Origin of the sequence: Bradyrhizobium sp. LMG 9283, assembly GCF_045571415.1 — a bacterium.
GTDB lineage: Bacteria > Pseudomonadota > Alphaproteobacteria > Rhizobiales > Xanthobacteraceae > Bradyrhizobium.
The window spans coordinates 855445-912536 of record NZ_CP120691.1 but is presented as its reverse complement, the minus strand read 5'-3'; the positions used below and the strand labels follow the sequence as shown (position 1 = coordinate 912536).

General features: G+C 64.2%; 51 protein-coding genes and 1 pseudogene (2 of these 52 only partly in view). 28 read left to right on the top strand and 24 right to left on the bottom strand.

Features of this window, described 5'->3' with window-relative positions:
* Together P6U29_RS04220 and P6U29_RS04215 are read left to right on the top strand one after the other, a co-directional pair.
* Positions 1–1318 carry the 3' portion of a glycogen/starch/alpha-glucan phosphorylase gene (locus P6U29_RS04220; protein ID WP_407116452.1) on the top strand. Its footprint begins 1199 nt before the window's first position, so the window shows 1318 of its 2517 coding nt (coding positions 1200–2517); its start codon lies beyond the left edge, outside the window; its stop codon occupies positions 1316–1318.
* A gap of 96 nt (positions 1319–1414) precedes the next feature.
* On the top strand, positions 1415–2230 hold the full coding sequence (locus P6U29_RS04215; RefSeq protein WP_407116451.1) for an acyl-CoA thioesterase: 816 nt from the start codon (positions 1415–1417) through the stop codon (positions 2228–2230).
* A gap of 162 nt (positions 2231–2392) precedes the next feature.
* On the opposite strand, the gene P6U29_RS04210 is transcribed toward P6U29_RS04215, so the two are convergent.
* The 3 genes from P6U29_RS04210 to P6U29_RS04200 all read right to left on the bottom strand — a co-directional run bounded on the left by P6U29_RS04210 (position 2393) and on the right by P6U29_RS04200 (position 7700).
* Positions 2393–4009 carry a phosphoenolpyruvate carboxykinase gene (locus P6U29_RS04210; RefSeq protein WP_407116450.1) on the bottom strand — a complete coding sequence of 539 codons (1617 nt, stop codon included), beginning with the start codon at positions 4007–4009 and terminating at the stop codon, positions 2393–2395.
* Positions 4010–4299: 290 nt separating this feature from the next.
* On the bottom strand, positions 4300–6891 hold the full coding sequence (locus P6U29_RS04205; RefSeq protein WP_407116449.1) for a CHAT domain-containing tetratricopeptide repeat protein: 2592 nt from the start codon (positions 6889–6891) through the stop codon (positions 4300–4302).
* A gap of 62 nt (positions 6892–6953) precedes the next feature.
* Positions 6954–7700 carry a HugZ family protein gene (locus tag P6U29_RS04200; protein ID WP_407116448.1) on the bottom strand — a complete coding sequence of 249 codons (747 nt, stop codon included), beginning with the start codon at positions 7698–7700 and terminating at the stop codon, positions 6954–6956.
* 241 nt (positions 7701–7941) lie between these two features.
* On the opposite strand from P6U29_RS04200, the gene P6U29_RS04195 reads away from it, so the two are divergent.
* From P6U29_RS04195 to P6U29_RS04175, 5 genes are all read left to right on the top strand, one after another.
* The gene (locus P6U29_RS04195) at positions 7942–8643 is read left to right on the top strand and encodes a response regulator transcription factor (protein ID WP_025032555.1); all 702 of its coding nucleotides are present in this window, start codon (positions 7942–7944) and stop codon (positions 8641–8643) included.
* A gap of 120 nt (positions 8644–8763) precedes the next feature.
* Positions 8764–10560 (top strand): stimulus-sensing domain-containing protein, encoded by a 1797-nt coding sequence (locus tag P6U29_RS04190; RefSeq protein WP_407116447.1) that lies wholly within the window; start codon positions 8764–8766, stop codon positions 10558–10560.
* Positions 10557–11081, top strand: a complete 525-nt coding sequence (locus P6U29_RS04185) for an HPr kinase/phosphorylase (RefSeq protein WP_407116446.1) — start codon at positions 10557–10559, stop codon at positions 11079–11081. The genes P6U29_RS04190 and P6U29_RS04185 overlap by 4 nt, the downstream gene beginning before the upstream one ends.
* A 133-nt stretch (positions 11082–11214) precedes the next feature.
* Positions 11215–11616 carry a PTS sugar transporter subunit IIA gene (locus tag P6U29_RS04180; RefSeq protein WP_007597752.1) on the top strand — a complete coding sequence of 134 codons (402 nt, stop codon included), beginning with the start codon at positions 11215–11217 and terminating at the stop codon, positions 11614–11616.
* Positions 11613–11930 (top strand): HPr family phosphocarrier protein, encoded by a 318-nt coding sequence (locus P6U29_RS04175; RefSeq protein ID WP_407116445.1) that lies wholly within the window; start codon positions 11613–11615, stop codon positions 11928–11930. Before P6U29_RS04180 ends, P6U29_RS04175 begins: the two co-directional genes overlap by 4 nt.
* A gap of 60 nt (positions 11931–11990) precedes the next feature.
* Here P6U29_RS04175 and P6U29_RS04170 read toward each other — a convergent pair whose 3' ends face one another.
* The 4 genes and pseudogenes from P6U29_RS04170 to P6U29_RS04155 form a co-directional block, all read right to left on the bottom strand.
* Positions 11991–13616, bottom strand: coding sequence for a glycosyltransferase family 39 protein (locus tag P6U29_RS04170; protein ID WP_407116444.1), 1626 nt, complete (start codon positions 13614–13616; stop codon positions 11991–11993).
* Between the two features lie 84 nt (positions 13617–13700).
* Positions 13701–14468 carry a M15 family metallopeptidase gene (locus P6U29_RS04165; protein ID WP_407116443.1) on the bottom strand — a complete coding sequence of 256 codons (768 nt, stop codon included), beginning with the start codon at positions 14466–14468 and terminating at the stop codon, positions 13701–13703.
* A complete protein-coding gene (locus tag P6U29_RS04160; RefSeq protein ID WP_407119597.1) occupies positions 14465–14740 on the bottom strand; it encodes a YARHG domain-containing protein in 276 nt (91 codons plus the stop codon). The genes P6U29_RS04165 and P6U29_RS04160 overlap by 4 nt, the downstream gene beginning before the upstream one ends.
* A gap of 172 nt (positions 14741–14912) precedes the next feature.
* Positions 14913–15851: pseudogene (locus P6U29_RS04155) on the bottom strand (caspase domain-containing protein); the annotation flags it as partial.
* Between the two features lie 132 nt (positions 15852–15983).
* Here P6U29_RS04155 and lepA point away from each other — a divergent pair.
* The 5 genes from lepA to P6U29_RS04130 all read left to right on the top strand — a co-directional run bounded on the left by lepA (position 15984) and on the right by P6U29_RS04130 (position 20423).
* Positions 15984–17795, top strand: coding sequence for a translation elongation factor 4 (gene lepA, locus P6U29_RS04150; protein ID WP_407116442.1), 1812 nt, complete (start codon positions 15984–15986; stop codon positions 17793–17795).
* 399 nt (positions 17796–18194) lie between these two features.
* Positions 18195–18695, top strand: a complete 501-nt coding sequence (locus P6U29_RS04145) for a GrpB family protein (RefSeq protein WP_407116441.1) — start codon at positions 18195–18197, stop codon at positions 18693–18695.
* 202 nt (positions 18696–18897) lie between these two features.
* Entirely contained in the window at positions 18898–19134 is a 237-nt protein-coding gene (locus P6U29_RS04140) for a hypothetical protein (protein WP_407116440.1), read from the top strand.
* Positions 19131–19886, top strand: coding sequence for an ABC transporter substrate-binding protein (locus P6U29_RS04135; RefSeq protein WP_407116439.1), 756 nt, complete (start codon positions 19131–19133; stop codon positions 19884–19886). Before P6U29_RS04140 ends, P6U29_RS04135 begins: the two co-directional genes overlap by 4 nt.
* Positions 19887–19961: 75 nt before the next feature.
* Positions 19962–20423, top strand: a complete 462-nt coding sequence (locus P6U29_RS04130; protein WP_407116438.1) for a GNAT family N-acetyltransferase — start codon at positions 19962–19964, stop codon at positions 20421–20423.
* Between the two features lie 335 nt (positions 20424–20758).
* Here P6U29_RS04130 and P6U29_RS04125 read toward each other — a convergent pair whose 3' ends face one another.
* Together P6U29_RS04125 and opgC are read right to left on the bottom strand one after the other, a co-directional pair.
* Positions 20759–21175 carry an SRPBCC family protein gene (locus P6U29_RS04125; RefSeq protein ID WP_407116437.1) on the bottom strand — a complete coding sequence of 139 codons (417 nt, stop codon included), beginning with the start codon at positions 21173–21175 and terminating at the stop codon, positions 20759–20761.
* Positions 21176–22102: 927 nt separating this feature from the next.
* The gene (gene opgC, locus P6U29_RS04120; protein ID WP_407116436.1) at positions 22103–22372 is read right to left on the bottom strand and encodes an OpgC domain-containing protein; all 270 of its coding nucleotides are present in this window, start codon (positions 22370–22372) and stop codon (positions 22103–22105) included.
* A 309-nt stretch (positions 22373–22681) separates the two neighbouring features.
* Here opgC and P6U29_RS04115 point away from each other — a divergent pair, with 309 nt between their 5' ends.
* A complete protein-coding gene (locus tag P6U29_RS04115; protein ID WP_407116435.1) occupies positions 22682–23833 on the top strand; it encodes an acyl-CoA dehydrogenase family protein in 1152 nt (383 codons plus the stop codon).
* Between the two features lie 237 nt (positions 23834–24070).
* On the opposite strand, the gene P6U29_RS04110 is transcribed toward P6U29_RS04115, so the two are convergent.
* On the bottom strand, positions 24071–26239 hold the full coding sequence (locus tag P6U29_RS04110) for a putative bifunctional diguanylate cyclase/phosphodiesterase (protein WP_407116434.1): 2169 nt from the start codon (positions 26237–26239) through the stop codon (positions 24071–24073).
* Between the two features lie 449 nt (positions 26240–26688).
* On the opposite strand from P6U29_RS04110, the gene mepA reads away from it, so the two are divergent.
* From mepA to modC, 4 genes are all read left to right on the top strand, one after another.
* A complete protein-coding gene (mepA, locus tag P6U29_RS04105; RefSeq protein WP_407116433.1) occupies positions 26689–27633 on the top strand; it encodes a penicillin-insensitive murein endopeptidase in 945 nt (314 codons plus the stop codon).
* A 283-nt stretch (positions 27634–27916) separates the two neighbouring features.
* Complete coding sequence (gene modA, locus P6U29_RS04100) at positions 27917–28702, top strand: molybdate ABC transporter substrate-binding protein (protein WP_407116432.1); 786 nt, start codon at positions 27917–27919, stop codon at positions 28700–28702.
* 13 nt (positions 28703–28715) lie between these two features.
* A complete protein-coding gene (gene modB, locus P6U29_RS04095; RefSeq protein ID WP_407116431.1) occupies positions 28716–29411 on the top strand; it encodes a molybdate ABC transporter permease subunit in 696 nt (231 codons plus the stop codon).
* 2 nt (positions 29412–29413) lie between these two features.
* The gene (modC, locus tag P6U29_RS04090; RefSeq protein ID WP_407116430.1) at positions 29414–30076 is read left to right on the top strand and encodes a molybdenum ABC transporter ATP-binding protein; all 663 of its coding nucleotides are present in this window, start codon (positions 29414–29416) and stop codon (positions 30074–30076) included.
* Positions 30077–30189: 113 nt separating this feature from the next.
* Here the strand turns inward: modC and P6U29_RS04085 are convergent, their stop codons facing one another.
* Positions 30190–30450: a PepSY domain-containing protein gene (locus tag P6U29_RS04085; RefSeq protein ID WP_407116429.1), complete on the bottom strand. Its 261-nt coding sequence runs from the start codon at positions 30448–30450 to the stop codon at positions 30190–30192.
* Positions 30451–30707: 257 nt separating this feature from the next.
* Complete coding sequence (locus P6U29_RS04080) at positions 30708–32501, bottom strand: potassium/proton antiporter (protein ID WP_407116428.1); 1794 nt, start codon at positions 32499–32501, stop codon at positions 30708–30710.
* A 207-nt stretch (positions 32502–32708) separates the two neighbouring features.
* Between P6U29_RS04080 and P6U29_RS04075 the strand changes: the two genes are divergently transcribed.
* Together P6U29_RS04075 and map are read left to right on the top strand one after the other, a co-directional pair.
* Positions 32709–34025, top strand: a complete 1317-nt coding sequence (locus P6U29_RS04075; protein ID WP_407116427.1) for a mechanosensitive ion channel family protein — start codon at positions 32709–32711, stop codon at positions 34023–34025.
* A 122-nt stretch (positions 34026–34147) separates the two neighbouring features.
* Positions 34148–34969, top strand: coding sequence for a type I methionyl aminopeptidase (gene map, locus P6U29_RS04070; RefSeq protein ID WP_407116426.1), 822 nt, complete (start codon positions 34148–34150; stop codon positions 34967–34969).
* A 10-nt stretch (positions 34970–34979) separates the two neighbouring features.
* Here the strand turns inward: map and P6U29_RS04065 are convergent, their stop codons facing one another.
* Positions 34980–35576: a bifunctional transcriptional activator/DNA repair enzyme AdaA gene (locus P6U29_RS04065; protein ID WP_407116425.1), complete on the bottom strand. Its 597-nt coding sequence runs from the start codon at positions 35574–35576 to the stop codon at positions 34980–34982.
* A gap of 131 nt (positions 35577–35707) precedes the next feature.
* On the opposite strand from P6U29_RS04065, the gene P6U29_RS04060 reads away from it, so the two are divergent.
* Both P6U29_RS04060 and radC read left to right on the top strand, forming a co-directional pair.
* The gene (locus P6U29_RS04060; RefSeq protein ID WP_407116424.1) at positions 35708–36628 is read left to right on the top strand and encodes a DMT family transporter; all 921 of its coding nucleotides are present in this window, start codon (positions 35708–35710) and stop codon (positions 36626–36628) included.
* A 55-nt stretch (positions 36629–36683) separates the two neighbouring features.
* On the top strand, positions 36684–37397 hold the full coding sequence (radC, locus tag P6U29_RS04055; protein WP_407116423.1) for a DNA repair protein RadC: 714 nt from the start codon (positions 36684–36686) through the stop codon (positions 37395–37397).
* A gap of 273 nt (positions 37398–37670) precedes the next feature.
* Here radC and P6U29_RS04050 read toward each other — a convergent pair whose 3' ends face one another.
* Positions 37671–38048 carry a hypothetical protein gene (locus P6U29_RS04050; protein WP_407116422.1) on the bottom strand — a complete coding sequence of 126 codons (378 nt, stop codon included), beginning with the start codon at positions 38046–38048 and terminating at the stop codon, positions 37671–37673.
* Positions 38049–38333: 285 nt separating this feature from the next.
* Between P6U29_RS04050 and P6U29_RS04045 the strand changes: the two genes are divergently transcribed.
* Complete coding sequence (locus P6U29_RS04045; RefSeq protein WP_407116421.1) at positions 38334–39719, top strand: peptidoglycan-binding protein; 1386 nt, start codon at positions 38334–38336, stop codon at positions 39717–39719.
* 233 nt (positions 39720–39952) lie between these two features.
* On the opposite strand, the gene P6U29_RS04040 is transcribed toward P6U29_RS04045, so the two are convergent.
* The 5 genes from P6U29_RS04040 to P6U29_RS04020 form a co-directional block, all read right to left on the bottom strand.
* Positions 39953–40645, bottom strand: a complete 693-nt coding sequence (locus P6U29_RS04040; protein WP_407116420.1) for an AprI/Inh family metalloprotease inhibitor — start codon at positions 40643–40645, stop codon at positions 39953–39955.
* On the bottom strand, positions 40645–41634 hold the full coding sequence (locus tag P6U29_RS04035) for a 2-hydroxyacid dehydrogenase (protein ID WP_407116419.1): 990 nt from the start codon (positions 41632–41634) through the stop codon (positions 40645–40647). Before P6U29_RS04035 ends, P6U29_RS04040 begins: the two co-directional genes overlap by 1 nt.
* Complete coding sequence (locus P6U29_RS04030; protein WP_407116418.1) at positions 41634–42452, bottom strand: ABC transporter permease; 819 nt, start codon at positions 42450–42452, stop codon at positions 41634–41636. The genes P6U29_RS04035 and P6U29_RS04030 overlap by 1 nt, the downstream gene beginning before the upstream one ends.
* Positions 42449–43264 (bottom strand): ABC transporter ATP-binding protein, encoded by an 816-nt coding sequence (locus P6U29_RS04025; protein ID WP_407116417.1) that lies wholly within the window; start codon positions 43262–43264, stop codon positions 42449–42451. Before P6U29_RS04025 ends, P6U29_RS04030 begins: the two co-directional genes overlap by 4 nt.
* Before the next feature lie 209 nt (positions 43265–43473).
* Positions 43474–44496, bottom strand: coding sequence for an ABC transporter substrate-binding protein (locus tag P6U29_RS04020; protein ID WP_407116416.1), 1023 nt, complete (start codon positions 44494–44496; stop codon positions 43474–43476).
* A 139-nt stretch (positions 44497–44635) separates the two neighbouring features.
* Between P6U29_RS04020 and P6U29_RS04015 the strand changes: the two genes are divergently transcribed.
* The 4 genes from P6U29_RS04015 (at position 44636) to P6U29_RS04000 (ending at position 50057) form a co-directional block, all read left to right on the top strand.
* A complete protein-coding gene (locus P6U29_RS04015; protein WP_407116415.1) occupies positions 44636–45442 on the top strand; it encodes a creatininase family protein in 807 nt (268 codons plus the stop codon).
* Between the two features lie 140 nt (positions 45443–45582).
* Positions 45583–45846, top strand: coding sequence for a hypothetical protein (locus P6U29_RS04010; RefSeq protein WP_407116414.1), 264 nt, complete (start codon positions 45583–45585; stop codon positions 45844–45846).
* A gap of 397 nt (positions 45847–46243) precedes the next feature.
* Positions 46244–48214, top strand: a complete 1971-nt coding sequence (locus P6U29_RS04005) for a carbohydrate porin (protein ID WP_407116413.1) — start codon at positions 46244–46246, stop codon at positions 48212–48214.
* 547 nt (positions 48215–48761) lie between these two features.
* Positions 48762–50057 (top strand): hemolysin family protein, encoded by a 1296-nt coding sequence (locus tag P6U29_RS04000; RefSeq protein WP_407116412.1) that lies wholly within the window; start codon positions 48762–48764, stop codon positions 50055–50057.
* Between the two features lie 46 nt (positions 50058–50103).
* On the opposite strand, the gene P6U29_RS03995 is transcribed toward P6U29_RS04000, so the two are convergent.
* From P6U29_RS03995 to P6U29_RS03985, 3 genes are all read right to left on the bottom strand, one after another.
* Complete coding sequence (locus tag P6U29_RS03995) at positions 50104–50343, bottom strand: PilZ domain-containing protein (protein ID WP_407116411.1); 240 nt, start codon at positions 50341–50343, stop codon at positions 50104–50106.
* Between the two features lie 97 nt (positions 50344–50440).
* A complete protein-coding gene (locus P6U29_RS03990; protein ID WP_407116410.1) occupies positions 50441–52129 on the bottom strand; it encodes an FMN-binding glutamate synthase family protein in 1689 nt (562 codons plus the stop codon).
* 318 nt (positions 52130–52447) lie between these two features.
* Positions 52448–53221: a ferredoxin--NADP reductase gene (locus P6U29_RS03985; RefSeq protein ID WP_407116409.1), complete on the bottom strand. Its 774-nt coding sequence runs from the start codon at positions 53219–53221 to the stop codon at positions 52448–52450.
* Positions 53222–53595: 374 nt separating this feature from the next.
* Between P6U29_RS03985 and P6U29_RS03980 the strand changes: the two genes are divergently transcribed.
* Entirely contained in the window at positions 53596–54399 is an 804-nt protein-coding gene (locus P6U29_RS03980) for a RimK family alpha-L-glutamate ligase (protein ID WP_407116408.1), read from the top strand.
* Between the two features lie 212 nt (positions 54400–54611).
* On the opposite strand, the gene P6U29_RS03975 is transcribed toward P6U29_RS03980, so the two are convergent.
* Complete coding sequence (locus P6U29_RS03975) at positions 54612–55544, bottom strand: amino acid ABC transporter substrate-binding protein (RefSeq protein ID WP_407116407.1); 933 nt, start codon at positions 55542–55544, stop codon at positions 54612–54614.
* 9 nt (positions 55545–55553) lie between these two features.
* Positions 55554–56852 (bottom strand): dicarboxylate/amino acid:cation symporter, encoded by a 1299-nt coding sequence (locus P6U29_RS03970; RefSeq protein ID WP_407116406.1) that lies wholly within the window; start codon positions 56850–56852, stop codon positions 55554–55556.
* 211 nt (positions 56853–57063) lie between these two features.
* On the opposite strand from P6U29_RS03970, the gene P6U29_RS03965 reads away from it, so the two are divergent.
* Positions 57064–57092 carry the 5' portion of an NADP-dependent oxidoreductase gene (locus P6U29_RS03965; protein ID WP_407116405.1) on the top strand. The gene runs 973 nt beyond the window's last position, so 29 of the gene's 1002 nt are visible here — the first part of the coding sequence; the start codon lies at positions 57064–57066; its stop codon lies beyond the right edge, outside the window.

Sequence of the window (57092 nt, the reverse complement as noted above, 5' to 3'; positions counted from 1 at the left end):
CAACGTGCAGCATCTGGCACTCGCCGAGGCGCGCTGCCCCGGCGACATCGACTTCCGCGCATCGGTCTCGCTGATCGACGAGAAGAGCGGCCGCCGCGTGCGTATGGGCCAGCTCGCCTTCGTCGGCTCACACCGCATCAACGGCGTCTCGGCGATGCATTCCGACCTGATGCGCGAAACCGTGTTCCACGATCTCAACCATCTCTATCCCGGCCGCATCACCAACAAGACCAACGGCATCACCTTCCGCCGCTGGCTGATGCTGGCCAATCCGAAGCTGACCGACCTGTTGCGCGAGACCTGCGGCGATGCCGTGCTCGACGATCCGACCCAGCTCAGCCTGATCGAGGCCCGCGCCAGCGACGTCGAATTCCAGAAGAAATTCCGCAGCGTCAAGCACCACAACAAGACACAGCTCGCCCGCCTGATCAACGAACGGCTCGGCATCAAGGTCGACCCCGGCGCACTGTTCGACGTGCAGATCAAGCGCATCCACGAATACAAGCGCCAGCTGCTCAACGTCGTCGAGACGGTCGCGCTGTACCAGGCGATCAAGGACAATCCCAACGGGAATTGGGTGCCGCGGGTGAAGATCTTCGCCGGCAAGGCGGCGGCGAGCTACCGCTACGCAAAGCTGATCATCAAGCTGATCAACGACGTTGCCGACATCGTCAACAACGATCCCGCAATCAGCGGCAAGCTCAAGGTCGTCTTCCTGCCCGACTACAATGTCAGCCTCGCCGAAGTGATCATTCCCGCGGCCGATCTGTCCGAGCAGATCTCCACCGCCGGCATGGAAGCCTCCGGCACCGGCAACATGAAGCTGGCGCTCAACGGCGCCATCACCATCGGCACGCTCGACGGCGCCAATATCGAGATCCGCGACCATGTCGGGCCCGAGAACATCGCGATCTTCGGCATGGAGGCCGGCGACGTGATGATCCGGCGCAAGCAGGGGCTGGATGCCTCCGACGTGATCCGCAATTCGCCGAAGCTGCAGCGCGCCATCAATGCGATCGGCGCCGGCGAGTTCTCGCCCGGCGATCCCGGCCGCTTCGAATCCATCGCGCACGCGCTGCGCTATCTCGACCATTACATGGTCAGCGCCGATTTCGATTCCTATTACGAGGCGCAGCGCGCGGTCGATGCGCGCTGGCAGGTCACGCCGGCCTGGACGCGCGCCTCCATCCTCAATGTCGCGCGCATGGCGTGGTTCTCGTCGGACCGCACCATCCACGAATATGCCGAGGAGATCTGGAACGTGCCGGTCAATCCGACCACGCCGCGGCTGCCGGATCTGCGCGACGTCGCGGGTTGATTTTCCGCGACGTGGAAGCGGCGTTACCTGCGAGGTTATTGCACAAGCCGGCGGCGGACGTGATATGACGTCCGTCATTGAAAGCCGGAAGCACCAATGCACGCAAAACTCCCGCACCCCTTTGACGAGGCCACGCGTATCACCGCCGGTGACAGCAGCTGGCAGGGGCACACCAGCGACGATTACTGGGCCTTTGTCGGCCCGTTCGGCGGCGCCACCGCCGCGACCATTTTGCGCGCGCTGATCGAGCATCCGCAAGCCGCCGGCGATCCGCTCGCTCTTACCGTCAATTACTGCGCCCCGATCGCCAAGGGCCCGTTCGATCTCGACGTGCGCCTCGTGAAGGCCAACCGCTCCAGCCAACACTGGAGCGTCGAGCTCAGCCAAGGCGGCGGCGAGGTCGCAACGCTCGCCACCGCGGTGTTTGCCGAGCGCCGGCCGTCCTGGGAGCACAGGGTGGCGAAATGCCCGGACGCCAAGCCGTTCGAGCAGACGCTGCCGTTTCCAAAAATCTCGGCGTCCTGGGCCAACCAGTATGAATTCCGCTTCGTCGAGGGCGAGATGCGAATCGGCCCGCCGCAGGCCGAGCCCGCCAGCACCTATTCGAAGATCTGGATCAGCGACCGCGCCCCGCGCAAGCTCGACATGCTGTCGCTGATGTCGATGTCGGACGCCTTCTTCGGCCGCATCTTCCACGCCCGGCGCGAGCTGGTGCCGTTCGGCACGGTGTCGCTGACGACCTATTTCCACACGACGAGCGAAGAACTCGCGACTGAGGACATTACGCACGTGCTCGCGACGGCCGACGCAAAGATCTTCCACAAGAGCTATGGCGACCAGAACGGCGAGTTGTGGTCGCCGAACGGGCGTCTGCTCGCGACCACGACGCAGATTGCGTATTTCAAGGCGTGAGCCGCTTCCGCAGACTCGTCATTGCGAGCGCAGCGAAGCAATCCAGACTGTCTCCACGGAGGGATTCCTGGATTGCTTCGCTGCGCTCGCAATGACGGTGGAGAGATACTCGCAAACAAAAAGGGCGGCCTCGCGGCCGCCCTTTCTTCAACTGCGGAAGCCCTACTCCGCCGCCATCTTCACGTCCGGTGCCGCCGCGCGCACTTCGGCGTCGACCTGGGCTTCGAACTTGGCGAAGTTCTTCTGGAACATGCCCACCAGCGCGCGCGCGGTCTTGTCGAACTCGTCCTTGTCCTTCCAGGTGTCGACCGGGTTGAGGATCTCGGCCGGCACGCCCGGCAGTGCGGTCGGGACCGCGAAGCCGAAATACTTGTCGGTGCGGAATTCGACGTTGCGAAGCGAACCGTCGAGCGCGGCGGTAAGCAGGGCGCGCGTCACCTTGATCGGCATCCGGTTGCCTGTGCCGTACTTGCCGCCGGTCCACCCCGTGTTGACGAGCCAGCAATCGACTTTGTGCTGGGCGATGAGGTCGCGCAGCATGTTGCCGTAGACGCTAGGATCGAGCGGCAGGAAGGGCGAGCCGAAGCAGGTCGAGAATTCCGGCTGCGGCTCGTTGCCGAGACCGCGCTCGGTGCCGGCAACCTTGGCGGTGTAGCCGGACAGGAAATGATACATCGCCTGCGCCGGCGACAGCTTTGCGATCGGCGGCAGCACGCCGAAGGCGTCGGCAGCGAGCATCACCACGTTCTTCGGCTGCGGCGCGCGGCCGGTGCGCGAGGCGTTCGGGATGAAGTCGAGCGGGTACGCAGAACGCGTGTTCTCGGTCTTGGAGCCGTCGTCGAAATCAACCACGCGGGTATTCTCGTCGAGCACGCAGTTCTCGAGCACCGCACCGAAGCGGGTCGATGCCGCATAGATCTCCGGCTCGGCTTCCTTCGAGAGCTTGATGCACTTGGCATAGCAGCCGCCCTCGAAATTGAAGACGCCGTTCGGGCCCCAGCCGTGCTCGTCGTCGCCGATCAGCGTGCGGTTCGGATCGGCCGACAGCGTGGTCTTGCCGGTGCCTGACAGCCCGAAGAAGATCGCAGTGTCGCCCTTGGCGCCGACATTGGCCGAGCAGTGCATCGGCATCACGCCGCGCTCGGGCAGATAATAGTTCAGCGTGGTGAAGACCGACTTCTTCATCTCGCCGGCATAATAAGACCCGCCGATCAGGACGATCTTGCGGGCGAAATCGATCGCGACGACGTTCTCCGAACGCACGCCGTGGCGTTTAGGATCGGCGCGGAAGCTCGGCATGTCGATGATGGTGAGCTCCGGCACGAAGGTCGACAGCTCGATCGCCTCGGGGCGGATCAGAAGCGTGCGGATGAACAGCGAGTGCCAGGCGAGTTCGGTGAAGACGCGCGTCTTGATCCGGTAGGCCGGGTCGGCGCCGCCATAGAGGTCCTGCGCGAACAGGCGCTTGCCTTCGGCGTGCTTGAGGAAGTCCTGGTAGAGCGTCTCGAACTGCTCCGCGGTGATCGACTGGTTGCCGGCCCACCACATCTTCTTGTCGGTGGTGGCGTCACGCACCGTGAACTTGTCCTTCGGGCTGCGCCCGGTGAACTCGCCCGTGTCGGCGCAGAGCGCGCCGTCAGCGGACAGCACCGCCTCACCCGCCGAGAGCGAATATTGATAGAGTTGTGGCGCACCGAGGTTCCAGTGAACCTGCTTGAGGTTCTTTAAGCCGAATTTGTCGGCGCCGAAGGCACCGTTGCGCACGCCCGTCTCTTGCACGAAAAAATCCTCCTAGAACCCGCAACACCCAGCGCGACCAAGTTTGGCGCCATCGCGGTCACCGTGATTAATGGGCCGCTCGTTCGGCCTCGGCTGAACGACCTAATACTGATGAACGCTGGCCTTGCCAAGCTGATCCCGCAGGATTTGGTTTATTCAAGGACCGCGCCAATCGTCGCGCATGTCAGCTCTGAGCAAGCGCCTCAAGAAATCGCCAATGATCGCGCAACCAAATGCGCGTTTGCGCGTTACCTCCAGTTATTGCGACGCACAATCCATGCAGCAGCTTTCTATCGTACCTCGCCCTCGCCGATCAGCGCGAACGGTCCCCACATCGCGGGATAGGCGTTGCGCGGTGACGAGGCGTCGTCAAGGTAAGTCAACATCGCGCGGCGCAAGGCTTCGGCGCGACCGATCTTTGGTTCGTTCTTGAGCAACTCGAACGTCGATGTGGTCAGGCGGGTCGCAGCTTCGGAATCTACCGCCCAATGCGAGACCAGCAGCGCGCGGGCACCTGCGTAGAAGAAGGAGCGCGCCAGTCCCGACAGCGCCTCGGCGCCGGGCTTGTCGCCGGCGATGGTGTTGCAGGCGGACAGCACCACCCAATCGGCGTTGAGCTTGAGCTGAGCCACTTCGCTCGCGGTCAGAAGACCGTCGTCGAGCTCCGATGGCTGGTCGGGAATGGAAAGCGCAAGCGAGGGTTCACCCAGTCCCTTGACGTCGCCGGCAACGAGGCCGTGGGTGGCAAAGTAGATGATGCCGTATTGGGCAAGCGCTGCACGCTTGAGCGTCGTTTCGCTGGCATCGCGTCCGAGATGAATGTCGGCATCAGTGGCGCCAACGTTCCTCCCCACCGCGTTCAGCTCATCGGCAGTATCGGGCAGTTGCGGCAATGCCTGCGCCAGCCGCGCGCGATCGACACCTGCGCCGCGCCAGAAGTCGGCATAGGCAATGGTCGCGATGCTGCGCACCGCGACCTTGCCGCTCGCAGCGCGCCGGTCGGCAGATCCCTCGGCTGCAGGGTTGAACACGGGATCGCCGAAACCGGTCATCGGCTTGACGTCTTGGTCCCTGCGGGCAAAGGCGCGCAGCGATTTCAGGCTGATCACCGACGGCAGCACCGAGACGGCCTGACGCCGCAGCAGCCAAGCGGCGTCGCGATAGCCCTCGAGCCGGTCCGGGATCGCAGCATGCGGCGTCTCCGTGACCAGCAGATGAAACGGCAATGCGGTCAGCGCCGCCGACGGCACGACCAGCAGGTTGCGCTTGTCCTTTAGCGCCTCGACTGGACCGAGCAGCGCGACATAGAGCTCGCTCGCGAGCGCGAGATCGAACGGGCCCGATTTGCCGGAAGCATCGCGCGCCTTGCCAACATCCAGCCCCTTTCGGAAAGCGGCCACCTTCTGCGTCAGCGCATCCGCTCCGAGAGAAATCTCCTTCCAGTCGACGCCCTCGCGCGTGATCGCGACGACATAGCTCTGCTTGTCGATGACCGAATAGATCACCATCGCCTCGTCGGCCGAAAGCAGCGGCTGGATGTCCTTCACCGCCAGCGGCAGCGGATTGGAGAGCGAGGAATAGTCGGGAAACTCGACGGCAAGCGTTTTCTGCAATCCGTTGCGCGCGCTCGCGATCGCCGCGATCCGCGCGCGGCTGCGCTGCTCGACGCTCACGTCACGCTGGGCGGGTGGCTTCGACACCGCGGCGATGATTGCCTTGTCGAGCGCTTCGGACTCGGCCGCGAGATCCTGATCCTTGCGCACGAGCTCGGCGAGCCGGTCGCTGCCGGCGGCGAGCCGCGCCGCGAGCTTGTTCACCGCAGAAGCGGCAGAAGATTGCGTGCCGCGCTGGATCGCACCGAGCGCATCATCGAGTGCCTTGTCGCTCGCCAGCAGCGATTGCTGCCGCGCGGCGAACAGGATCGGCAGCACGACACGCAGCTGCGCACGATTGGCGGCGAGCGTCTTCTGCGCGAACGGCAAGGCGTCCGCAGTCCGTCCCGTCGCCTGCAGGAAATGAGCGAGATTGCTCGTCGATGTCGCGACGTCAGGATGATCAGGTCCGAGCGCACGCTCGCGGATCGACAGGGCGCGGCGAAAAAGCGGCTCGGCCTCGGCATACCGCTGCTGGTGTTCGTAGAGCCCGGCGAGATTGTTGAGCGAACGCGCGACATCGGGATGATCTGGCCCGAGCACTTTTTCGCGGATGGCGAGCGAGCGCTTGATCGGCGCTTCGGCATCGGCATCGCGATTGAGGTCACGATCGACCTGACCGATGTTGTTCAGGACGGTCGCAACCGCGGGATGCTCAGGGCCTGCTGCCTTCTGATAGATCGCGAGCGCCCGCTGGAACAGCGGCTCGGCGTCGGCAAAGCGCTCCTGCTTCACATAAAGCGTGGCGAGATTGTTGAGGGCCCGGCCGACATCGGGATGCTCGCGCGACAGGCTCCTTTCGCTGACGGTGAGCGCGCGCTTGAACAACGGCTCGGCTTCAGTGAAGCGCCCCTGCCGCTGATACAGCGCGGCGAGATTGCTCAGCTCGGGCGCAATCAAGGCGGTGTCGAGGCCGAGCGACTTTTCCAACAGCGCGATGGCCCGCTTGTAGATCGGCTCGGCCAGATCGTCGCGACCCTGGCCGGCAAAGACCTGGCCGAGATTGTTGAGCGCGGCGGACAATTCGCGACCGTCATTACCCTTCTCCAGGCTCGTAACCATCGCCTGCGCGAGCGGAAGCGCTTCCGCGTATTTGCCGGCGCTCATGAGCGCGTTGATCCGCGCGCCCTGTGCGGCGGGACTGACCTTCTGGGCGAGAGCAGGCGGAGCAAATGACGTGGCGATCGCGAGTGCCAGACCCGCGGCCAATGCCAAACGACGATGCGTCATGAACCCTCTCGCTGCCAACCCGGACCGGTTACGATCTGGGTCGCAGCGATGGGCGGCGGCGTTCAACCTGTTGCGCTTTGATCCACCTTCATGCGCGCTTCGCCAGCGAGGCGGACCAGCATCTTGCGCAAGCCCGGGCCATCCGTCACCCGCTCCGGGAAGTCGAGCCGCAGCGTGGTCTGGCCGTCCTGCATGTCGAGGCCTTCAGGGTCACAGCCGGTGCAGCGCCAATCACCCGCGGCGGCGCCGAGAAGCTTTGTTGCATAGAGGTTCATGGTGTCGCGATGGTCGGTGTTCATGTGCTCCACGGCGCCCTCTTCCGCGGCCAGCAGGTCCTCGGCGCCGGTGAGGTCCGTCAGGAATTGCTCGGGCTTGAGATCGACGATCCGGCCGAAACCCGCAACCAGATGAGTTCCCGTGGGCCGGATCCGGAAGAAGGAGAAATCCTTAAAGGAAACAAAGCCCTCTGCCGACGGATGGGCACTGAGATACCGTCGCTGGAGCAGATCCTCCGCGGCAGCCTCTTCCGCGCGGCCTGACAGCATGATCCGGGCGCCTTCCAAGGGATCGCCAACCACGCGCTCGTCCAGCATCAGCGAGACCCGGCTGTCCGCGAGGATGTTCCGGGTGTGCACGGCGAGGCGAGAGATCAGGAGGATTGGCGAGCCATCTGGATGGCTGGCGAGATTGACCAGGGAACAATAGGGATCGCCGCTCCCGGTCATCAGCGTCGCCAGCGCCCCCTGCCGGGACCGTCGCAGCAGCGATTTGGCGAGCTTTCCGGGGTCGAAATCGGGGGGCGGTTGCATCGGCTTTCTCAGGTCAGGTGGTTGCATGGGGGGCCTTGTTTCGGGTAAACGGGGGCCCGGTTATGGGTCGAGACGCGGCGAATCTGCCGTGTTTCGTGGAACTTGGTCACACTTCAGCCCAGCTTGCATTGCTCGGTGACAAGGTTCGAATGCCGAGTTCGGCACCCATGTATGCGGCGCATCACTGGATTGCTCGCCGTTTCAAGCCACGACCCAAACGGAAAGCAGAAAGCAGAGGCTCATGCCCACAATCGCTTTGGTCGACGACGACCGCAACATTCTCACATCCGTCTCGATCGCGCTGGAAGCCGAAGGCTACCGCATCATGACTTACACCGACGGCGCCTCCGCGCTCGATGGTTTTCGCACCACCCAGCCCGATCTTGCCATCCTCGACATCAAGATGCCGCGCATGGACGGCATGGAGACGCTGCGTCGTCTCAGGCAGAAATCCGACCTGCCGGTGATCTTCCTCACCTCCAAGGACGAAGAGATCGACGAGCTGTTCGGCCTCAAGATGGGCGCCGACGACTTCATCCGCAAACCGTTCTCGCAGCGCCTTTTGGTCGAGCGCGTCAAGGCGGTGCTGCGCCGCTCGGCGCCGAAGGACCCGACCGTCGTGCCCAAGGAGAACGACGCCAAGGCGCTCGACCGCGGCCTGCTGCGCATGGATCCAGAACGCCATACCTGCACTTGGAAGAACGAGCCGGTGACGCTGACCGTCACCGAATTCCTGATCCTGCAGGCGCTCGCGACCCGGCCCGGCGTGGTGAAGAGCCGCAACGCGCTGATGGACGCCGCCTATGACGACCAGGTCTATGTCGACGACCGCACCATCGACAGCCATATCAAGCGGCTGCGCAAGAAGTTCAAGGTGGTCGACAACGAGTTCGAGATGATCGAGACGCTTTACGGCGTCGGCTACCGTTTCAAGGAAGCCTGAGGGCGGCGGGTCCCCCTCCACGACGATCGAGAGCATCTGCGGTTCTCGTTCCATCGGGGCCAGGATCGCTCTAGGATGCGGGGGACCTTCGCACGGCCTGTCCTAACGCGGGCGTAAGCATTGCTTGACCGAACGCAGCCTGACCCAAACCAGAGCGCCGGGGATCTCGCATCCAGCGGCGTTCCGGAGCACGTCACTGAAGATAAGCCGCAGGGCTGGCGACCGCTGAACTGGCTGAAACGCGCCGGGCAGTTCTTCTTTGCGCTGTCCTTCTCGAGCCTGACCCGCCGCATCGTCTCGCTCAACCTCGCCGGCCTCGTCGCACTGGTGGCGAGCATCCTGTACCTGTCGCAATTCCGCGCCGGCCTGATCGACGCGCGCGCGCAGAGCCTGCTGGTCCAGGCCGAGATCATCGCCGGCGCGATCGCGGCCTCCGCCACGGTGCAGACCAACGCCATCACCATCGATCCCGACCGGCTGCTCGACCTGAAGCCGGGCGAGACCTATGGCGGCTCGGACGAATATTCGCCGCTGGACTTCCCGATCAATCCGGAGCGCGTGGCGCCGGTGCTGCGCACGCTGATCTCGCCGACCAAGACGCGCGCCCGCATCTACGATCCGAACGGCAGCCTGCTGCTCGACAGCCGCAACCTCGAAAACGTGCTGCGCTACGACCTGCCGCCGCCGGCCGAGAAGCCTGGCATCGTCGAGCGCGGCATGGTCGCAGTGCGTACCTGGCTGAACCGCGGCGATCTGCCGCTCTATCGCGAGCTCGGGCCCGAGAACGGCAATGGCTATGCGGAGGTGGGCGACGCGCTTCAGGGCCAGAAGCGTTCGATGGTGCGGGTCAATGCGCGCGGCGAGGTGATCGTGTCGGTCGCGGTCCCCGTGCTCCGCTCGCGCGCAATCCACGGCGCGCTGATGCTGTCGACGCAAGGTGACGACATCGACCAGATGGTCACCGCCGAGCGCCTCGCGATCCTGAAGGTCGGCGGCGTCGCCGCCGCCGTCATGATCATGCTGTCGCTCTTGCTGGCGAGCACGATCGCCGGGCCCGTGCGCCGGCTCGCCGACAGCGCCGAGCGCGTCCGCCGCCGCATCAAGGCGCGCATCGAGATTCCCGATTTCACCCGCCGCCGCGACGAGATCGGCCACCTCTCCGGCGCACTGCGCGACATGACCAGCGCGCTCTACAGCCGCATCGAGGCGATCGAGATGTTCGCCGCCGACGTCGCCCATGAATTGAAGAACCCGCTGACCTCGTTGCGCTCGGCGGTCGAGACGCTGCCGCTGGCGCGCAACGAGAACAGCCGCGCGCGCCTGCTCGAGGTGATCGAGCACGACGTCAAGCGGCTCGACCGGCTGATCTCCGACATCTCCGACGCCAGCCGCCTCGATGCCGAATTGCAGCGCCAGGACGCGATCCCGGTCGACCTGCGCCGCCTGCTGACGACGCTGGCGTCCGTCGCCAATGAAACCAAGCTCGGCCACGACGTCGCGGTCGAGACGCGCTTCGAGGGCCGCAGCCCGACCGACACTTTCTCCGTGATGGGCCACGATTCTCGGCTCGGGCAAGTGATTTCCAATCTCCTCTCCAATGCACAATCGTTCTCGGAAGCCGGCAGCAAGGTGCGCCTCACCTGCCGCCGCGTGCGCGGCGAGATCGAGATCGTGGTCGACGACGAAGGCCCCGGCATTCGCGACGACGCGCTGGAGCGCATCTTCGAGCGCTTCTACACCGACCGTCCGCATCAGGGCTTTGGCCAGAACTCCGGCCTCGGCCTGTCGATCTCCAAGCAGATCGTCGACGCCCATGGCGGACGCATCTGGGCGGAGAACCGTCCTGGCCCGCTGGATGCCGACGGCGCTCCGACGGTTGCCGGTGCGCGCTTCGTGGTGAGGCTGCCAGCCCTATGAGCGACGGTGGGCCCAGCGTTCACGCCTCCGCCGTCAAGGTCGGGACTTTTGCCGTGCTGATCCGCGGGCCCTCGGGCTCCGGCAAGTCGCGCCTTGCCTTCGACTTGATCATGGCAGGACGCTCCGGCGTGGTGGAAAGGGCCGTTCTGGTCGGTGATGACCGTGTCCATCTGGCGACAGTCGGCCACGAAATTGAGGTCCGCCCGGCAGCTCGCTTGGCTGGCCTGATCGAGATCCGGGGCCTCGGAATCCGCCGCTGCGACTTCGTGGAGCATGCGACCGTCGGTCTCGTGGTCGATCTGGATGCGACGGATGCGGAGCGCCTGCCTGCGGCGGAATCCCTGAAAACCAGCATTTCTGGTGTCGAAATACCGCGAATCCCGGTCCCCCGCGACTATTCGCCCCTCCCCTTGGTTGTCGCGGCCTTGACCACTACCAAGAGTTCATCTTCGGTTAACCCTTCTGGCGATTGTTTGAAGGGAAATGGTAACCATATGAAGCCCAGTATCGCGACCGAATAGACCGGCGCAGCTCCCCTTATCCATCCGTCTATATTCAGGGAGATACGCAACATCCCCTCTTGCGCGGGGGCTCTGGATGGTCAAAGTGGCGCGTTCGTGCGGCGCACCAAAAGCGCCCGCGAGGAGTTTTCCGATGATTGGTCTAGTACTTGTGACCCACGGGCGCCTTGCCGACGAATTCAAGGCGGCGCTTGAACATGTCATGGGCCCACAAAAGCAAATCGAAGCGATCACGATCGGTGCCGAAGATGATTCCGATCTCTGCCGAAGCGACATCATCGAGGCGGTTAACCGCGTCGATTCCGGCGACGGCGTTGCGATCCTCACCGACATGTTCGGTGGCACACCGTCGAACCTCGCAATATCCTGCATGAGCCGGCCCAAGGTCGAAGTGCTCGCGGGCATCAACCTGCCCATGCTGGTGAAGCTCGCCAAGGTGCGCGAGGAGCGGCCGCTGCCGGACGCGATCGCGATGGCCCAGGAAGCGGGCCGCAAATACGTCACCATCGCCAGCCGCGTGCTCGCCGGCAAATGAGCGACGACGCGCCCCAAGCCGGGACCGGCGTGCCCGCGGGCGCGATCTCCAAGGAGCTCCTGATCATCAACAAGCGCGGCCTGCATGCGCGCGCCTCGGCGAAATTCGTCCAGGCGGTCGAGCGCTTCAACGCGCAGGTGTGGGTGACGCGCGGCGGCGAGACCGTCGGCGGCACCTCGATCATGGGCTTGATGATGCTCGCTGCTGGTCCTGGCACGACGATCACGGTGTCGGCGGTAGGTACTGACGCCGAAGCCGCGCTCGCGGCGATCACCGAGCTCGTCGAGAGTAAGTTCAATGAGGAAGGGGTCTGAGCTACGCGCTCAGTACCGTAGGACCTCCTGTCAAGAGGAAAGAGTCCTACGGCACCTTCGCTACTTTCCCGGCGGCGCGATGTAGATGTTCCAGCTCATCGACGGGCCAGCCTTGCCGTGGGTGAAGCGGCGCGTCGACATCACCATGCGCTCGGCGTTCGGCGCCACCTCCGACACCCATTTCTCGAACGCGGGCAGACGGCCGTCGGTCGGATCGAACACGCCGATGAAGCCATACTTCCTGACATCGTCGAGTGACGTCAGACCCGAACTCCACGGCTCGTTCGGCGTGAACGCAGACGGATGATCCGGGCTGTAGAACACCATCGGCTGGATCGACTCCATGGTGCCGGCGACGACGGCCCAGCGCGAGGCAAAGCGCATGTGCCACTCCTGCGTCAGTTTGCGCGCGAGCTCCGAGCGCGCACCATAGGTCGCCGTGTTGCCGGCATTGGCCGCCATCTCGCGCGCGGCGATCCAGGGCGAGGCGGCAAGCGTCGCGGCGCTGAGCACGAGCCAGATCGCGGCGATGTTGAACAGCACGGCGCTCTGCACCCGTAGCGCCGGAATCGCGACCAGCGCGAGCGGCACCAGGAAGAACAGCGAGATGCCCCAATCGGTCTTCATGTAGATGCTGAACACCAGCGCGCCGAGCGGCGGGCCGACCGCGACGATGACCTGGACGATCCAGACATTCAGCGCCTGCGAGAGATTGACGCCTGCATTGGCGCCGCGCGCCCAGGCGCGCGTGACGATGCGCGAGGGCGCGCGCAGCAGCAATTTGACCCAGGGCGGCACCAGCGCCATGGCCAGCGCCGCGAGCGCCACCGGCAGTGCCAGCAACGCGACATTATGCAGAGCATAGCCGGCGACGAGCTGATGCACCTGGCTCTTGTCCTGAAGACTGTAGGTGTCCCCGGCATAGGTCAGCGGCACGAAATTCGCATCCGCCAGCCAGACGATGTGCGGGATCATCGCCACGACCATCGTCGCGATCGCTACCCACGGCGCCGGCGACGACAGGAAGCGCAACCGGTCGGGATGGATCAGCGCGGCAAGGCCGATGGCGCCGATCATGGTCAGCACCCAATATTTGGTCATCAGCGCCAGCGCGCCGGCAAGGCCAAGCAAGACTCCGGATTGCCAGGTCCGCTTCTCGAACGCGTTGAGATAAGCGAGCACCAAGAGCGGCAACGTGACGAGCTGGAGCAGGTCCGGGTTGTACTTGAATCCCTTGAAATTGAAGATCGGGTAGAGCGCGACCATCACCACGACCAGGAACGCGCGCCGCGCGTCCACCACGCGCAAGCTCACGAGCCAGCAGATCACCATGCCGACGCTCACCGTCGCCATCGCCAGCGCATAGGTCGCCCAGTCCGCCGCCGGGAACACCTTGAACCAGAGGCCGGCCACCCAGCCCGACAGCGGCGGATGCTTGCCGTAGCCCCACAGGAATTTCTGGCCCCAGCCCCAGGCTTCTGCGACATCCATGTGAACGTCCTGGGCCGCCTTGAGATTGATCAGGATGAAGGTCCAGAGCACCGCATGCAGGATGGCGAGCTGGATCACCAGCCACAGGCGCGCCTCGGGGCGGACCGCGCAGGCAACCAGCCAGGCACGGAAGCGATGGTAACTCACCCGGGTTTTCTGACGCGCCCTGGCGGTCGGGAGGGATGCGGTTGACATGGGGCGCTTGGGTAGCGCGTTTTGCGCGCGAGTGAAATCAGCTTGGCGTGAACGAACGCCCTCTCCGTCCGGAAATCATCGCATTCACCGGGCCAGCAGTTCCGGGCGATATTCAAAGTGCATGGTGTCGTAGTGATACCATTTGCCGCCCCAGATGAAGCCGTGACGTTCGAAGATATCGACGATCTCTTGCGGCATCCTGTTCTTGTACGGAATCGACTTTCCCCGGCCGGACCACAGCCAGTAATCGGAATATCGCAGGTTCAGGTCGATCGCGGCGGCATAGCCATGCATGCTCATCTTGCCGGTGTCGGCGACGGGCCGACACGACAGCACGCCGGCAATCGGAAAGGCGGCAGCCTTCAGCGCCGGCTCGAGCTTGTCGATTTCCGCCGACACCTCCCTGAGCCGATCGGCGACGCCGTTGATCCGCGTCACCTGAATCGCCTTGCCCCACGATCGCGGCAGCCAGACGATGGTGACGAGATTGCGCTGGACCGCGCCGGCATGGCAGTCGCCATACATCTTCCTGAAGAACGCTTCGTTCCTGAACCGTCCTGGATCGGCGTTCACTGCCGGGGCTGCGGAAACGCCAATCGGATAGGACAAACGGAGCTGGTCGATGATCGAGGCATCGCGCAGGCGCTGATCGAATGATTTGCCCTCAATGCCGTCGTCCACGGGCATAGCGGTGCCGTCGCGCCAGAAGATCTGCTTGCCGTCGTGGCCGGACAGCGCCTCGGGATAGGCACGCACCAGCCGATCGAGCAGCTCGGTCCTGGACTGCCCCTTCGCCGGGGCAGATGCGAGCACGAAGACGGCGAAGATTTGCGCGGCCCGCAGCGCGATCATCGGCGCTTACCGGCCTGCTCGAGCAACGCGACATTCGCCTCCTCGATCGAATTGAGCTTGGGATTCCAGGTGTTGGGCGAGTACCAGGAGAAGCGCTCGAAGCGCGTCTTGAGATTTGCCGATTCGAAATACCGCCCCCGCCGCGCAAAGATCTCGTTGCGTTGCGATTCGGAGCTCGTCGTTCGAAAGCCCGCGCAGATCGGCGAGCGTGAGCAGGCGCCGATCCGAATCCGGGAAGATGAAGCCGCTTTGCGCCGCGTCGCCGGATTCATAGCGCTCGATCAGCGCAACATTCGCCTTCTCGACGGCGCTCAGCTGCGGGTCCCAGGTGCGGGGGACATACCAGGCGTACCTGCTGAACCGCGCCGTCAGATCGGGCGCGTTGAAGTAGCGCCCATGCCGCGCGAAGATCTCGTTTCGCGCGATGCGCAGCTCGTCCTTGCTCAGCGGCCGCAGATCGTCATCGGCAAGCAGCCGGCTGCCGGAATCGGGAAACAGGAAATCCGATTGAGTTCTGGCAGCCGCAGGTGCGGACGACGGAAGGTTCGATGCGGGCGGCACGACGGTCGCCGGCACGCTGGCGGCCGCCACCTGGTTTGTCGCGGCCTGGGCTGCCGCGATCTCCGCCGGGGCGCCTGAAAAGTAGAACGAGCCGTCGATCGGCGAAGAGGAGACCCAGGGCTGTTGGGCACTGCCGGTCGCACGTTTGACGATGAGGCCCACTTGATTGAAGGTCTGGAGCACGTCGAGCCCGGGCCGCTGCATGGTTTCCACCAGCGCCCGCGTATAGGGGCTATGTCCGTCGGACCCGTCGAGCGCGACGTTGCCGGGTTGCGTGGCATAGGAGAGCAACGTTCCCTCGGGGGCGCGGATTTGGGCGAGACCGCCGTCGGAGGCACGCAGGCCCCGCCCACCGAACGGATTGTTCCTGCACGCGTCGAGAATCACGATGTTAAGCTTGGTTCCTGCGCTGTCCATCTGCCGCAGCACCAGCGCGGCATCGACCATCTGGAAATCCACGTCTGTTTCGCGCGCCGGATTTGCCGTGATCGGCACCAGATAGTTCGTCCCGCGCAGCTGGATGCCGTGCCCGGCGTAGTAGAACAAGGCGACGTCGGCGCCGATCAACTGGCTGCCGAAGCGCTGGACCGCGGTGTCGAAGCCCGCCTTGTCCAGCTCGACCTGGGCAGCGCCGCCGACCAGTGTGAAGCCGAGCCGCTGCAACGTACCGGCTACCAGCCGCGCATCATTCGCAGGATTTTCCAGCCGCGGCACGCTCTGATAGGCGGAGTTGCCGATGACGAGCGCCACGCGTTTTTCGGCCGCGGCCGGCGCGATGAAACATGCTGCAAACAGCAGGGCGGAAAGAAGCTTCCAGCGCATTGCCTGTTTCCATGACCGAAAGTCGGGAAAATAGCAGAGGCCGCCACCGAAATCGACGCCGGCAGCCCCCTGCAAGCGCAGGAGGGTAACGGAATGGTTGCCGCAGGGGGATGTGAGTGGTATCCCGCGCCTATGACGACCGTCCCCATTTCCAACATCCGCAACTTCTCCATCGTCGCCCATATCGACCATGGCAAATCGACCCTGGCCGACCGCCTGATCCAGATGACCGGCGGCCTCTCCGACCGCGAGATGGCGGGCAAGGAGCAGGTGCTCGATTCCATGGACATCGAGCGCGAGCGCGGCATCACCATCAAGGCGCAGACGGTGCGCCTCTCGTACCGCGCCAAGGACGGCAAGGATTACATCTTCAACCTGATGGACACGCCCGGCCATGTCGACTTCGCCTACGAGGTCTCGCGGTCGCTGGCGGCCTGCGAGGGTTCCCTCCTTGTGGTCGACGCCAGCCAGGGCGTCGAAGCGCAGACGCTCGCCAACGTCTACCAGGCGCTCGACAACAATCACGAGATCGTTCCGGTCCTGAACAAGGTCGACCTGCCCGCCGCCGAGCCGGAGAAGGTCAAGCAGCAGATCGAGGACGTCATTGGAATCGATGCCTCGGATGCGGTGATGATCTCGGCCAAGACTGGCCTCGGCGTCCCCGACGTGCTGGAAGCGATCGTCACCCGTCTGCCGCCGCCGAAGGGCGACCGCGACGCGACGCTCAAGGCGCTCTTGGTCGACAGCTGGTACGACGTCTATCTCGGCGTCGTCGTGCTGGTGCGCATCGTCGACGGCACGATGAAGAAGGGCCAGCGCGTGCGCATGATGGGCACCGGCGCGGCATACGACGTCGAGCGCGTCGGCTTCTTCACGCCGAAGATGCAGCAGGTCGATGAGCTCGGGCCCGGCGAGATCGGCTTTATCACCGCCGCAATCAAGGAAGTCGCCGATACCCGCGTCGGCGACACCATCACCGACGACAGGAAGCCGGTCGCCGAGATGCTGCCGGGCTTCAAGCCAGCGATTCCGGTCGTGTTCTGCGGCCTGTTCCCGGTCGATGCCGACGACTTCGAGACGCTGCGCGCCGCGATGGGCAAGCTGCGCCTCAACGATGCCAGCTTCTCCTTCGAGATGGAGACGTCGGCCGCGCTCGGCTTCGGCTTCCGCTGCGGCTTCCTCGGACTTCTGCACCTCGAGATCATCCAGGAGCGGCTGTCGCGCGAATTCGACCTCAACCTGATCGCGACCGCGCCGAGCGTCATCTACAAGATGAAGCTCACCGACGGCCAGGAGATCGAGATCCACAATCCCGTCGACATGCCCGACGTGGTCAAGATCGCCGAGATCGACGAGCCCTGGATCGAAGCGACGATCCTGACTCCGGACGAATATCTCGGCAGCGTGCTGAAGCTGTGCCAGGACCGCCGCGGCTCGCAGAAGGAGCTCACTTACGTCGGCTCCCGCGCCATGGTGAAATACGACCTGCCGCTGAACGAAGTGGTGTTCGATTTCTACGACCGCCTGAAGTCGGTCTCGAAGGGCTACGCCTCGTTCGACTATCACCTCACCGACTACAAGCCGGCCGATCTCGTCAAGATGCAGATCCTGGTCAACGCCGAGCCGGTCGACGCGCTCTCGATGCTGGTCCACCGCACCCGCGCGGAGGGCCGCGGCCGCGCCATGGTCGAGAAGATGAAGGAGCTGATCCCGCCGCACATGTTCCAGATCCCGATCCAGGCGGCGATCGGCGGCAAGGTGATCGCCCGCGAGACGGTCCGCGCGCTGCGCAAGGACGTCACCGCAAAATGCTACGGCGGCGACATCACGCGTAAGCGCAAGCTTCTGGAGAAGCAGAAGGAAGGCAAGAAGAAGATGCGGCAGTTCGGCAAGGTCGACATCCCGCAGGAAGCTTTCATTGCCGCGCTGAAGGTGGACAGCTGAGGCGACGGCCCGGACTGTTTCGAGCATGACGAGGTTCGAATCGGTCCGGTCATCGGCGGCCCGCAAACAAAAATCGCGAAAACAACCCCATGCACAGTAGCCGCCCCCTTGGCGGCATTGTGTTTTTTGATTTTACGAAATCGGTTTGACCCGTCGGGCAAAACAGGGGTATGGTGGCATCATCGCGGCGGGTGTGAGGCACGCACGCAGCATCTGATCTCAATATTCAGGGGCAATCGCACGTAACGGCTCACGTCGGCCTCTAGCCCATAAAGCGACCTGCCAGTCTCGAGGAGCGCTTCTACCGCTCAGCATCCGGAGTTTGGCTTTGCCTACGACGTCCAACGGATACCGCCTTGGTGAACTAGGCGGAATTCGTGTTTCGGCTTAATATTCAACATGCCGCTCACAAGCCCGATCACGCCTTACGATCCGACCTGGCCGGAGCAATACGCGGCGGAAGAGGCGCGGCTGAAACCCATTTTCAGTTCCGCGTTGATCGGCATTCATCACCTCGGAAGCACCGCGGTGCCCGGATTGGCGGCGAAGGCTGAAATCGACGTGCTTGCCGTGGTCCGGTCGGACAGCAGGCTGGAAGATTGGAGCCGATCACTAGCGGCGCTCGGCTATCGCGGTGGCAGCGACCTCTCTCCGGGCCATCATTTCTTCAAGCGGGACGTCAACGGCGCCCGCACCCACAAGCTTCATGTGTGTCTTGATGGTCATGGACAGATTGCGCGGATGCTGAAGTTTCGGGATCACCTGCGTCAGCATGCCGGAGATCGCGCGAGATATCGGGATTTGAAACTGAGGCTCGAGCGCGAAAATACCTCGGGTATTCGGCAGTACCTGATCGCCAAGGATCCGTTCATCCAGGACATTCTCGCCAGACTTGATTGATTGCTCACCTCCCGACCGCCGGCGAACCAACCTTGGTCTCACGAAGCACATCTGCCGATCCTCGAGCCTGCTGTTGGCCAGTAAACCGGCCCGCCAAGCCCTTCCTCGACGGCCGGGCCCGCCCCCGCGTGGACTTTCTAACGCCGGCGATAGTGGTGTACCATCGCCTCGATCAGATCGCTCCGGGATGGCGAGACGCCAAATGAGGCGACGGAAGTTTCTGGGCTTCTTGGGAATGGCGGCTATAGCGGCGCGCGAAGCATTTGCCCAAAAGCGCGTTCCCGTCGTGGGGTTCGTCGGATTTGCCACGCCGGAAATCGACAATGCGACGCTCGTTCCCTTCCGGAAGGCGATGGCCGAGCTGGGCTATGCGGAGGGCCGCGACATCGTCATCGAGGCCACTCGACGGCCGGCGATGTTTCGCGCGGCCTGGCATTGATCGACGATCTGGTGGCCAGACAAGTGGATGTCCTGCTTTCGCCAGGCCCAGCCGCAGCACGCGCGATCGTCAGGAAGACCAATATTCCCGTTGTCGCCGTGGCTTTGCCTGCGGTGCAAAGCGACCCTGAATTGTTTCAGAGCCTCGCCCGGCCGGGCGGCAGTCTCACCGGCTTCGCTGCGTTCGGCGAGGAGATGTCGGCCAAGCGCATCGAAATGATCCGGGAGATCCTGCCCTCGCTGAAGAGGATCGGCGTCTTGAACAATACGACGGATCCGACCTTCAGCGCCTGGGGCGCGCAAACCATCGAGGAAGCACGACGCGCGGGGCTGGAGCCGGTGCGCCTCGGACTCACGAGCGCGGCGGCGGCGGCGGTCGCCGAGCAATTCAATGTGCTCGCGGACGCGGGCGGCGAGGCCGTGATCGTCATTCGCGACTACATGACCGCCGCCATGCAGGACGCAATTTGCCGCATTGGCATCGATATGAAGATCGCTGTCATCGGCCAGCAGAGGGAGTTCGCGCACGCCGGCGCTCTGATCAGCTATGGCGCCGACATCGGCGACCTCTTTCGTCGCGCTGCGGGTTATGTCGATCTGATTCTGAAGGGACAAAAGCCCGCAAATGCCAATCCAGCTTCCAACCAAATTCGAGCTGGCCGTCAACCTCAAAACTGCGCGCACGCTTGGAGTGACGATCCCACCCACCATTCTCGTGCTGGCGGACGACGTGATCGAGTGAAACGTTGTTGAACTGTCCGCTGATTGCCACGCCTGTGGCGCAGGCTCAACATCCCGTCATTCGCGAAGACTTCAGTGGAGCGATCCATGGAATGCAGCATCCGGCCCGCGCTCGACGATGACGCCGAGGCCATCAGCGCGGTTATCTTGCGTGCGCTGCGCGAGACGAATGCGAAGGACTATACGGAGCAGATCATCGAAAGGATCGAGCGCAGCTTCGGCCCAGACGCCGTGCGCCGGCTGATCGGGCAACGCACAGTTTTCGTTGCCACTATCGGTAACCGCCTCGTTGGGACGGCAAGCCTCGACGGAAGCGTCGTCCGCACCGTCTTCGTTTCTCCCGACGTTCAGGCCCGCGGGATCGGCAAGCTGCTGATGACCGAGCTCGAGCGCACTGCGCGTGAGCGAAACATCCCGTCCTTGACAGTCCCTTCGTCAGTCACCGCGGAGACTTTCTATGCGCGACTAGGATTCAACGCCGTGCGCGACAGCTATTATGGCGACGAACGGACGATCATCATGGAGCGATTGCTCACCGACCACTCCTAGGGCTGGTGGACGCGTTGGCAATCGCTGCGCACGATTCCGCTCGTCTCGTTTCTGCCGTCGCTCCTCGAGCTTCCGCCAACAAGTCACGCAATCCGACCTCGAACCATGCAAAAGGCTCTGTGCCTATTCCGCGCCTCGCTGCGCGATCCTGATCCCATCGGCGATCCGGCCGCTCGGGTGCAGCACGTAGGGCTGGTTGAGCTCTTGCGCAGCCCATCGCCCAAACGGACGGACGCAGGTTCTCGTAGTTCTTGCCAGTTCTGACTTGCAAGGATGATGTTTGATGGGTTTCGCTTCGCTCTACCTATCCTACGAGCTCTACGAGCTGCACACCCTCACGACGCCTTCTGCTTCGCCTCGACGTACCGTGCAAAATTGTCGAGGATCGCCTGCCAGCCGCCTTGCTGCTGCTCGACCGAATGCGTTGGTTCGCTATCGAAGACGATGCGGACGACAATTCCGTTCGGGTCGGGTACGAACTCGACTTCGGCCTTTCGATCGCCGAACGCATATTCGATTCGCTCGTGTTCGACGATTTTCGTGTAGGTACCGGCGAAGTCAAAGCCCATGCTGCCATCCTTGGCCTCCATGCGCGACGAGAAGGCGCCGCCCTCCCGCAGGTCGACCGTCGCCCTGGTCGTATGCCAGTCGTCCGACGCGGCGTTCCAGTGAACGATATCGGCAGGCGTCGTATAGGCACGCCAGACCCGATCGACGGGGGCGGCTACGCTGGTTTCGACAGTGATCCTCATGGGCATTGCTCCGGTTCCGACTTTGACGGCTCGAATTGACGAAATCACGTCGCATGTGCCGGGTCCATCTCCAGCACGTCCGGGACGTGTCACCCAAGGACGATCGAGACCGGTCCAAGCCGACATGGTCCCGGCCGTCAATTCGCAAAGAGTTAGAAAAGTGTCGTCAGCATGTCTGTTGGAGGTCCATCGGCGACGGTTTGGCCTTAGCTCGCAGGATGGGTTGAGCTCTTGCGAAACTCATCGCCCAAGCGGGCGGGACGCAGGTTCGCTTTCTTGCCAGTTCCGATTTGTAAGAATGAAAGTTTTGATGGGTTTCGCTTCGCTCTACTACGCGCGCGATTCCGGGATTGCGCCGGGTTGTGCTCGAAATGCAATTCGAAGATGTAGCGAAAGTCGAATCGCGCTTTGAAAGTGAAAATTAGTTTTGCGGCATAATCATAATGACTCCGACGCAAAAAAAGAAAATAGGGTGCAATTAACAAGAATAATGAACAAGAATAATGGGAGGAGTAGATGGATACTGCGGGTCGCCTGCGCGCGATGGCATTATTGTGCCGTCAGACAGCCGCGCGTCATCCGGATCGAGGTTGGAAACTGCTCGCCGAAGCCGAATATTGGGAGCATTTGGCCAAGGATGCGCCGCTCGATCATTTCGAAAATTGCTCGGTGGGCTCACCGCCTGATCGAGAGCCTGGTGTCACAGAACCGGCCCCGGCCCTCACGGGGTGAGTGCGAAACAAAATAGCAGCGCCCTGCCCGGCGGCTACTTCTTCAACAGTAGTCCCTTCGTTCGCGCCATTTGCCTGACTGATCCGGCGTGGCGGCCCAGTTCGGCGGCTATCTTCGATGCTCCAACGCCCCGCCGGGCCAGAACAACCAGCCGTCGAATCTCCTGCTCGGCCCATTGCTTTGGCTTCGGTGTCTTCATGGTGCGGCCCCACGACCTGCACCATTTAACGACTGCGGCTGGGGGTCGGCACTTGGGAAATTTACGGGTGCCGCGCCCCGACGCAAGAGGTCGCCATAGACGCAGCCGGACACAAGGCCCGACAAGAATACGAGAATCTCTGCTGCATCGCTGAAGCCGAAATTCTTGGGCGTGAACCTGTTCAGATAGTTTTCCGGAATGCGATTGATGTAGATCCACCACAGTGAAAGGCCCCGAAAGAGGTCGATTCGAAGATCGCGCTTCATCAAAGCCGACGGCACGGTCGCAATCGATTTCGCGCCTGCGCGATGCCTCTCCTGGTTGGTGCGCCCCCACTTGCGGGCGCTCTCGATACCCGGACTGGTCTTGCACCGTCATGGCACGCTCCTGCGGCTATCGAGAGCCTAGCAGCGCGATCGCCATCACGGTTGATTCACATCAAGGTCTCGTCGCAGTCCTCACTTGCCTTGGATCGGCATGACACCCATCGGCCGACGCATCGCCTTGATCTCATCAGCCAAATGGACCAACATCGCGCCTCTACCGCTCACGGCAGAAGGGGCGAGACAACGCGGATGTCCGAGCTTCCCGGATTTGGTCTGGTCGAGCGGGCGCGAGCGATCGCCCCTTTGGTTGCGCGCGAGGCCGACGAGATCGAGCGGATGCGGCGGCTGACGCCGGGAGTCGTTTCTGCGCTGATCGAGAACGGGCTCTACCGGGCATTATTGCCGCAAAGCCTCGGCGGCGCGGAAGCTCCGCCGGAAGCATTCATGCAGATGTTGGAGGAAATCGCCAAGGCGGATGCGTCCACCGCCTGGTGTCTCGGCCAGTGCGGCGTCTGCGCGATGATCGCGGCCTGGCTCGATCACGACACCGCGCATGAGATCTTCAACACCGCGCCCGGCATTCTCGCCTGGGGCGCGATCGCGCATGAGGCGCGCGCAGTCGAGGGCGGTTATCGCGTCAGCGCACGCTGGGACTTTGCCTCGGGTTCGCGGCAAGCGAGCTGGCTGGGAGCGCATGTCCGCATCGTCGGGGCTGACGGGGTGCCGCGCAAGAATCCTGACGGGTCGCCGGAGGTGCGCACCATTCTGTTTCCGGTGGCGCGCGCCACGCTGCACGACGTGTGGCAGGCGATCGGGCTCGCCGGCACCGGCACGGATTCTTACGAGGTGAACGACCTCTTCGTCGCCGAGCGCTTCACGGCGTTTCGCGACGTGCCGTCGGCACTGCACGAGACGGGGCCGCTCTACAGGATCGGCACCGGCGCGACCTTCAGCCTCGGCTTTGCCGCGGTCTCGCTTGGCGTTGCGCGCGCCACGCTGGATGCGGCTATCGCGCTGGCGCGTGGAAAGCACCAGTCGCTGGCGGCCAGCGCCATGCGCGACAATCAGGCCGTCCAGGGGCTGATCGGCCGCACCGAAGGCGACTTGCGAGCCGCCCGCGCTTATCTTTACGCGACCGCGAATGCGATGTGGCGCGACCTGTCCGCGACCGGCGCGTTCAGCGCGGCACATCGCAGCGCGGTCCGGCTGGCCGCCACCTGGACCATCCATCAATCCGCGCGCGTGGTCGACGCCGCCTATCACATGGCCGGCGCGACTGCCGTATTCCGCAGCCATCCGTTCGAGCGCCGGTTCCGCGACATGCATGCCATCACGCAGCAGATCCAGGCGCGGGATACGCATTATGAGGACGTGGGGAAGGTGATTTTGGCGGGAGGCTAAAGAGCAATCGGCTCACTGAACCTCTCCCCGCCCTATTGCGGGGAGAGGTCGGATCGCGCAGCGATCCGGGTGAGGGGCAAGGCGAGATTTCGACCAGAGCAATGGTCTATCACGGCGGGCACGACGCGAGCACACACTTTGAACGGAGCTCGCCGAGAGACCCCTCACCCCAGCCTCTCCCCGTAAGAACGGTGCGAGGGAGTGAGAGAGCAGTGCATCCCTTACAAAGTATCCGACTCACGCCACCAGCGCAGCGTCCTCGTCATTGCCATCGATGCCGCGCTGCGCGGCGAGCAAGCTGATGATCTCCGCATTCGGCCGGGCCTTGCTGAACAGGAAACCCTGGCCCTCATGGCAGCCTTCGGCGCGGAGGCAGCTCAGCTCGGCTTCGGTCTCGACGCCTTCGGCGGTGATGGTGACGCCAAGACCTTTGCCGAGGCTGACGATGGAGCGGATGATGGCCTGGGCCTCGCGGTTGGCGCCGAGATCACGCACGAAGGACTGATCGATCTTGATCTTGTCGAAGGGAAAGCTGCGCAAATAGCTGAGGCTGGAATAGCCGGTGCCGAAATCGTCCATCGAGATGCGCACCCCGAGCGCGCGCAGCGCGTGCAGCGTCGCCAATACCTGGGCGCTCTTCTCCAGGAGCAGCGTCTCGGTGATCTCGAGCTCGAGCCGGCGCGGCGGCAGGCCGGAATGTTTCAGCGCGTCCGTCACCATCGAGAGCAGATTGCCGCTGCGGAACTGCAGCGGCGACAGGTTGACGGCGACGCGGACGTCGTCGGGCCAGGCTGCGGCATCGAGGCAGGCCCGGCGCAGCATCTGCCCGCCGAGCGGATTGATCAGTCCGGTGTCCTCGGCGACGGGAATGAACTCGGCCGGCGAGACCATGCCGCGCTCGGCATGCGGCCAGCGCACCAGCGCCTCAAAGCCGGTGATGCGGCCGCTCTGGAGATCGATCAGCGGCTGGTAATAGGGACGCAGCACGTCGTTCTGGATCGCCTCGCGCAGCTCGACCTCGATCTTGCGGCGGCTCTGCGCCTTGGCATCGAGCGCAGCCTCGAAGAAGGCGAAGGTGCCGCGCGCATCCGCCTTGGCACGCGACAGCGCCATGTCGGCGCTCTTGAGCAGCTTCTCGGAATCATCGCCATCGCCCGGCGCCATGGCGATGCCGATCGAGGCGCCAATCACCACGGAATGGCCGTCGAGCAGATAGGGATCGGCAATGGCCTCGAGCAGGCGTTTTGCGAGACCCACCGCGTCTTCCGGCCGCGCCAACCCGCTCTGTACGATCGCGAACTCGTCGGAGTTAAGGCGCGCTAGCGCGTCCTCTTCGCGCAAAGTGGAGCGCAGCCGCTTGGCGACGCCGCGCAAAAGCTTGTCGCCGACCGCATGCCCCAGCGTGTCGTTGACCGCCTTGAAATTGTCGAGCCCGAGGATCAGCAGCGCGAGCTTCTCGGCGCTGCGCCGCGTGTGCAGCAGCATCTCGTCCATCTGCTGCCGCAGCAGGCTGCGATTGGGCAGGCCGGTCAGCCCGTCATGCTGGGCCATGAAGGCGAGCCGCGCCTCAGCGCGCTTGCGCTCGGTGATGTCCATCAGCGCGAGCAGCACCGCGGGCCGCTCGGCATAGGTCAATTCGCGGGAATAGATTGCAAGGTCGATCAGCGCGCCGTCGGCCTTGACGTGCTTCCAGGTGCGGCCGGCCTGTTCCTCGCCGGTCACATCAAGGGTCCAGGGCGGTTCGCTGTCGAAGGCCTGCAAGGAGCGGATATTCAGTCGCTCGAACTCGGCCCGGCTGTAGCCGTAATGCGCGATTGCGGCGTCGTTGACACCGATGATGCGCTCGTCGTCCAGCGCGCAGATGATCATGGGCACGGGGTTGCCGTCGAACAGCAGGCGGAACGAGGCCTCGCGCTGCTTTAATTCGGTAATGTCGACGCGCAGGCCGACGACGCCGCCATCATCGGTCAAGCGCTCGTCGATCAGGATGACGCGGCCGTCCGACAGCTTCTGCTCGTGGCGCGCGCCGGGCTGATAGAGCTTTTGCAGCCGGTCGGCGATCCACGCGTCCTCGTTGCCGATGGCCTCGGGATAGTCGCCGCGGGCAACGCCGATGCGCAGCGTGTCTTCGAGGCGCGCGCCCTCCTCGAACAGATCGGCGGTCTTGCTGTAGATCTCGGCGTATTTCTTGTTCCAGAGGACGTAGCGGCCTTCGGCATCGAGAAACACGATGCCCTGCGGCAGAATGTCGATGGCCTGACGCAGGCGCTCATGGGATTTGCGCGCTTCCGCGATCGCAGCTTCCGCCTCGGCACGGCTGCGCAGGACTTCGTCGCGTTCGGAAAGGGCACACGACGCGCGCGCGAAGCGCGGCTTGCGCGCCTTCTGGCCGGCGCGGGCAAGCACGCTTTGCTTTCGCTTTTTTGTTCTTCGAGACCCCAAACTCAACTTCACTCGTCCCAGTCGCGCCCAGCGGCCGCAAGTGTTGGGGCAAGTGTCTGAAAAAAAAGTAATCTTGCCCGGCCGCAGTCCGCACGCGGCGGAGTTTTCTGCCTGTTTGCGCGGCGCGGCCGCGGCGGCAGACGTCATCAGACTGAGTCCAGCGCCGCAATCAATGATCGATCTGGCGCAAAATTGCGCGCGCGCTTGAATCAGTTCCGAAATCGCGCGTGATTGCATGCGAGCTGCAGATTTTCCTCACGCCGCGCACGAATTTTGGTCAATGCAGAATACGGTTATTGCACCGTTAACAAACCGTAAGTGTGAGACGCGATTTGGCGAGTTGCGGTGAGGGGTAGCCGGCTCAAAGCCTCGTTCTTAACCCTGATGCAGCATTGGGCTATAAGGACGTCAGCATGAGTCGCCGCGGCATCACCCTCCTCCTGCTTTCGCTCGCTTGCCTGACCGCCGGCGGCGTGCTGGCACAGGACAAGGGCAGCACCAACCCGAAGCCGCTGCCGCCGCTCGCCAATCCGAATGACCCGGATCTACCCGCCAAGGAGCTGTTCGCGCGAAAGCTGCTGCCGTCGAAGGGGCCGGCCCATGTCATCGGCTCCTACACCAAGGGCTGCATCGGCGGCGCGGAGCAGATTCCGATCAACGGTGACCATTGGCAGGTGATGCGGCTGTCGCGCAACCGCAGCTACGGTCACCCCGACATGATCGCGCTGATCAAGCGGCTCGCCGCGAAGGCGCACAAGGACGCGGGCTGGCCCGGCATTCTGGTCGGCGATATCGCCCAGCCGCGTGGCGGGCCGGCGCTGTCCGGCCATGCCAGCCACCAGATCGGTCTCGACGCCGACATCTGGCTGACGCCGATGCCGGACCGCCGGCTCTCGCGCGAGGAGCGCGAGGACATGTCGGCAGTGATGATGGTGCGCCCGGACCGGCTCGACGTCGACCCCAGGGTGTTCACGCCAGGTCACGTGCTGGTGCTGCGCGATGCGGCGCGGGAGCCCGCCGTGCAGCGCATCTTCGTCAACGCCGCGATCAAGAAGGCGTTGTGCCGCGAGGCCAAGGGCGATCGCGCATGGCTATCCAAAATCCGGCCGTGGTGGGGCCACGACTACCACTTCCACATCCGCATGCGCTGCCCTGCGGGCGACGGCGAATGCGAGGGCCAGCCGTCACAGGCCGAAGACGAAGGCTGCAAGCCCGCCGATCTCGCCTATTGGTTCTCCGACGCGGTGCTGCACCCCAAGCCGCCGCCGGAGCCGCCAAAACCGAAGCCGCCGATGACGCTGGCGCAGATGCCGGCCGCCTGCAAGGCGGTGCTGCATGCGGGCGATGCGAAGCCGTAAGGCACGCTGTCGCCTCACCCACTACTGTCGTCCCGGACAAGCGCGCCCTAAGCGCGCGCTGATCCGGGACGCCAGCGGCGATTTAGGCGCACTTGTCCCGGGATGACGAACCAGGTTTGACCTAGCGGCGCGGCCTGCTATCTTCGCTATTGCGATATCCCCGCCGGCCGTAAGCCGTCGCAAGGGACCGTGGAACAGCGCTTCCGCCCGTCGCATCTGACCCATTCGACGCCAGATTTGCGCGTGCTGCCCTGCGCGCGCGAGCTCGCACGGAGCGCATCCCATGTTTCGTCTATCAGGACTTTTCGCTGCCTTCGTCATCCTCGCCGGCGCCGCCCTCTCGCCCGCCGTGGCCGAAGACAAGACCATCACCGTGTTCGCCGCCGCCTCGATGAAGAACGCGCTGGACGAGATCGACGCCGCCTACACCGCCAGGACCGGCGTCAAGTTCAGCGTCAGCTATGCCGCAAGCTCGGTGCTCGCCAGGCAGATCGAGCAGGGCGCGCCGGCCGACGTGTTCGTCTCGGCCGACACCGACTGGATGGACTACGCGATCTCCAAGAAGACCATCAACGAGCCTTCCAGAGTCAACCTGCTCGGCAATAGCATCGTGCTGATCGCGCCGAAGGATTCCAGGATCGACAGCGTGACGATCGCGCATGGCTTCGATCTCGCCAAGCTCGCCGGCGACGGCAAGATCGCGACCGGCGACGTCAAGTCCGTGCCAGCAGGCAAATATGCCAAGGCCGCGCTGGAGAAGCTCGGCGCCTGGCAGGCGGCCGAGCCGAAATTCGCGATGGCCGAGAGCGTGCGCGCCGCGCTGACGCTGGTCGCCCGCGGCGAGGCCGTACTCGGCATCGTCTATTCCACCGACGCCAAGGTCGAACCGGGCGTGAAGATCGTCGGCACTTTCCCGGCGGATTCGCATCCCGCGATCATCTATCCGGTCGCCGCGACCACCACCGCCAAGCCGGAGACGGATGGCTATCTCGCCTTCCTGCGCTCGACGGCGGCCAAGACCATTCTGGAAAAATACGGCTTCAAGTTCCTGGTCACCCCGACGACGTGATATCTGCGGCTTGATGTCTGAGATTTCACCCGCCGAATGGACGGCGATCCTGCTCTCGCTCAGGGTCGCCATCGTTGCAACGCTGGTGGCGACGCCATTCGGCATCGCACTGGCGTGGCTGCTCGCACGGCGTGATTTCTGGGGCAAATCGCTGCTCGACGCACTCGTGCATCTGCCGCTGGTGCTGCCGCCTGTCGTCACCGGCTATCTGCTGTTGCTGACGTTCGGCCGCCGCGGCCTTGCCGGCGCCTTCCTCGCCGACCATCTCGGTATCGTCTTCGCATTCCGCTGGACTGGCGCGGCGCTCGCCTGCGGCGTGATGGCGTTTCCGCTGCTGGTGCGCCCAATGCGGCTGTCGATCGAGGCGATCGATCGCCGGCTCGAGCAGGCCGCCGAGACGCTTGGTGCTGCGCCATGGAAGGTGTTCTTCACGGTGACGCTGCCGCTGGCGCTGCCCGGCGTGCTCGCCGGCATGGTGCTGGGTTTTGCCAAGGCGATCGGCGAGTTCGGCGCGACGATCACCTTCGTTTCCAACATTCCCGGCGAGACCCAGACGATTTCCTCGGCGATCTATTCGCTGATCCAGACGCCGGACGGCGATGCCGCGGCGGGACGGCTCGTGATCGTCTCGATCGTGCTGGCGCTGGGCGCATTGATTGCCGCCGAGTGGTTCGCCCGCCGCGCCACCGCGCGGCTGCACGGAAATTGACCATGCTGCGCGTCGACATCGAAAAGCAGCTCGGCGAATTCTCGCTGCACGCATCCTTCAGCAGCGAAGGCCGTGTCATCGGCCTGTTCGGCGCCTCGGGCGCCGGCAAGACGTCACTGGTCAACATGATCGCCGGGCTGTTGCGGCCCGACCGCGGCACCATCGTGATCGACGGCGAGACCGTCGACGACACCGCGGCCGGCATCCATGTCCCGGCCTGGCGCCGTCGCATCGGCTACGTGTTCCAGGACGCGCGGCTATTCCCGCATCTCGACGTCGCGCAAAACCTCGATTACGGACGGCGGATGAACCGCCTGCCGTCCGATCCTGTCCAGCACAGGCGCATCATCGACCTGCTCGACATCGGCGCCCTGCTCGGCCGCCGCCCCGGAAGACTCTCCGGCGGCGAGCGCCAGCGCGTCGCGCTCGGACGCGCGTTGTTGGCGAAGCCGAGGCTGCTGCTGCTCGACGAGCCGCTCGGCGCGCTCGACGAGGGCCGCAAGCTCGAGATCCTGCCTTATCTGGTGCGGCTGCGGGATGAAGCCAACATACCCATGGTCTATGTCAGCCACGACGCCGCCGAGCTGCGCCAGCTCGCGACGCAGATCGTGATGCTGAAGCAGGGCCGCGTGACGAGTTTAGGCGGGGTGAAGGTGCTGACGTGAAGATGCCGTAGCCCGGATGGAGCGCAGCGCAATCCGGGACGGCGCCACCGGTGAGAGCGCACCCGGATTTCGCTTGCGCTCCATCCGGGCTACGCGGCTGCGTCATTTCAGACCTACCAACCGCGCTCGACGTTGCGCACCTCACCGGTCCTCGCGTCGACATAGACCTCCATCCAGCGGCCGGCACGGTCGCGTCCATCGACCTCCCATTCGTCGCCGAGGAAGTTCGTGTGCGAGACCGTCACGACGCCGAGATCGCTGGCGACATCCAGCGCGACCTGCATCGAGATCTGATCGCCGGTGTCATAGGCCATCGCCGGCGCCGCTGCGCCGAGTGCAAGGGCCATCGCAATCGGAAGGATGAACTTTCGCATTCGCATACTCCTGTCAGTTCAAGCCGTTACGCGGCTTAAAACGAGTGGCGCCGCGGAGCGTTCCGGGTTTCGCGGTCACGAGGCCGCGCAAATCTTCGGCGGATGCGGCAATTTGGTGGCGGTTTTGTGCGAACGGCGCCAGAGGTGCCAAGGCAGCCAAGTAGGGTGGGCAAAGGCGCGTTCTTCGCGCGCCGTGCCCACCGTCTTGTCTGCTGGTGGGCACGGCGCAAGGGCGCCTTTGCCCACCCTACGACGCGTCAAACCCCCGCCACCGAGGTCCACAGCTCCGCAAGCCTCTTCCGCAGCGCCTGCGCGCGCGTCAGCGGCGCGGGCGTATCGTCCTCTTCCGGCAGGCGCAGGCCGACGATGTTGACGCGGCCGCCGGAGATGCTGCGCGCGACCAGCACGATCTCGTCCAGCGGCAGCTCGGCGCCCTCTTTCGGCGCACGGTCGAGATGGACGTCGAAATAATCGGCGAGCGTGAGCTTGCTCTCGTCCTCGCTCACCTTCACGCCGTAGATCTCGGCGAGCTCGGCGAGCGTGTGCTCGCCGGAGACCATGAAGTCGCCGAGCAGATGCGGATCGGGCGCCGAGCTCGGCTGCATGTCGACGAAGAAGCGGTCGAGCGACTCGGCCTTTTCCGGCGGCGCCAGCAAATAGATGTAGTCCCCGGGCGCGATCGGGTCGGCTTCGGTCGGCGTCAGGATGTTCTCGTTGCGGATAACGAGCGTCGGCTTGGACCAGGACGGGATCAGGCCGCGGCGGAAATACAGGCTCTTGGGCCGCACCGGATAGCCGACCAGCTGCTGCTCGAGCTGGCCGGGCAGATCCAATTCGACGCGGCGCGGGCCGCGCTCGGCGCGCGGCAGTGCGACGTGCAGCTTGCGCGCCGCGGGCGCCAGGGTCCAGCCTTGCAGCAAGAGCGAGATGATGACGACGACGAAGGCGACGTCGAAATAGAGATAGGCCTTCGACAGTCCGACCAGCATCGGGATCGAGGCCAGGAAGATCGCGACCGCGCCGCGCAAGCCGGTCCAGGCGATGAAGATCTTTTCGCGCCAGTTGAAGCGGAATGGCATAAGGCACGCAAACACCGCAAGCGGCCGCGCGATCAGCATCAGGACGAGCGCGACGGCGACCGCCGGCAATATGCTGGCGCCGAGCCGGCTCGGCGAGACCAGAAGGCCGAGCAGCACGAACATCACGATCTGCGCCAGCCAGGTCGCGGCATCGAGGAACGTCACCACCGAATTATGCGCGCGGGTCGGCCGGTTGCCGATGATGATGCCGGCGAGATAGACCGCGAGGAAGCCGGAGGCGTGCATGATCTGCGCGCCGCCGAAGATCACGAGCGCGCCCGTGGTCACGAACGGAGCGTGCAGGCCCTGCGGCAGCGCTACCTGGTTGAGGGCGATCACGACGAGGCGGCCGCCGATGACGCCGACGATGGCGCCCAGCGCCGCCTCCAGGACGAACTCCATCAGCACATGGCCAGCCGAGCTCGAGCCGACCGAGATGTATTCCACCAGCATCAGCGTGAGGAAGATCGCGAAGGGATCGTTGGTGCCGGATTCCGCCTCCAGCGTCGCGCCGACACGCGGGCGCAGGCGCAAGCCCTGGGTATGCACCAGCAGGAACACAGCCGCCGCGTCGGTCGAGGCCACCACGGCACCGACCAGCAGCGACTCTGCCCAGTTGAGCTCGAGCGCGTATTTCGCGAACGGCGCCGTGACCACCGCGGTCAGCAGCACGCCGACGGTCGCGAGCACCACGGAGGGCGCGAGCACGGTGCGGATGCTGGCAAAGCGCGTGCGCAAGCCGCCGTCGAACAGGATCAAGGCGAGCGCGACCGAGCCGACCAGATAGGTGGTGCGGACGTCATCGAATTGCAGCTGCCCAGGGCCGGAATCGCCGGCGAGCATGCCAATGGCAAGGAAGACGAGCAGCAGGGGCGCCCCGAAACGCAGCGCGAGCAAGCTTGAGAGGATGCCGGCCATGACGAGGACGGCGCCAAGCAATATGGCGAGACTGACGGAGTCGAGGGAGGCCATCCACCTTCCGGGTACAAATAGCTAGAATTTCATCCTTATCGTCGGCGGACTCGCACGCCAACCCATTTTCGCTCCTCGCGGCAATCTGCCCGTATTTTACGGCCTTAACGCGCTTCACTTGGCGGTGTATCGATGGCCGGGCCGTGCCCTTTGTGGGATTCTGCGGCTCCCTCGAATCAATTCCTCCCCGCTTTGCCGACGAGACCGATGGACATGGACCTCAAAGACTTCATGGAGTTCGTGCAGACGACCGCGCGCAGCGTCGGGGCGGAAATCTCCTCACCCTGGTTCTACCTGCAATTCGGTCTCATCATGGCCGCGGCCGGCATCGCCTATGCCGCGGAGGCCGCCATTCGCAGCCGCGTCGACATGACGTCACTGGCGATGCGCTGGCCGCTGCCGCTCCGGCACTTCGTCCGGGTGATGGTCTCCAGCGCCTCGACGGCGGTGTTCACGCTGCTCGTGATGATCTCGCGCGTGGTGATGTACCACGCGACCTGGCCGAGCCGCAGCTATCTCCTGATGGTCGCAGCCAAGCTGGGCTTCGCCTGGCTCGTGATCCGTCTCGTGACCTCGGTGCTGCGCAACGCCTTCATCGTCAAGCTGGTGTCGATCACGGCCTGGTTCGTCGCCGCACTCTCCATCGTCGGCCAGCTCGACGCGACGGTCGACCTGCTGGATTCCTTCGCGATCGTGCTCGGCGGCCTCAGGCTGACCCCGCTCTTGGCGCTCAAGGCCGGCGCGCTGCTGCTGATCGCGCTCTGGCTCACCAACATCGCGAGCAATTTCGCCGAGAGCCGGATCAACGCCACCACCGACCTCACGCCGTCGGTGCAGGTGCTGCTGGTGAAGATCATCCGCATCGGGCTTCTTGCCGTCGCAATCGTCATTGCACTCGGCGCCGTCGGCATCGACCTGTCGGCGCTCGCAGTGTTCTCCGGCGCAGTCGGCGTCGGCATCGGTATCGGCCTGCAGAAGATCGTGGCCAATTTCATCTCGGGCATCATCCTGCTCGCCGACAAATCGGTGAAGCCCGGCGATCTCGTCACCATCGGTGACAATACCGGTCGCATCAGCGCGATGAAAACGCGCTATATCTCCGTCGCCGCCGGCGACGGCCGCGAATTCCTGGTGCCGAACGAGGATCTGGTGACGCAGAAGGTCGTCAACTGGACCTATACCGACAAGAACACGCTGGTGAAGATCGCCTTCGGCACCAATTACGACGCCGATCCCAGCCTGGTCTGCACGCTCGCCGCCGAGACCGCCGCCGCCCATCCGCGCGCGCAGAAGGGCAAGCCGCCGACCTGCATCCTGACCGAGTTCGCGGAAGCCGGCATGAAGTTCTCGCTGACCTTCTGGATCGCCGACCCCGACGGCATGGACAAGGTCAAAAGCGACGTGATGCTGGCGCTGTGGGACGCGTTCAAGCGCGAGGGCATCCGGGTTCCCTATCCCGTCCGCGAAATCCGCATCCGCGGCGGCGCCCTGCCGGTGGAAACCACCGTCGAAGTCCCGAATTAGGCCGCTTTCGCACCGAAGGCTGGCACCCTCGGCTTGCATGAAGGCCGCCAATCATTAAATTAGGGCGTGAAATCAAGCCTTTCCGCCGATATCGAGATCAGCCCCGAGAAGATTTGACACGCATGAGCTACGTCGAAGCCACCGATACCTCCCTGCGCAAGACCGGACAGATCAAGCTGCATGGGCCGAGCGCCTTTGCCGGCATGCGCAAGGCGGGGGCGCTGGTGGCGAAATGCCTCGACGAGCTCACTGACATCGTCGGGCCGGGCGTGCCGACCTCGCGCCTCGACGAATTCGTCCGCGACTTCGCCTTCAGCCATGGCGCCTATCCGGCGACACTGATGTATCGCGGCTACCGCTACTCGACCTGCACCTCGCTCAACCACGTGGTCTGCCACGGCATGCCTGGCGACCGTCCGCTGAAGGAAGGCGACATCGTCAATATCGACGTCACCTTCATCGTCGACGGCTGGTATGGCGATTCCAGCCGGATGTATGCGATCGGCCCGATCGCCCGCAAGGCCGAGCGGCTGATCGAGGTCACTTATGAAGCGATGATGCGCGGCATCGCCGCGGTGAAGCCCGGCGCCACCACCGGCGACATCGGCCACGCCATTCAGAGCTTCGTCGAGCCGCAGGGCATGAGCGTGGTGCGCGATTTCTGCGGCCATGGCCTCGGGCGCATGTTCCACGACGAGCCGAACATCATCCATATCGGCCGGCCTGGCGAGGGCGTGCAGCTCAAGCCTGGCATGTTCTTCACCATCGAGCCGATGATCAATCTCGGCAAGCCGCACGTCAAAATTCTCTCTGACGGCTGGACCGCGGTCACCCGCGACCGCTCGCTGTCGGCGCAGTTCGAGCACTCCGTCGGCGTCACCGCGACGGGCGTCGAGATTTTCACGCTGTCGGAGCGGCACGGCGAGAAGCAGATCGGCGCCTGATCGCGTTGTCCTAGCCCCGGCGGCAGAATGACGACGGTGGCCGCTTGTATGTCGCGGCAAAGGCGTCGTTGAATCTACGGATGCTGCCGAAGCCGGCCGCAAACGCAATCTCCGCCAATGTCATCTCGGTCTGGTCGATAAGCCGCTTGGCTTCCTGCACGCGGCGCGTCGCGGCGATCTCACTCGGGCTTGCGCCGGCATGACGCATGAACAGGCGGAGCAGGTGACGCGGCCCGACGCCCAGGGCTTCCGCAAGCTCGGTCATGGTCGCGCGATCGAGAAAGCCGTCATTGATCAGGCGCATGCCGCGCGCAACGGTGGTCGCCGTCCCCATCCAGGCCGGCGAGCCCGGCGCGGTTTCCGGCCGGCAGCGCAGGCACGGGCGAAAGCCGGCTCGCTCGGCGGCCGCCGCGGTCGCATAGAAGGTGACGTTCTCGGAGCGGGCCGGACGCACCGGACAGACCGGCCGGCAATAGATGCGCGTCGAGCGAACGCCGGAGAAGAACAGGCCGTCGAAAGCGCGCGCACGCGCGAGGCGCGCCCGATCGCAGGTTTCCCAGTCGAGATGCGGTGGCAGCGTCTGCCGATGCGCCGAGCCTGTCGTCATGGCGAAATCATAGTTTCAAGACGCCCCGCCGAGTAGCTGAAATCGGACTCGACCGGGCGATGAGGTCCGAATCCAGCCAGCCTGCAGCGCCGCTCCGGACCATGGTGTCGATAGATCCCGGAGCAGATCGCATGAGCACACAGGCGCAACAGACGACATCAGGACAAACCCGTCTCGCGCTCGAAATCGGACTCCTGCTGCTTCTCTCCCTGATCTGGGGCAGCTCATTCACGCTCATCAAGGTCGCGCTTCCGACGATCCCGCCCTTCACGATGGTCGCGGCGCGGGTGACGATCGCGGCCGTTCTCTTGATCTTGATCGCTCTCGCGCAGGGACATGCCCTGCCGCGCCAAGGGCCGGTGTGGGCGGCTTTCGTCGTGCAAGGGCTGCTGCAAAGCGCGCTGCCCTTCACCCTGATCAGCTGGGGCGAAACGCATATCACAAGCGGTCTCGCCGGCGTGCTCAATGCGACCCCGCCGATATTCGTGCTGGCGATCGCGATGTCGACCGGACGCGGGCGAGAGGCGATCAGCGGCCGCAAGATCATCGGTGTTGCGCTGGGCCTGGCCGGCGTCGCCCTCACCATGCGAGTTGACGCGCGCTCGGGGTTCGGCACCGCCGCGCCGCTGGCGCAGGCCGCCGTCCTGGCGGCGAGCTTCTGCTACGCGCTCGCACCGATCTGGGGGCAGCGGTTCGCGGGCCTTCCCGCGATCGTCACGGCAGCCGGCGCGATGAGCTGCGCCGCGGCCCTGATGCTGCCCATCGCCGCTATCCTCGATCGGCCCTGGACAATCGCGCCGACGATACAGGCGATCACGGCGGTGCTCGGCCTGGCGATCGTCTGCACCGCGATCGCTATGGTGATCTATTTCCGCCTGATCCATACGCTTGGTCCGCTCGGCACGACGAGCGGAAGCTACCTGCGCGCCGGCTTCGCCGTGGCGCTCGGGACCACGCTCCTTGGCGAGAGCTTCACCTGGTCGATGCTGGCCGGCATGACGTTTATCGTCATCGGCGTCATGGCGGTAACCGCCCCCATGCGGAGGCCATGAGGGCAGTGCAATTGTCGGTTGAAAAATTCCGTCGACAAGGCAATGCTGGCGGCCCATGCCCGCCAAGCCAGACCACGACAAGAGCAAGCCTGAGGACGAGCCGCACTATCTCGGCCATCGCGAGCGGCTGCGCGAGCGCTTCTACAGCGCGGGCGCGGATGCGCTCAGCGACTACGAGCTGCTGGAGATGGCGCTGTTTCCGGCGCTACCGCGGCGCGACACCAAGCCGCTGGCGAAGACGCTGATCAAGACCTTCGGCTCGTTCGCCGAGGTCGTGCATGCACCGGTGGCGCGCTTGCGCGAGGTCGACGGGGTCGGCGAGTCCGCGATCAACCAGCTCAAGTTGATCGCCGCAGCGGCGCATCGCGTCGCCAAGGGCGAGGTCAACAGCCGCAACGCGCTGTCATCCTGGAACGAGGTGATCGCCTATTGCCGCACCAGCATGGCGTTTGCCGACAAGGAGCAGTTCCGCCTGCTGTTCCTGGACAAGCGCAACCAGCTGATCGCCGACGAGGTGCAGCAGACCGGCACGGTCGACCACACCCCGGTCTATCCGCGCGAGGTGATCAAGCGCGCGCTCGAGCTCTCCGCGACCGCGCTGATCCTGGTGCACAACCACCCCTCCGGTGATCCCTCGCCGTCGCAGGCTGACATCCAGATGACGAAGGCCATCATCGACATCGCGAAGCCGCTGGGGATTGCCGTGCACGATCACATCATTGTCGGCAAAAACGGGCATGCCAGCCTGCGCGGGATGCGGTTGATCTAGAGCGTGATGAAATGAGGCTTGATCGCTCAACGACGGAGGTACGCTCCCTCTCCCGCTTGCGGGAGAAGGCTGGGGAGAGGGTGCTTCCGCAATGGGACAATCCCCATGAGGAGAAAGCCCTCACCCGGCGCTTCGCCATAGCCGAGGCTTTGCCTCGGCGTCTCTTGAGATCACGGCCGCCGAGGGCGGCCTGCGCCTCTCCCGCAAGCGGGAGAGGTGAACGAGCCGCGGGAATCGATTCAACCTAAAGCCATTCCGGTTTAGGCGTAGCGATCATGTCGGCTCGATCCAGCGCTGCACCGCCTCCGCCGTGTCGGCAGGCGTGGTGTTGAAGCAGATCGCGGCATCCGGCGCCAGGCGATGGACGAGGTTCAGCACCTTCTCGAACAGCAGCAGACGCTCCCTGGGCTCGCGCAGGCCGGCGCCGATCACGATGCAGTCGAAGCGCTCGTCGCGCAAGGCCGCCGTGACTCCGGCCTCCGCCGTGGCATCGAGATCGATCAGGCAGCTCGTGACCTCGAAGCCGAGATCGCGCAGGCGCAGGAGCTGCGCCTCGATGTAGTCGCGCACGAGCTCCGGCGTCAGCTGCGGGAATGCGCTGTAGTCGGCATTGCCGGGTTCGATACCGATCGCGAGGACGCGCTTGGCCATGCGGGGCTCCTTGCCGGACCTTCAACCTCGTCAACCGACTGACGGCCCCGCCGGTTCCCTTGGAGACGGCCGCCCGGCCGGCGCCGGTCCCCGCCCCTATCCTGCCGCTCGTTTCCCGCCGAGGATGTAAGCCAGTTCACATGCGCCCGGCAGACAAGGTGCCACATTGCGGGGGATCACGCTGGTGTCACGCGCTGATCACGCCGCCTGATCCACTCTGATCTCCGCGAACGCCCGGCCAATTTCATCATTTCGCAATTCAATGTTTTTCATTGGGAGCAGGACATGAAGGTGTCATTCGAGGCTATCAAGGACGAATACGAACGAAACTGGTCCAACATGAGGATCAGGTCCGGGCGCGCCGAGGCCGCCACCCAAGCGGCGCGCAAGGCCATCAACCACAAGGACACGTACACGGAGATCCAGAACAAGACCGACGTGCCCTGGTGGTTCGTCGCGGTGCTGCACTCACGTGAATCCAGCTTCAACTTCAACACCTATCTCGGCAACGGCCAGCCGCTGAATCGGGTGACGACAATCGTCCCCAAGGGGCGCGGCCCGTTCGCCTCGTTCGCCGAAGGCGCCGTCGATGCGCTCAGGCTCGAGGGATTCGTCGGCGCCCGCGACTGGAGCATCGCGAAGACGATGTTCCGCCTGGAGCAGTACAACGGCTTCGGCTATCGCGGCCGCGGGGTCAACTCGCCCTATCTCTGGTCGGGGTCCAACGTCTACGGCCCGCCCGAGCAAAGGGGCGGCAAGTTCGTCAGCGACGGCTCGCTCGACCCGGGCACGGTCGATCCGCAGCTCGGCGCTGCGGTGATCCTCAAGGCGATGATGGAGCTCGATGCGTCGATCACTTTCGACGGCGGCCCAACCATGCTGAGCCATCTCGAACCCGAGGAGCAGATGGCATCGACAGCGCTGTTGATGCAGAAATGCCTCAACAACCTCGGCGCCAATCCGATGCTGGACGAGGACGGCATTGTCGGTCCGAAGACCAAGGCGGCGGTGGCGCAGTTTCAGCAGCAGCACGGCATCGCCGAAACCGGCGTCCTGGATCCGATGACGGTAGCCGCCATCACGCGCGCGGCGCAGCAGCCGGTCACCCCCGCCCCGACCGTTGACCTGTCGCAGATCCTGAAGCGGCTGGAGGATCTCGCGCAAATCATGCGGGGCGGCCTGCCAGCGACAAGCACGCCGCCGGTGATCGCACCGCCGGCTGCCAACGATCCGATCACGCTGTTCGAGCGGCTTTTCGCCCTCATCAACAAGACGGCGCCCATGCCAGGACCAGTCACGCCGACAAGCCCCGCCCCGGTCGATCAGCTGAAGCAGGTCGTCGATCTGCTCAGCACCCTGCTCAACAAGGACGGCAAACCCGTGCTCGGCCAGGTCAACGGCGCGCTCGGCGAGACCATCGGCAAGCTGCTCAACGGCAAGAAGACCGCGCTCGGCCTGATCGGCTCGGTGCTCACCGCGCTGCTCTCATCGGTGACGGCGAGCCCTAATGCGGGAGGCATTGCCGGATTGCTCGGGACCATCGTGTCCGCGGTGCCGGGCCTCGGCCAGTTCGCGATGCCGATCTCGCTGGCGCTCACCGCCTGGGGCGTGCTCGGCAAGATGGAGAAATGGGCGCAAGGCACCGCGCCGCCGCCGAAGGTGACGACGTAGGCGCAATGGATGAGGCTCGGGTGCTTCTCGGGAAGCAGGCGCACTCCCTCCCCCGCTCGCGGGGGAGGGCTGTCTCCGCGACGAAGAACCCCCAAGAGGAGAGAGCCCTCACCCGGCGCTTCGCGCCGACCTCTCCCGCAAGCGGGAGAGGTTAAGAGAACCCGTGGCTCTATTGGTTCAACACTAGACCGTTTCGTTCCGGAGCACGACGACTCCGCGCACCGCGCCAGTGCCTACTGGCGCAGCATGATCAGCGGATCGGCCGTATCAGGGACGCGGCGCCACTGGGCGTTGTCGTCGGCCTCGAACTGCCAGGCTTCGCCTGCCTTCGACATCAGGATGATCTGGCCGCGCTCGAGCCGCCATTGCGTCGGGTTGAACTGCGCGATGGCCGGATCGCATTTCGGCTTGAGGAAGACCTGGAAATTGTCCGGGCTCGCTTCGGTGTTGGTCAGCGTCAGCCCGCACACCGGCTGGCCGTTGCCGCGCACCATCGACCAGTCGCCGATCATCTGGTCCATCGACTTGGCCATCGAACGCGCGGCGGCGAGGTCCTGCAGGATGTAGACGCCCTCGCCCTGGCGCAGGCCCTCGAAGATGCCGGCCTCGACCTCGGTGAAGTCGATCACGGCTTCGCCGGTCGCATCCTGCAAGCGAACGATGTCGAGGCCCTTCACGCTCCAGGCGACGATGTCCTTGGTGAAGGGCAGCGCGGTCTTGCAGGCCGGCTCCAGCTCCAGCTTGAAGCCCTGGCCCGCGGCGTCACCTTTGAGCGTGACGACGCAGGTCTTGCTGCGCTCTGTGGTCGAGAGCTCCCACTGCCCGGGCATCTGCTTCTTCAGGGTCGTCGCATCCTGCGCATGCGCGATACCGATCGCGGCCAAGCAGGCTGCGACGGCGAATGCAACGACCCGAAGACTTCTCATCAGCGCCCCTTGAACGGCGTTTCTGCAACCGGCGTCAACGGCGCCTTGCCGGCGAACCAGGATTTGAGGTTGTCGACCACGAGTTGGTCCATCGCGTTGCGAGTCACCACCGAGGCCGAGCCGATATGCGGCAGCAGCACGACGTTCTGCATGGTCTTGAGCTCATCCGGCACGTTCGGCTCGGCCGCGAACACGTCGAGGCCGGCGGCGAGGATGGTGCCCGATTTCAGCGCCTGGATCAGCGCCGGCTCGTCGACCACGGAGCCGCGCGCGACGTTGATCAGCACGCCGCGCGGGCCGAGCGCCTTCAGCACCTCGGCATTGATCATCTTGTTCGTGCTGGCGCCGCCGGGCACGATCACCATCAGCGTATCCACCGCCTTCGCCATCTCGATCAAATCGGGATAGTGCTTGTACGAGACGTCCTTGGAGGGGTTGCGCGAGTGATAGACCACCGGCACCAGCGAGGCGTCGAGCCGGCGCGCGATGGCCTGGCCGATCCGGCCCATGCCGACGATACCGACCTTGCGGTCGCGCAGCGAGCCAACGCTGAGCGGATAGTTCTGCGTCTGCCAGAGTCCGGAGCGCACATAGCGATCGGCCTTGATGAACTCGCGCAAAGTCGAGATCAACAGGCCCATCGCGACGTCGGCGACCTCCTCGGTCAGCACGTCGGGCGTGTTGGTGACGATGATGTTGTTCTCGGCAGCGTATTTGGCGTCGATGTGGTCGTAACCGACGCCGAAGCTCGCCACCATCTCCAGCTTCGGCAGCTGCGACAGCGAATCCCTGTCGGCACGCACGGTGTGATAGGTCACGGCGACGCCGCGGATCTTGTCGCGGACCGCCGGCGTCAGCCGCTCGAGATCGCCGCGCGTCTCGGCCTTGTGTACCACGAAATGATCGGAAAACCCGTTCTCGAGGATCGGCCGCACCGGTCCATAAATCAAAAGATCGATCTTTTCGGACGAAATCGAACCGGCAGCCATCAGTTTTCCTTTCCAAGCGCGCTCTCATGCCAGCGCCGTAAAACGAGGTGCGAAACTAGCGCCAGCACCCCATAGATGACAATCCCGGCCAGCGACAACAAAAGCAGCGCGGCGAACATGCGAGGTATGTTCAAGCGATAGCCCGATTCCGCGATCCTGTAGGCGAGCCCGGAGCCGGCGCCGGCCGTTCCGGCCGCGATCTCGGCCACGACCGCACCGATCAGCGACAGGCCGCCGGCGATGCGCAAGCCCCCGAGAATGTAGGGCAGCGCCGCGGGTAGCTTGAGAAAGCGCAGCGCTTGCTGTGGCGAGGCGCCGTAGAGCTGGAACAGCCCGGCCAGGTTGCGATCGACCGAGTTCAGCCCGAGGGTGGTGTTGGACAGCACCGGGAAAAAGGCAACGATGAAAGCGCAGACCACGACCGCGGTCTGCTGCTCCAAGTAGATCAGCAGCAGCGGCGCGATCGCAATCACCGGCGTCACCTGGAGCACGACGGCATAGGGGAACAGCGAATATTCCAGCCATTTCGACTGGTTGAACACGAGCGCCAGCGCAATGCCGCCGATGCTGGCGGCGACAAACCCTTCGAGCGTGGTCAAAAGCGTGGTGGCGAGCGATTGTGACAGCACCGCCCAGTCCTTGATCAGCGTCAGGACGATGATGGACGGCGCCGGCAGCACGTAAGGCGGGATCTCCTTGATGCGGACCACAAGTTCCCAGGCGAGGAGGCCAGCTGCGAACACGATGACGGGAAGCAAGAAGCGCATCGCGCGCTGCGCGCGGAACGATTTTACGGGCACCGGAGCTTGCGCGTTCATAACGTCGATTGTCCCGAATAGGACGGCGCCAGCGCGGCCGACACCCTGCGGCAATAATCGGAATAGGCGGCCGAGGTGCGAAACTCCTCGCCGCGCGGCTCGACCGTCTCGATGCGGATGTCGGCCTGGATGCGGCCCGGCCGCGCCGTCATCACCACGACGCGCTGCGACAGATAGACGGATTCGAACACCGAATGGGTGACGAAGATGACGGTCTTGCCCAAGGCTCGCCACAGCGCGAGCAGGTCGTTGTTGAGACGGAAGCGCGTGATCTCGTCGAGCGCGGCGAACGGCTCGTCCATCAGGAGGATATCGGGATCGGTGACGAGCGCGCGGGCCAGCGACACCCGCATCTTCATGCCGCCGGAAAGCTCGCGCGGAAAGGCGTCGGCAAAATCGGCGAGCCCGACGCTGGCCAGCGCCGCGTCGGCACGCGCGCGCCCCTCCGCCTTCGGCACGCCCGCGAGCTTCAAGGGCAGCCGCACGTTCTCGCGCACGTTGCTCCATGGCATCAAGGTCGGCTCCTGAAACACGAAGCCGATGCCATGGCCCGGCTGCACCTCGCCCTCGTGCCGGGCCACCCGCACCGTGCCTGATGAGGACGCGCTGAGCTCGGCGATCAGCCGCAACACCGTCGATTTGCCGCAGCCGGACGGTCCCAGCAGCGAGATGAATTCGCCCTTGCGGACAGTGAGGTCGAACGGGCCGAGCGCCATGACGCCGTTGTCATAGACCTTCGTCACGCCGCGCAGGCTGACGGCGAGCGCCGTCAGGCTGGCCTCGACGGCGGGCGAGGTTTTGCTCTCTACCATCGCGCGCTGGTTCTGGTGAGGCTCGGTCGAGCGGCGTCCTTCACCTCTCCCCAACGGGGAGAGGTCGCGCCGCAGGCGCGGGTGAGGGGGAAGAGGTCCCACGAAAGACTGCAACCCCTCACCCGCATCGCATCTAACGATGCGATGCGACCTCTCCCTTCGGGAGAGGTGGACGATGCCGATGCAGCTTGGTCCAATCTCAGCATGCGTTACGGCTTGTTCGGGCGGAGCTCGACGCCGACGCCCTTGTTGACGAAGCGCAGCGTGTAGGATTTGCGGAAGTCGAGATCCGCCTTCACCACGCCGGCCTTCACCATCTTGTTGAAGAACGAGGCATAGCGCTCGTCGCTCATCGCGCCGATGCCGTTCTTCAAGGAGTCCCCGGAATCGACGATACCGTGCTCCTTCATCTTGGCCACGGAATAGGCCAAAAGATCGTCGGTCATCTCCGGATTGAGCTGCTTGATCATGGCATTACCGGCGGAATTGTCGCGGTAGATGTAATTGTACCAGCCGATCATGGAAGCATCGACGAAGCGCTGGACCAGGTCAGGCTTCTTCTCGACGATGTCGCGGCGGGTCTCGATCAGCGTCGAATAGGTGTTGAAGCCGTAATCGGCGAGCAACAGCACGTTGGGCTTGAAGCCGGCGGCCTTTTCCACGGCAAACGGCTCGGAGGTGACGTAACCCTGCATGGCGCTCTTGGGATTGGCGATGAAGGGCTGCGGATTGAAATTGTAGGGACGGACGTTCTTCTCGCTGAACCCGTATTCGGACTTCAGCCATTGGTAGTAGCTGGTCATGCCCTCCTTGGAGACGAACATCGTCAGTGGCTTGAGATCCTCGATCTTGCCGACCTTCGCGTCCGGATGCGTCAGCATTACCTGTGGATCCTTCTGGAAGATCGCGGCGATGGTGACGACGGGGACGTTGTTGGCGATCGCATCGAATGACATCAGCGTGTTCGCGGCCATGAAGAAGTCGATCTTGCCGGCGATCAGCAGCATCCGGTTGTTCTCGTTGGGACCACCGGGGACAATGGTGACGTCGAGCCCGTATTTCTTGTAAGTGCCGTCGGCGACAGCCTGAAAGAAGCCACCATGCTCGGCCTCCGCGACCCAATTGGTGCCGAAGGTGACCTTGTCGAGCGTTTCAGCGCGCGCCGGCGCAAGGGAGGCGATAGCGGCCAACAAGCTCGCCGTTAACGCTCGCCGCAGATGAGAGGGGGTCATGATGGCACTCCGTCGATCGTGGCTGGCCGATGTGAAGGCAACGCGATAAAACCGCATGACATCAGGGGACGCGAGCCGGCCAGGCCTGCGTCCCCCTCATACCCCAAATTACGTGACAAATTCGGGCAAGGAAACCTTGATGACGCCGCTCCGCGACTGGATCGACATCGACTGGGCTCATGCGGGCCCAGCGGAGGTGTCGCGCTGGATCGCGGTGCTGCCGCTGGCGGCGACCGAGCAGCATGGCCCGCATCTGCCTGTTACAACCGACGTGCTGATCGCGGACGCCTATCTGACGCGCGTGCGCGCGCTATTGCCCGCACATGTTCCGGTCAGTTTCCTCCCCGTCGAGCCAATCGGGATTTCCACCGAGCATATCGACTATCCGGGCACGCAGACGCTGCCGACTGAAGTTGCACTGAAGCGATGGACCGGGATCGGCGCGGAGGTTGCACGCCGCGGCGTGAAGAAGCTCGTCATCATCACCAGTCATGGCGGCAACAGCGCGGCGATGATGCTGGTCGCGCAGGATCTGCGCGCGCATCACAAGCTGTTCGTGGTGACGACGTCATGGTCACGGCTCTCAGGCGCGGAGAAATTGTTCCCGGCCGAGGAAGTGCGCCACGGTATTCACGGCGGCGCGGTCGAGACCTCGATCATGCTGGCGCGCTATCCGGATCAGGTGCGCAACGATGCGATCGCAAATTTTCCCGCGAGCAGCATCGCGATGGAGAAGCAGTATCGCTGGCTGTCGACGCAGCGGCCCGCGCCGTTCGCCTGGCAGGCGCAGGATCTGAACGCCAGCGGCGCAGTCGGCGATGCGACGCTGGCCGTGACCGAGAAGGGCGAGCAGCTGATCGATCAGGGCGCAACGGCGTTCTGCGAGCTATTGACTGAAGTCGATAACTTCGACGTGAACAGGCTCGCGAAGGGGCCCCTCGGCTAGCCGGCATCCTCCTGGATTCGTTCAGGAAAGATCGATTCTCCGCGACCATATTTCCAGTGTTCGAACCGGACGCGAGGAGCCTCCGTCCAACTGGGCACGCGGGCCACAACGGACCGCCTCAACCCCGGATGGAGTATCACATGTCGATCAAGACCAAGATTGCCGCCGCAGCTCTCGCTGCCCTCACCGTGACCGGCAGCATCGTGTCCGCCACCTCCTCGGCCGAAGCCAAGCAGCCCGGCTGGGTCTGGGGTATCGGCGCCGGCATCGCCACCGCCGCTGTCGTCGGCTCCGCGATCGCCGCCAGCAACGACCCCTATTACTACGGCTATCACCGCTGCGGCTGGGTCGCCCAGTACAACGCCTTCGGCCAGTACGTCGGCCGCGCTCGTACCTGTTACTGATCTAGCTACCTGAGGCCGATCTCCTCGTGGATCCTGCGTCCGACACGGGCGCCTCATCCACCCCGTGTCGTGCCCCCGACCCGCCCGGCTGTCCCCCCGGGCGGGTCATCCATTTTGGGGCGTGCGAATTTGTTGCAGCGGCGTCACATAGCGGTGCGAACCATCCTCTTCGGCAATGCGTGTCAGTTGCTATTGCGAATTAATCGCAATAAGGTTTGTAGGGTTCGGGAACTTGGGACGAAGCCGGGTCAAATCGAGATCATCTGGCCTGCTCGCGTGGGTAACCGATGCCTGATGACAGAATCGCCGCGACTGGGCAGGGATATCGCGGCGGGTGGACACATTCGCGTTTTGGGGGCGTGCGTTTTTGGCGTTGAGAAGTCACAGACACCGGTGCTTGCGAACGGCCGCGGCGATCGCCACGGGCGTGCTGGCTTTTCCGACCGCCGGACGCGCGGCCGATCTGCCGCTGAAGGCGCCGGCGCTGAGAGCAGTCTATGACTGGACTGGCCTCTATATCGGCGCACATGCCGGCTATAGTCGCGGCTCGTCGCACTTTGCCCTCAATGACGGCACCGCGCTCAACGACAGCGGCGTCTTCAGCGGCATGATCGGCGGCGTTCAGGCTGGCTACAACTACCGCCTCAATTCCGGCTGGCTGGTCGGGGTCGAAGGCGACTTCTCGTTTCCCAACTACATCACCTCGAATTCGATCGTCTCGTTCCTGACGACGCCCGCCAACACCGTCACGCAGCAATGGGACTACACCGCAAGCCTGCGCGGCCGGGTCGGCTACACCAGCGGCCCGTGGCTCGTCTATGCCACCGGCGGCTTTGCCTGGATGGGCGAGCGCTATTTCGACACGCCGGCCTCCGGCGCCGAAGTGCCAAAGATCCTGAACACGCGGCCCGGCTGGATCGCCGGCGCCGGCGTCGAATACGGTTTCGCGCCGCATTGGAGCGCACGGCTCGAATATCTCTACAGCCGCTTCGACGGCGCCAATGTCGCGTTCTCGACCGGGGCTCAATACAGCTCCTCGTCACTCGACTTCCAGCAGGTCAGGCTCGGCCTCAACCGCGAGGTCGATTGGCCCGGCGTGCCGAGCTACAACCCGAACAGCTCGCTGACCGACACGGAATCCGATCGCTGGGAGATTCACGGCCAGAGCACCTATCTGCCGCAAGGCTATCCGTCATTCCCGGCGCTCTATACCGGACCGAACTCGCTGTCGCCGTCGCGGCAGGCCAAGGCGACGTGGAGCAACAGCCTGTTCCTGAACGCGCAGCTGTGGGACGGCGGCGAGGTCTATTACAACCCCGAGCTACTCCAGGGATTTGGACTGAACGACACGGTCGGCGCGGCGGGCTTCCCGAACGGCGAAGCGCAGAAGTCGAACTTCCCCTATCCGCACTACAACACCTCGCGCCTGTTCGTGCGCCAGACGTTCGGATTTGGTGGCGAGCAGGAAGAGCTCGCGAGCGGACAGCTGCAGTTGGGGCAGAAGGTCGACGTGTCGCGCCTCACCCTGCAGGCCGGCAAGTTCGCGGTGGTCGACGTGTTCGACGGCAACGCCTACGCCAAGGACACCCGCAAGGACTTCATGAACTGGTCGCTATGGGCGCCCGGCGCCTTCGACTATTCCGCCGACAAGGTCGGCCTCACCTACGGCGTCACCGCCGAGCTCAACCAGAAGCACTGGGCGCTGCGTGGCGGCTATTTCCTGATGGTCTCCGAGTCCAACTCGAATCATTTCGACACCAGGGTCGGAGAGCGCGGCCAATATGTGCTCGAGCTCGAAACGCGCTTCTCGCTGCTGGGCCAGCCCGGCAAGCTCAGGACCATGGGCTGGCTCGACAGCGCCAACATGGGCAGCTTCCGCGAGACGCTGGACAATCCCGCGCTCAATCTCGACATCACGCAGACCCGACGCGGCCGTGTGAAGTACGGCTATGTGCTCAACCTCGAGCAGGCGATCACGGACGATGTCGGGCTGTTCGGCCGCTGGAGCTGGAACGACGGCCGGTTTGAAACGCTGGCCTTCACCGACATTCATCGCAGCCTGTCCGCGGGCTTGTCGATCAAGGGCACGAGATGGGGCCGGCCCGATGACGTGATCGGCATCGGCGGCGCCGTCAACGCGATTTCGCAGGACTATCGGGACTTCCTCGCTGCCGGCGGCCTCGGCGTTCTCGTCGGCGACGGCGCGCTCAACTACCGCAAGGAGCGCATCCTCGAAACCTATTACGCCTACGCGCTGAACAAGAACATCACCCTCACTGCCGACTACCAGCTCATCGTCAATCCCGCCTACAACGCCGATCGCGGACCGGTGTCGGTGTTTTCGGGGCGGCTGCACGGCGAGTTCTAGGCGCGGTTCGATTCCCTAAGGCGGGGCGGCGGCGGTTCACCTCTTCCGCAAGCGGGAGAGATCGGCGCGAAGCACCTGGTGAGGGCTTTCTCCGCTTGGGGATTGTCCCATTGCGGAAACACCCTCTCCCCGCCCCTCTCCTGCAAGCGGGAGAGGGAGTGCACCTCCCTCGTCGCAGCATCGAGCCTCATATGATGATGCCTTGGCAGTCGGGCGGCAAAGTGCGCGCCTCGTCCCTCGAGGCGCCCACTTCGGGGGCTCCTCGGAATAGGCTAACCAAAATTTCCCGACTCTCAAGCTTGAGACGGCTGCTCTCGCCGGATAGCGACCTCGCCGACGCCAGCACGAAGATCCGTCCGATATAGGGAACACGAAGGCTGGCGACGTGCTGGCTGGCCATCAGCGTCGCGCCATAAGCGTCGACCTATCCCGCACGGGTGCCCCCGGGGTGACGGAACGCGCAGAATTGGCAGCACTTCCTCACTGAATACCTATATCAATGGGGTGCGCCGCCATCCGGCCACACTTACTTACCTCTGGAACGTCAATGCTCTCGCTGGAACTCGTTATCGTCGTCGTCCTGATCGTCATCAACGGCCTGCTCTCCATGTCCGAGCTGGCCGTGGTCTCGTCGCGTCCGGCGCGGCTGTCGCTGCTCGCGGCCAAGGGCGTGCGCGGCGCCGAGCGGGCGCTGACGCTGGCGGCTGATCCCGGCAAGTTCCTGTCGACGGTGCAGATCGGCATCACGCTGGTCGGCGTGCTCTCCGGCGCGTTCTCGGGTGCGACACTCGGGCAGCGGCTGACGCAATGGCTGCTCGAGCTCGGCCTCTCCTCAGGGCTTGCCGACATCGTCGGGGTCGGCATCGTGGTCACACTGATCACCTACGCCACCTTGATCGTCGGCGAGCTGGTGCCGAAGCAGGTCGCGCTGCGCGACCCCGAAAGCATCGCGGTCCGGGTCGCGCCCGCAATGCACGCGCTCGCGAAGATATCGCTGCCGCTCGTCTTTCTGCTCGACGTCTCCGGCAAGCTGATCCTCACGCTGCTCGGCCGCGGCGGCAGGGCCGAGGAGAAGGTCTCGGAGGACGAGATCCATCACCTCGTCAGTGAGGCCGAGAGCGCGGGCGTGCTCGAGCCCGGCGAGAAGGAGATGATCGCGGGCGTGATGCGGCTCGGCGACCGGCCGGTCGGCGCCGTCATGACACCGCGCACGGAGGTCGACGAGATCGACCTGAACGACGATCCGGCCACCATCCAGGAGGTCATCGCCAAGAGCCCGCATTCGCGCTTTCCCGTCTCCGACGGCGATCGCGACAAGCCGATCGGCGTGCTCCAGGCCAAGGATCTGCTGGTTGCCTATATGAACGAACGTAACCCCGACCTGCGCGCGCTCGTGCGCGAGGCCCCCGGCATTCCGGTGTCGGCAGATGCGCGCGACGTGCTGACCATCCTGAAAGCGGCTCCGGTTCACGTCGGCTTCGTCTATGACGAATACGGCGCCTTCGAAGGCATGGTGACGGCCGCCGACATCCTCGAGTCGATCGTCGGCGCCTTCCATTCCGAGGAAGGACCGCCCGAGCCGGCCTTCATCAGGCGCGCCGACGATTCGCTCCTGATCTCCGGCTGGATGCCGGTCGACGAGTTCGGCGAGCTGCTCGGCGTCGAATTGCCGCCGCACCGCTACAACACGGTCGCAGGCCTGGTGCTGCAACAGTTCAACATGCTGCCCAATGTCGGCGACGCCTTTGATTTCGGCGGCTGGCACATCGAGGTGGTCGATCTCGACGGGCGGAGGATCGACAAAATCTTGGCGAGCCGGCGAGAGGCGCAGGCAGCGGCGTGAGGCACTGTCTCGACTGTCATCCCGGGCGAGGCGGAATTTATCCCCCTCACCCGAACCTCACCCCGATCCGCTTTTCCTTGCGCCAGACCACGGTGCAGGGCAGATGCCTGCCGTCGGCCTGGACGAACAGGGTGAAATGTTCGGGGATGCCGACGGGGCTCGTGACGTCGAGTGCGGCGCCGGTCTCCGAGAGATTGCGAATGGTGCAGTCGATCGCGCCGCCGCCGAACTCGATCGTTCCGGCCTTCAGCACCCGATGTCGGGCTTTGTTGCGTCGCTCGTCCATGGGGCGAATCTACACCCAAAGTTGAACCGGACGCTAAGCCGGTCCTCCGCTCGGAGCAATTTTACGTGGCGCAGGGCTGCCTGTTGTAGCCGGCATCTCACAGCGCCGGCTGGAACGTATCGGAGCGCGCCATCTTCCAGGCGTCGCGGAAGCGCGGATCTTCCGTGCCTTCGAGCAGCTCGCCTGGGCGCAGCGCCGGATAGAGCTGCGCGAAGGACTTCACCTGGGTCGTCGACGTCCGTTGGCTGAAATGGATCGGCCGCAGCTGCTGCGGATGTTCGAGGCCGGCCGCGGCGATCAGCTCGGTCAGCGAGTGCAGCGTCGCATGGTGATAATTGTGCACGCGGTCGATCTTGAGCGGCACGTACAGCGCGCGCGCCCGCGTCGGGTCCTGCGTCGCCACCCCGGTCGGGCAGCGGTCGGTGTGGCAGTTCAGCGACTGGATGCAGCCGAGCGAGAACATGAAGCCGCGCGCCGAATTGCACCAGTCGGCGCCGATCGCCATCGCGCGCGCCATGTCGAAGGCGGTGGCGATCTTGCCGGAGGCACCGATCTTGATGCGGTCGCGCGCATTGATGCCGACCAGCGCGTTGTGGACGAAATTGACGCCCTCGCGCATCGGCATGCCCAGATGGTCCATGAACTCCAGAGGCGCCGCGCCGGTGCCGCCCTCATTGCCGTCGACGACGATGAAATCGGGATAGATGCCGGTCTCCATCATCGCCTTGCAGATCGCCAGGAATTCCCAGGGATGGCCGATGCACAGCTTGAATCCGGCCGGCTTGCCGCCGGACAGGCGGCGCATCTCCGCGATGAACTGCATCATGCCAACCGGCGTGGAGAAGGCGCGGTGCGAGGCCGGCGAGATGCAATCCTCGCCCATGGCGACGCCGCGGATCTTGGAGATCTCCTCCGAGACTTTGGCCGCCGGCAGCACGCCGCCATGGCCCGGCTTGGCGCCCTGACTGATCTTGAGCTCGACCATCTTGATCTGGTCCTCGCTGGCGACGCGTGCGAACGCCTCGGGGTCGAAGGAGCCGTCGAGGTGGCGGCAGCCGAAATAGCCGGAGCCGATCTCCCAGATGATGTCGCCGCCCATCTCGCGGTGATAGGGGCTGACGCCGCCCTCGCCGGTGTCGTGCGCGAAGCCGCCCTTCCTGGCGCCGGCGTTCAGCGCCCGCACCGCATTCGGGCTGAGCGCGCCGAAGCTCATCGCCGAGATGTTGAACACCGAGGCCGAATAGGGCTTTGCGCAATCCGGCCCACCGATCACGACACGGAATTTTTCCTTGGCATGCGGCTTCGGCGAGACCGAGTGATGCATCCACTCGTAACCCTCGCGGTAGACGTCCTCCTGGGTGCCGAACGGACGCTTGTCGAGCTCCATCTTGGCGCGCTGATAGACCACCGCGCGGGTGTCGCGCGAGAACGGCATGCCGTCCTTCTCGCTCTCGAAGAAATACTGCCGCATCTCGGGCCGGATCTCTTCGAGCAGGAAGCGGATATGCGCGGAGATCGGGTAGTTGCGCAGCACCGCGTGGCTCTTCTGCAGGAGATCGCGGATGCCGAGCAGCGTCAGCGCGCCGAAGATCAGGATCGGGACCAGCAGAATGTCGAAGATCTTGCGGTCGACGATGCCGATGCCGATCAAGAGCGCGGTGACCACCGCGCACATCGTCAGCACGATGAAGCGCGGCGAGAAGGGCAGCAGCAGGGTTTCGAAGATCCCCTCTTCCGCCAGCGGCAGGCGTTTCGGAGCTTCCTGCGTCTTGTTGTCGTCGGCCACGATCCCATCCTCTCGCCAGCATGAGGCGGTACGATACGCCTTTGCCTGTCATACGGATATGACGCGGCCCTTGTTTCAGGCTAGCGAATTCGGCCGAGACAAATCAATCAGCCCAATGGGCGGGGTTTTGCGATGCAGCAGAGGGACGGGGCTGGATTAGCCTGCAAGCGCCCGCCAGCTAGGCAGTGTCCCGGGCAAGCGAAAGCGCAGACCCGGGACCCAGAATGCAACACCATACGATGCGGCGAGATCGGCCCCGGCTCTGCAGCGCAGCGCTGAAAGGCGCTGCGCTGCGTCCGGGGCACGAGTGCGTGGCGCTCAGCGCTCGACGAAGGCCTTCTCGATCACGAAATGGCCGGGCTTGTTGCCGCTTCCTTCGACGAAGTCGCGGCTCTCGAACATCGCCTTCAGCTCTTCGAGCATCGCCGGGCTGCCGCACATCATGATGCGGTCGGTTGCGATGTCGAGCGGGCCCTGGCCGATGTCGTTGAAGATCTGCTCGGAGTTGATGAGGTCGGTGATGCGGCCGCGGTTCTTGAACGGCTCGCGGGTCACGGTCGGATAATAGACGAGCTTGTCCGCGAGCAGCTCGCCGAACAGCTCATCCTCGCGCAGGGTCGCGACGAGCTTCTCGCCATAGGCGAGCTCGGAGACCTGGCGGCAGCCATGCACCAGCACGATCGACTCGAACTGGTCGTAGACCTCGGGGTCCTTGATCAGGCTGGCGAAGGGCGCAAGGCCCGTCCCGGTCGAGAGCAGCATCAGCCGCTTGCCGGGAAGCAGGTTGTCGGTGATCAGCGTGCCGGTCGCCTTGCGGCCGACCAGGATGGTGTCGCCTTCCTTGATCTTCTGCAGGCGCGAGGTCAGCGGGCCGTCCTGCACCTTGATCGAGAAGAACTCGAGCTGCTCCTCGTGGTTGGCGCTCGCCATGCTGTAGGCGCGCAGCAGCGGACGGCCGTCGACCTCGAGGCCGATCATGGCGAACTGGCCGTTCTGGAACCGGAAGCCGGTATCGCGCGTGGCGCGGAAGCTGAACAGCGTGTCGGTCCAGTGGTGGACGGAAAGAACCTTCTCTCGGTAAAACGCGCTCATGATTTTCGATATTCCGAATAATTGCGGTTTTAGGGCAAAAGCGTTGCCCGGCCCTGAAATTGAGGCGGTCACCATTTGCCATGGCGGAGGATTTCGCGTGTGTGATCTACGCCATTGAGAGCAATAATCAACCTCGTTCCGAATGCAATTGATGCCGGTCAAACCGGCATTTGCGGCAGAACTGGTCACATCATTAATGAATCTGCTGCCGGGCAGGCGCGGAGGGCAATTTCTTTCCTCCCTGATGCCTGGTTGGAGCACTTAATTTCCGTCGCGCTCGCGAGAATTTCATTAAGAATAGCTCTGATTTTCATCCCGATTGGCGCCAATTCCCGCATTTTTGCGGCTTTTGGCGACAGGAGCGACGAAGGACCATGACAGGCGGCGAGCGAATCTTCGTTCAGGCGATCAGGCGCTATTGCGCGGACCACGGCATCGCGGTCGATGTCCGCTCCGGCGGCTGGCTGATCGCGATGCGCCGGGGACCGAGGCGCCACTTCGCCTTCGGCTACGACATCGGCCTCAACAGCGCCATCGCCCACCGCCTCGCCAACGACAAATCGGCCACCGCCGAGGCCTTGGCGCTGGCGGACGTGCCCTGCATTCCCCACCAGCTCTTCCTCAACCCGAGGCTGGGCCAGAATGTCGTTGGCGCCGCCTGGCGAGAGGCAATGATTGGGCTGCTTCGCGACCATCCGCAGGGCGTGGTGGTGAAGCCGAACGAGGGGACATCGGGGCGCTCAGTGTTCAAGGTGACGACGGAGGCGGAACTCGACCACGCGGTCGGCGAGGTTTTCTCGATGAGCACAGGACTCGTGATCTCGCCCTATGTCGCGATCGAGAACGAGGTCCGTGTGGTGCTGCTCGATGATCGCCCCCTCGTCGTCTACAGCAAGCAGCGTGGCAGGGATTGGCGACACAATCTCGATGCCGGCGCAAAGCCGGTGCTGCTGGAGAACGGCGAGGTTCGCACGGCCTGCGTGAAGCTCGCGATCGATGCTGCGCGCGCCATTGGCATCGCCTTTGCGTCCATCGACGTGGTCCGCGCCGACGGTGGTTGGCGCGTGCTCGAGATCAACTCCGGCGTGATGATGGAAACGTTGGGCAAGCTGCATCCGGATCTGGTGCAGGCGACGTATGACGCGGCGCTGGATCGGGTGTTTGGGGGAAGCCGCTGAGCGCCACGCGCACGCTGCAATACCTTCTCCCCTTGTAGGAGAAGGTGGCGCGAAGCGCCGGATGAGGGGTCTGTCTCCGCGAACCCGGTAAGCGTCGAACGCGCGGAGAGAGACCCCTCACCCGTCTCGCCGCTATCGCGACGAGCCACCCTCTCCCACAAGGGGAGAGGGTGCACCGAGATCGCCGCGCGAGCGTTACAACAACATCTCCTCTAATTATTCGCGCCCGCAGAATCGTCCATGGCCTTGAAGGCCTCTTCCAGTTGCAGCGAGATCGGCACGTTCAGGCGTTCGCCTGTGGGCAGCCTCGCGGTGAACCATTTGTTGTAGAGCGGGACGAGGTCGCGGTTGGAGCCGAGCTTGCGGAAGGCCCGCTCGACTACGGCGGAGAGTTGCGGCTCGCCTTTCCTGAACATGATGCCATAGGGGTCGTAGGACAGATAGTCCCCGATCACGCGAAAATATTCCTGCGCCTTGTGGCGGGCGATCAGGCCGTAGAGCAAGATGTCATCGGTCGCGAACGCATCCGCCTTGCCGTCGTTCACCATCCGGAACGACTGCTCATGATCCGGCGCGGTCACGATGTTGAGGCCGAGCGAGAGCTTCTTGTCGACGGCGTGCATCGCCTGCTCGTTAGTGGTGCCCTTGGTCACCACCACGGTCTTGCCCTTGAGATCGGTGACTCCAGTAACGTTAGAGGCCTTCGGCACCATCAGCTTGGTGCCGGCGACGAACATCAGCGGCGAGAAGGCGACGCGCTTGCCACGCTCGGCATTGGCGGTGGTCGAGCCGCATTCGAGGTCGATCTTGTTCTGCAGCACGGCGTCGATCCGGTCGTCCGAGGTGACCTTGACGTACTCGATCCTGAGATTGGGATCGTCGACCTCGACGCCGATCTCCTCGACGATGGCCTCGCAGAGCTCGAGGCTGTAGCCGATCGGGCGGCCCGACTGATCGAGGAAGGAGAACGGCGGCGAGCTCTCGCGATAGCCGAGCCGCACGGCATGCGCCATCTTGATGGCCGACAGCGTCGGGCTGAGCCCTTCGCTGCCGCCGGTCTGTGCGACCGCTGTGGTCGCGAGCAACGATGCTGCCGCGACCCACAGGACGCCGCCGATCACTGACCTCGCCAGTGTCTGGCCCATGGTTCGCTCCTATCCATGGCCGGCCATCGCAGGCACTTCGCCCGGAACCATGTCCTCAGGCACGAGGTCGCCCGGTTCAAGCGCATGCTCGGGCCCGAGCTCGCCTTCCCATTTCGCCACCACCGAGGTCGCAAGCGTGTTGCCGATCACGTTGGTGGCGCTGCGACCCATGTCGAGGAAGGTATCGATGCCCATGATCATCAAGAGGCCCGCCTCGGGGATGTTGAACTGCGCCAGGGTTGAGGCGATCACCACGAGGGAGGCACGCGGCACGCCGGCGACGCCCTTCGAGGTGATCATCAGCGTCGCCAGCATCGCGAGCTGGGTGCCGAGCGGCATGTCGATGTGATAGCTCTGCGCGATGAAGATGCTGGCGAAGGTGCAGTACATCATCGTGCCGTCGAGATTGAAGGAATAGCCGAGCGGCAGCACGAAGCTCGAGATCCGCGACGAGGCACCGAAGCGATTGAGCCCCTCCAGCGTCTTCGGATAGGCCGCCTCCGAGCTCGCGGTCGAGAACGCGATCATCAGGGGCTCGCGGATCAGCTTCAAGAGATGGCTGTAGCGTGGACCGATCACGATGAAGCCGACGATGACCAGAATGGTCCACAGGATCGCCAGCGAGAGATAGAAACCGCCCATGAACACGACGAGCTTCCAGAGCACGGCGAGGCCGTTCTTGGCCACCGTCGCAGTGATCGCGGCCCATACTGCGAGCGGTGCGAACAGCATCACGTAGCTCGTCACCTTCAGCATGATGTGGCCGACATCGTCGATCAGCGCGAGGATCGATTTGGAACGTTCAGGCATCGCGCCCATCGCCACCGAGAAGAAGACGGCGAAGATCACGATCTGGAGGATCTCGTTCTGCGCCATCGCGTCCGCGATCGAGGTCGGGATCAGATGGGTGAGGAATTTCTCGATCGAGAAGGCCGAGACCGGTAGCCCGGTCGATTGACCCGCCGCGGGCAGCGTGCCGGGGAAGTTGGCGCCGGGCTGCAGCAGATTGACCATGATCAGGCCGAGCAGCAGCGAGACGAAAGACGCGCTGACGAACCAGCCCATGGTCTTGGCGAAGATGCGGCCGAGCTTGGAGCCCGAGCCCATATGGGCGATGCCGCCGACCAGAGTCGCGAACACCAAGGGCGCGATGATCATCTTGATCAGGCGCAGGAACATCATAGCGATCAGGTTGATGGAGGACGCCCAATCGGCGCGCGTGTCGGGCAGGAAATTGTAGATCGCCGAACCCATGATGATGCCGAGCACCATCGCCGCCAGAATGTATTGCGTGAACCTGTTGGACATCGCCTACCCCCACATACACCGGCGCTTCATGATGTCGCAGATACGGCGACGACGCAACACGCTTTGCGTGTGGTCGCGTTTTCAGGATGTTCCCATTGTGAAATGGAACGCAGCGATCTAGCCTTCATGCAGCGCACAACACATGCGGCCTGCACGATTTGTTTGCGGCGACTGCATCAATAATCGCCAAGACAATCAAAGAGGGAATGCCATGAGCGGACACATCAATCGCCAGATTCT

Excerpts from the sequence above, each read along its gene's own strand:
- P6U29_RS04140 (WP_407116440.1), top strand. The coding sequence starts at position 18,898 with ATGAGGCGACGGAAGTTTCTGGGCTTCTTGGGAATGGCGGCTATAGCG.
- P6U29_RS04085 (WP_407116429.1), bottom strand. The coding sequence starts at position 30,450 with ATGCGAAAGTTCATCCTTCCGATTGCGATGGCCCTTGCACTCGGCGCA.
- P6U29_RS04125 (WP_407116437.1), bottom strand. The coding sequence starts at position 21,175 with ATGAGGATCACTGTCGAAACCAGCGTAGCCGCCCCCGTCGATCGGGTC.
- P6U29_RS04215 (WP_407116451.1), top strand. The coding sequence starts at position 1,415 with ATGCACGCAAAACTCCCGCACCCCTTTGACGAGGCCACGCGTATCACC.
- P6U29_RS03985 (WP_407116409.1), bottom strand. The coding sequence starts at position 53,221 with ATGAGCGCGTTTTACCGAGAGAAGGTTCTTTCCGTCCACCACTGGACC.
- P6U29_RS04065 (WP_407116425.1), bottom strand. The coding sequence starts at position 35,576 with ATGACGACAGGCTCGGCGCATCGGCAGACGCTGCCACCGCATCTCGAC.
- lepA (WP_407116442.1), top strand. The coding sequence starts at position 15,984 with ATGACGACCGTCCCCATTTCCAACATCCGCAACTTCTCCATCGTCGCC.
- P6U29_RS04060 (WP_407116424.1), top strand. The coding sequence starts at position 35,708 with ATGAGCACACAGGCGCAACAGACGACATCAGGACAAACCCGTCTCGCG.
- modA (WP_407116432.1), top strand. The coding sequence starts at position 27,917 with ATGTTTCGTCTATCAGGACTTTTCGCTGCCTTCGTCATCCTCGCCGGC.
- P6U29_RS04205 (WP_407116449.1), bottom strand. The coding sequence starts at position 6,891 with ATGACGCATCGTCGTTTGGCATTGGCCGCGGGTCTGGCACTCGCGATC.
- modC (WP_407116430.1), top strand. The coding sequence starts at position 29,414 with ATGCTGCGCGTCGACATCGAAAAGCAGCTCGGCGAATTCTCGCTGCAC.
- P6U29_RS03970 (WP_407116406.1), bottom strand. The coding sequence starts at position 56,852 with ATGTCCAACAGGTTCACGCAATACATTCTGGCGGCGATGGTGCTCGGC.
- P6U29_RS04075 (WP_407116427.1), top strand. The coding sequence starts at position 32,709 with ATGGACATGGACCTCAAAGACTTCATGGAGTTCGTGCAGACGACCGCG.
- P6U29_RS04000 (WP_407116412.1), top strand. The coding sequence starts at position 48,762 with ATGCTCTCGCTGGAACTCGTTATCGTCGTCGTCCTGATCGTCATCAAC.
- P6U29_RS04080 (WP_407116428.1), bottom strand. The coding sequence starts at position 32,501 with ATGGCCTCCCTCGACTCCGTCAGTCTCGCCATATTGCTTGGCGCCGTC.
- P6U29_RS04185 (WP_407116446.1), top strand. The coding sequence starts at position 10,557 with ATGAGCGACGGTGGGCCCAGCGTTCACGCCTCCGCCGTCAAGGTCGGG.
- P6U29_RS04130 (WP_407116438.1), top strand. The coding sequence starts at position 19,962 with ATGGAATGCAGCATCCGGCCCGCGCTCGACGATGACGCCGAGGCCATC.
- P6U29_RS04175 (WP_407116445.1), top strand. The coding sequence starts at position 11,613 with ATGAGCGACGACGCGCCCCAAGCCGGGACCGGCGTGCCCGCGGGCGCG.
- P6U29_RS04200 (WP_407116448.1), bottom strand. The coding sequence starts at position 7,700 with ATGCAACCGCCCCCCGATTTCGACCCCGGAAAGCTCGCCAAATCGCTG.
- mepA (WP_407116433.1), top strand. The coding sequence starts at position 26,689 with ATGAGTCGCCGCGGCATCACCCTCCTCCTGCTTTCGCTCGCTTGCCTG.
- P6U29_RS03975 (WP_407116407.1), bottom strand. The coding sequence starts at position 55,544 with ATGGGCCAGACACTGGCGAGGTCAGTGATCGGCGGCGTCCTGTGGGTC.
- P6U29_RS04145 (WP_407116441.1), top strand. The coding sequence starts at position 18,195 with ATGCCGCTCACAAGCCCGATCACGCCTTACGATCCGACCTGGCCGGAG.
- P6U29_RS04035 (WP_407116419.1), bottom strand. The coding sequence starts at position 41,634 with ATGGCTGCCGGTTCGATTTCGTCCGAAAAGATCGATCTTTTGATTTAT.
- P6U29_RS04045 (WP_407116421.1), top strand. The coding sequence starts at position 38,334 with ATGAAGGTGTCATTCGAGGCTATCAAGGACGAATACGAACGAAACTGG.
- P6U29_RS04180 (WP_007597752.1), top strand. The coding sequence starts at position 11,215 with ATGATTGGTCTAGTACTTGTGACCCACGGGCGCCTTGCCGACGAATTC.
- P6U29_RS03980 (WP_407116408.1), top strand. The coding sequence starts at position 53,596 with ATGACAGGCGGCGAGCGAATCTTCGTTCAGGCGATCAGGCGCTATTGC.
- P6U29_RS04015 (WP_407116415.1), top strand. The coding sequence starts at position 44,636 with ATGACGCCGCTCCGCGACTGGATCGACATCGACTGGGCTCATGCGGGC.
- P6U29_RS04030 (WP_407116418.1), bottom strand. The coding sequence starts at position 42,452 with ATGAACGCGCAAGCTCCGGTGCCCGTAAAATCGTTCCGCGCGCAGCGC.
- P6U29_RS03995 (WP_407116411.1), bottom strand. The coding sequence starts at position 50,343 with ATGGACGAGCGACGCAACAAAGCCCGACATCGGGTGCTGAAGGCCGGA.
- P6U29_RS04040 (WP_407116420.1), bottom strand. The coding sequence starts at position 40,645 with ATGAGAAGTCTTCGGGTCGTTGCATTCGCCGTCGCAGCCTGCTTGGCC.
- opgC (WP_407116436.1), bottom strand. The coding sequence starts at position 22,372 with ATGAAGCGCGATCTTCGAATCGACCTCTTTCGGGGCCTTTCACTGTGG.
- P6U29_RS04050 (WP_407116422.1), bottom strand. The coding sequence starts at position 38,048 with ATGGCCAAGCGCGTCCTCGCGATCGGTATCGAACCCGGCAATGCCGAC.
- P6U29_RS04160 (WP_407119597.1), bottom strand. The coding sequence starts at position 14,740 with ATGAATCCGGCGACGCGGCGCAAAGCGGCTTCATCTTCCCGGATTCGG.
- P6U29_RS04195 (WP_025032555.1), top strand. The coding sequence starts at position 7,942 with ATGCCCACAATCGCTTTGGTCGACGACGACCGCAACATTCTCACATCC.
- P6U29_RS04010 (WP_407116414.1), top strand. The coding sequence starts at position 45,583 with ATGTCGATCAAGACCAAGATTGCCGCCGCAGCTCTCGCTGCCCTCACC.
- map (WP_407116426.1), top strand. The coding sequence starts at position 34,148 with ATGAGCTACGTCGAAGCCACCGATACCTCCCTGCGCAAGACCGGACAG.
- P6U29_RS04165 (WP_407116443.1), bottom strand. The coding sequence starts at position 14,468 with ATGATCGCGCTGCGGGCCGCGCAAATCTTCGCCGTCTTCGTGCTCGCA.
- P6U29_RS04025 (WP_407116417.1), bottom strand. The coding sequence starts at position 43,264 with ATGGTAGAGAGCAAAACCTCGCCCGCCGTCGAGGCCAGCCTGACGGCG.
- P6U29_RS04020 (WP_407116416.1), bottom strand. The coding sequence starts at position 44,496 with ATGACCCCCTCTCATCTGCGGCGAGCGTTAACGGCGAGCTTGTTGGCC.
- P6U29_RS04170 (WP_407116444.1), bottom strand. The coding sequence starts at position 13,616 with ATGTCAACCGCATCCCTCCCGACCGCCAGGGCGCGTCAGAAAACCCGG.
- modB (WP_407116431.1), top strand. The coding sequence starts at position 28,716 with ATGTCTGAGATTTCACCCGCCGAATGGACGGCGATCCTGCTCTCGCTC.
- P6U29_RS04115 (WP_407116435.1), top strand. The coding sequence starts at position 22,682 with ATGTCCGAGCTTCCCGGATTTGGTCTGGTCGAGCGGGCGCGAGCGATC.
- radC (WP_407116423.1), top strand. The coding sequence starts at position 36,684 with ATGCCCGCCAAGCCAGACCACGACAAGAGCAAGCCTGAGGACGAGCCG.